The following is a 57,671-nucleotide window of genomic DNA, read 5'->3' as shown; positions in this document are numbered from 1 at the left end:
GCAGTTCCCTGTCGATGTGGGATGATGCGCGGGTCGCGGTGTCGGCGTGCGCCACCGTCCGGGCGCTGCGGGTGTGCGGGGCGGCTGCGGTTGCATCGGGTGTCGCCTTGCTGGCGTTTTCGGCGGTGTCGGCGTTTGCGTTTTCGGCTTGCGCATTCGTGTCTGCATTCGTAGCTTGCTCGTCGGCTTCGTCAGCCGTGGCGGCTGTGTCGGTACCTACGGTATCGAGATCGGCGTCATCCGCGGTGTCGTCAATAACGACGCTGAACTGCACGGATTCCGTGGATTCGTCCAGCTGTTCGATCTGGTCGGCCTTGGTCGGCTCGTTGTTTTCGCTCACTTGGATTCCTCCTTGGTCTGCTCGGCTTGCGTCGTCGGCGCGTCTTCGACGTCTCCCGTGTCTCCTGCATCTCCGGCGCTTTCGGCATTGCTGACGTTGGCGTAATCGCCGCTGTCACGCGGTGCGAACAGCGAAATCCTGCGCACGGCGACCACCCGGAACATGGCGATGAACGACAGCACCAGGCAAGCGAGCAGGCCGTAGCCAATGGTCTGCCACACAAGGCTCGCGGACATCGTCACGTCATAGCCACCGGCAAGCTGATGGGCGAGCGGCTTGGTGCCGAATCCGCCGGCCAGCGTGCCAATCGCGAAGCCAAATACCGTCGGGAACAGGACTTCGAGCATGAACTGCCATGCAATGCGCGCCTTGGTGACGCCGACCAGCATGGCGGTCGCGATTTCGCCGCGGCGGTGCACCAGACCGAGCACAACCAGCGCAATGAGCAGCAGCCCGCCGACAATCAGCAGCACAATCCGGGCGATACGCAGGCGTTCCGCCAACTTGCCCAGCGGCTTGATGCTTTCGGTGTAGGCCTCAAGCGAAGTGGAAACGATTTCGTAGCCGGTCGGCAGCTTCGCCTTCTTGACCAGCGCGACGAACTTCTTGTACGCGCTCATGCTGTCAAGCGTAAAGGTGACCTGGAGATCCGGAACCGCCCATCCTTTGCCGGTGGTCGTGTCGAAGTTGTTGATGGCGAACGCGTAATAACCGACGAAAATCGCGTTGTCGCGGTTGTCTTTTGCCAGTTTCGTGGAGGCGGCTGTCTGTCCGTCCTTGTACCGGTAGATGCCGGCGACCTTGAGTTTGACGGTGGTCTTCGCGTCGGTGGGGCTGGCGATGGTGAAGGTGTCGCCGACCTTGAGATTGTTCTTCTTGGCGACGGTTTCGGAGATCAGCGCTGACGTCGAATCCGTGCTGGATGTGGAATAGGACAGGTTCTTGCCCTTGACGATGGTAAAGGCACCCTGTGCATTGGCGGCTGCGGCCTCCTTGCTGTAGAAGGTGCGCAACGTGAACTCGCCGCCGGTCTTGCTGGCATCCTGGTCGGCGGTGCCTGCAACAGCCTTGAACTTCGACGTCTGCCTGACCGGCACGGATTCGGTGAAGGTGTAGGTGAAGCTGATGCTGGCACTTTGCGCGGCGCTGGCGTACGTGGAATATTGCGTCCACGACAGGTAGTTCTTGGTCCAGCTGGAGTCGGCGCCGTTGTACTTGGACTGTACGGACTGCTTAAGCTTCAGATCGAAGGTGGGCTTTTGAGCGTCATAGCCGGAGCCGTACGCGGTGTCGCTTGCCTGGATGACCGCAGTGGAAAACATCGTTCCGAAAGTGACAATCAGGGCGGTGATGATGGTGAGCAACGAACGCCACTTATGGCGTGTGAGCGCTGCCCATGCGTTCTTGAGAACGAACATGCGGTACTTCTCCAGTCTCTGGCGGTGCTGACCGCCGGGTGCGTACATGGTGGCGTTGGCCGGGACGCTCCGGTCAGCGGGGCAATGATCCCATACCAACACTATTGCTAGTCTACGTTCGTGTAGTCTTGCACGACACTGGCATTGTACTTGCGAAATGCTGGGAAAATCGTAAATGCGCAGCGTTTTCATTCCTGTACGTGTCCCATACGTGGCGAATTTTGGCTGATTTTGGCTGATTTCGGGGCTGCCTCGTTGATAAGCGGTGAATTCGTGCCACACGTAAGTTCGGATAGAATGGGCGGGTGAGATGTGCTCGTTGGATGGTGCCCTTGTGCTCAGTGATCGGGGTGGGTATTGCGTTTGGCGTGGTGATGGGGTGGTTCCCGCACACGTCGATGATTTGGCAGTATCCGTTGCAGCAGATTGACGCTCCGGCGCATTATTATTTCGTCCGCCGCATTCTGGGGGAGGGGCTCGGCTCGGCGACGCACTTGTGGCCGAATGACGCGTATTATCCGCCGCTGTTCCACATGCTGGCAGCCGGGTTGGTGAACCTGGCGTCGGTGTTCAGTGCGAAGATGCCGATTTACACGGCAGTGAACATTGTATGGCTGGTGACTTCGGGCATCGTGTGGCCGGCCGGCGTACTGCTGTTGTCCACATACTGGACACGTTTGGTGGATCCACAGGGTTGGCGGCCGTTCTCCTGCGCGATGGCGATTATCGTGCCCGTGCTATCCGTCTCCTCGGCGAGTCACCCGTTCCTGATGCTCGCCCGCGGTCCGCTGTATGCCTACGGACTGGCGACCTCGCTTCTGCCGTATTGGCTGTATATCACGTTGCGTTTGTGTGACGCCCTGACCGACCGCTGGCGGCGGCACAAGGCGGGAGCCGCGGCGGATGACAAGACTAGGCAGGGGGTGCAGGCCGCCGCACCGGCCGCCGCTCCCGAAACCGCTCCCGAAACCGTGTCCGAAATCGCTCCCGCGATGAAGCAGGCGCAGACGCGGACGCGCGTATGGCCGTGGATTCTCGGATTCATCGCCATCGGCGGGCTGTGCATATTCGCCCATCCGCGCATCGTCTTCTCCTGGCTGCTGCTCATGGCGCCGTTCATCGTGCTGCGCATGCCGTGGAAAGTCATCGCGGGGCTCGCCGGCGCGGTTGTATGCGGGGCTGCGGCGCTGCTCGTATATATGCGCGGCTCCTATCAATCCAACCGGTACGGCAATCCGGCGGCATGGTTCCACACCTTCGTGCCATCGCGCACGGTGCCTCAAGCGTTGCGCACCTTCATTACGGACAATATCTCCGGCCCGGGCGGGTGGTTGATGGCGGGCGTGACCGTGCTTGCGCTGGTCGTCATCGGCTACGTGATCGCACGGCCGCAGCAGGTGTTCAAGCGTGCTGATTCCAACGCTGCTCATCCCGGTGAAAGCGGATACCACAACACCCGTAGGGATGCGATTGCTCTGGTCGTCGCATGGCTGCTGCTCATGTTGCTGTTCGTCTGCTCGACCTCGCTGACCGGGTGGTTCCCGAATATCGTCGCCGCTGCCTGGTACCGGGCGGAGACTCGGCCACTGAGCATGATTCCGTTCGGCGTGATTCCGCTGCTGGTCTTCGCCGCGTGTGCGGTGGCGGGCGGTGACGGATCGGTGTCGGTCCCGATGCCGTGGAAGGGCGGTGGCCGTGTGCGTAGCGGTGGCCGTGTGTGCGGCGACATCCGGTTGACGCGTACCGCCCGGCAGAGCATCGTTGTGGTCGTGCTGGCGGCGCTCGCCGTCACCTGCCAGTTCGGCAATACGGAACGGGCGGCGTTGTCGCAATCGGTGTATCACAACGTGCAACTGACCGATGAGCGGCCGGACGAGCAGTTGACATCCAGCAAGTATCGAGCGCTCGGCGAGGTCGTGAAGGTGACCGGTACGCGCGCGGTCGTTATATCTGATCCGCTGAACGGCTCGATGTACGCGGTAAGCCTGTACGGGGCCAACATGCTGTACCCGATTTACAATCCGATGAAAGAGAAAAACGGCGCGATTTTCGAGCAGACCGAGCTGTCCTTCGCCTCGGGGGATGACGCGCGGCTGCTCAATACCGTGTGCCCGCTGGGTGGCGGCGACACGCCCACATATTTCCTGACGATGGGCCCTCAGGCACCGAGCTTGCAAATGTTCACGTTCCGCCAGCAGTTCGACCCGTTCCACGACGAAGGGCTGATTGCGCAATATGAGCGCCACGGCACGCTCGTCAAAGTGCGTGATCTGGGCCAATACGGGCACGGCTGGGCGCTCTACCGCTTCGGATGCGGCGTCGCAAGCGGTTGATGTTGGCAAGCACCCATGACGAGTACAAACTGGCTGCGCTGACGGCTTGCTTTGCGTAACTAGTTTGTGGAGCTACAAGCTATTCGGGCTTGTCAACGCTGACGACAACGGTGCTGACGATTTTGTCGGCGAAGGTTTGCCGTTGACTATCCCACAGCGGCCAAAGGAAGCCGATGCACAACGACGCGAAATCAGCGAGATGCGTCAGTTCTCGCAATCCCATTCGCCGGGCTGATATCGGGGTGCCGGATTCCTGGTCGAGTACTTGCAGACGCAGAAGCTGGTGCGCCCATGATTGCCCGTTGCGTGTGGATAAGGCGGAGATGACGCCGGCGACAAGCAGACTGGCGCAGCCGATCCAGGTTTCAGCGGCTCCGCCCGGTGAGGATTTGCCGAACAGCAGGGTGCCGATGAGCTGCGAGAGCAACGATGCCGGCAGTACGATGCGAAGGATATACGCCGCGGCTCGGCGCAGCCAGAGAGTGAACATCGTCGTTCCTTTCCGTCGACGGCCGGGCAAGAGGTATTGCAAGGGTTTACCGGCCGTACTGTGAGGTCGTATGCCAAGTGTAGCGGTTTGGAGCGGCGGCGCGCGGACTGAAACGCCGGGTTTGCGGGGCGAGCGGATTGTGCCCGTGCCGGGTGCCGGTGACGGGCGGCTGCTCTCTGTTTCTACCGATGGTGTGCTGGTGGTGGGCATCGGCAGATGGCCTGTTTTCTGCCTCTGCCGACGCTGAGGTGCCTGTCAGTGGCGGCAGAAGGTTTGGGATTATGCCCGTGCCGAGAGACTTGCCGTGGGTGTACGAATTGGCCGATAGCCCCATATCTAGCGCCCATTTCGCATGTTATGCAAAACCCCGGATGCCTTGCGATGCTTGGCTTCCGGGGTACCTGTGCGGAGGATACGAGATTCGAACTCGTGAGGCTGTTACACCAACACGCTTTCCAAGCGTGCGCCATAGACCACTAGGCGAATCCTCCATTGCTTGTGGAAACGCGCCTGCGCGCGTAACCGGGCAACTCGAATAGAGTACCACGAACTATCGGACATGCAAACCCGCGTGGGTGTGTCGCGCACGATGCGCCGCCCCTCACGTGGATGTCCTACACTTGGAGGTATGTCCATCGCATCACAGGAAGCACTTAAGCAGCTCGACCGTATTGTCGCGCTCGGCTACCCTGATGTGGCCGATATGAGCGCGGAGGCATTCCGCGCGCTTGCCCGCCCGCTCATCAGCGCGCTCGAAGACAGCGATCTCGGTGCGAATATCCTGCTCGTGCCTACGCGCGAGTTGGTGTCGCCGGAATCCCTGATCGCACGAACCAGCATCAACCGCATGGCCGGTTTCACAACGATGCCGCCGCGCGATATCGCCAGTTTCCTGCCGCAAGACGGTTTCGAGCCGCCGGAAGGCCCGTTCTACTTGGTCATCGACCCACACACGGGCACCGCGTATATCAACCGCGAACCGGATGTCGCGCGCAAACTTATCGACTCCGATGAGCGCCTGCCGCTCACACTTGAGGAGGGGCTCGCCATTGCCACCCAGCATCCGGACTGGCTGGTGGAGAAAAACGGGTTCAACCTGCTCGGTTCGCGCAGTGCCGACGGTCGCGCGCCCAGCATTTGGATGAGCCAGAATGCTCCAAGGCTGGGAGCCGTGTGGCCGAATTCGCGGCACACATGGTTGGGAAACGCCTACTGCCGTTCGCGCTGCGGGGTTTCGCTCTTCCACTGGGCGTGATTATTGGGCGTGCTCACTAGTCACGGCTGCTGGGCGTAGTCATTGGACGTGATTACCGGGCATTGCGCGCCCGTAATCAGCCCGCGACTGGTTCGCGACCAGCCCGCTCTACTGTCGCATCCACTCCTGATCATCGAGTTTGTCGAGCGTCCGTAACAACGCATCGACATGTCCCTTCGCCCGCACATTGTATTTCGCAACGCGGATGATGCCATCGCCGTCAATCACGAAGGTCGAACGGATTACGCCCAGACGCACTTTGCCGTACAGATTCTTCTCGCCGTATGCGCCGTAGAGACGATGCACAGTCAGATCGGGATCCGACAGCAACGGGAACGTCAGATGGTCGCGCTCCCGGAATCGCGCAAGCTTGTCGAGCGGATCCTTCGACACGCCGAGCACGGTAAAACCGAGTGCCGACAGGCGCGCAAGATTGTCGCGAAAATCGCAGGCTTCCGTCGTGCATCCTGGGGTCATTGCCGCAGGGTAGAAATACAGGACGATGTTCTTGCCCCGCAGTGCGGACAGGGTGACGGTATCGCCCGTGTCGCTGGGAAGCGTGAAATCCGGGGCCGTCTGCCCGGCTTCGAGCCGTACTGGTGTCGGGTGTGCGTTGTCTGTCATTGTGTCTCCTTGTCATTATTGGCGGTGATCGGCCATCCAAGCGAGCGGAGCGCATCGGCCGCGTCAATGAGCGGGATTCGCTCCTGCTCGACGCGCAGATGGGTTGGGCCGTCGGACAAACCGGATTCGCCGGATTGCCCGACGGCCTCGCCACATGTGAGCAGATAGAGCTCACGCTCGCCAAAGTCAAGTGTGGGCGTCGCCTTGGGCTCGCGCGAAGTGAGCGGTGTGCTGGTTGAGGTGAGATTGGTACCGAACCATGAGTAGCTCTGGTAGGCTTCTAAATCCATGAACAGCGATTTGCAACGTACCCCGGTGTGCCGTACGGCGTCGAGGATTTCCAAGCCGTCGGCGTCCATATCGCCCCAATAGACGACCTGCGGACTGGAATCATCCCCGTCGTCCGGTCTTGCGGTGGTAAGCCACGGCAGTAGCAGCGCGATTGATACCAAAATCGCCTTACCGGCTCCCCAAACGCACAATCCGTGCGCGATGTCGGGCATGGATTGGTAGGTATCCTTATTCTCCACGATGATGACATAGCAGATATCGCGATCGCCACCGGGCCGCCACGGCCTGGTGATCATCATTTCCGGTTCGTTCGAGTAGGCCGGGTCAAGCCAGCGCATACGCAACTCCGGCGGGCGGTCAGACAATCCCAGCGAATCCTTGCCGCACAAAGTGCAGATGACGTTGCGGCGATGCGTCTGATCAAGCCATTTCGCGCTGAACCCGGCGAGCGGGACTTGCCGTGGAGTCAACCCGGTCGCATCGTGCGTACCGAAGAACTGCGCGGCGCGAATCACCAGTGTGACATCCACATCCGATTCGTCGTCCAGCATTTTCGCCACGGATGCCGCGGTGTCGCGAGGAATCGAGCACTCGTCGACCAACAGGTCGATGCGCTGGCGCGCCTTGCGGTAGTGCCGGGCGCTCGCCCGGTCCGCGATACGCAACGCGGTCTGCTCATCCACAACCGTAACCGTGTCGATCAACTCCACCGGCGTGACCATCAGCCGGTGCTTGTTCGTAACCGGGCAACCTTGACATTGCGCCCATTCGCGCAACGCATTGTTGGCCCTATGCCAGTCGGGCGCTTGAGCGGTCAGCGTGCGCTGGTCCGGCCACCTCACAGAGAAAACCAACGGCCATCGCGGTTCGACATCATATCGACGCCGCTGTAGATATCTCGTGACGGCATCGCGGATTTCCATGGGCGCTGTTCGGGCGTTCACGCCGCGTGTGCGTATGCCGGTCATGACTGTGGCTTTCCGCTGCTTGAGGCTGTGAAATCGCCGCTGTTTGTGACATCGCTGGCTTCCGCGATATCGTTGGCGTTCCCTGCATCAGCCGGAATGCTGGAAGCCGCCGTGCCTGTCGACGATTTGCCAGCTGACGGATTGCGCTGCTCGAATGGTCCGCCGTCCGCGTGTGCGCCGACCAGATCGAGTTCCTGCAGATGCGAATGAAGCCGTTCGTCTTTCAACACCACATAGCCGCGCGTCGCCATCTCAAGGATTTCGCCGGTTTTGCTTTCCGGCGCGGATACGATGACTTGGAATCCCAGCCGTGGCAGCACCGCAAGTGCGCGCTGCGTGTACCGGCCGTCCGCCTTGATGAGCGCTTCGTCAAGGAACAGCGTGGTGTAGGTGGGGTGCCCGCTGATATCGCCGCCCAACAGGTAGATGAGCGCAGCCCCGTACACGAAGGACGTGAGCTCCTGCAACGCCCCACCGGATTTGCCGCCGGTCGAGGAAATGCGTTCGTCGGGGCCGTCATCGTGGTGGACGACCGCGTAGAAGGAGCTGCGGGCGCGAGAATCGAGATCGCGGGCGCCATACTGGCGAATTCCCGCGGTATCACGCACTTTGCCCAGCTCGCTACGCAGCAGCTCGACCATCGGTTTGCAGCTGTCGAACGCCCGTTTCGCGGTGCGGCTGTTGGAAGCGCTGCCGGATGGCTGCTCTGCCTGCCAGCTGTTGAGCCGCTCGATGGTCCGGCGTAACGTGCCGTTGAAGGCCGTGCTGCGTTGCCTGATAGCGACGTCGAGGGTGAGACTGCCATGGCGTGGCCCGAACTGTTGGTCGCGCAGCATGGAGTTGATACGGTCGAGCTGTTCACGCACTTCGCGCTGGTCATTCTCGAGGCTCATACTCAGCTCATTGAAGTCGCGTTGCATCTTGTCCACGCTGTTGGCGATTTCCTCAGGGGTAGCCGCCTTCGCCACGATTTTGGACAGGTCTCCCAACTCGTCCTCGTAATACCGGTAGTCGTCCACCGTGGGGGTGACGGTCGTGTCATCGGCGGCCCAGCGGGCAAGATAGTCGGACATGCGCCGTTCGACGGATGCCCGCGCCTTGTTGACTTGAGTGGCCGCCTCGCTGATGCGCTTGGTGATCGCATTGCCTACCATGCCGAGCACCCGCTCGTCGAATCGGCGGATTCCGGGTTGCCCTGGCAGAACAGTCATATGGGCCAGTTCGCCGGCCACAGAACCGGTCGCCGCGCTGTACGCGGTGGACAGCAGTTCGGTGACGGTATCCGGTAGCGTCGGCTGTTCCGCGGTGTCGGCGATTTGCCCCGCGCGTTCAGTCAGCCACGCTTCGGCGGCGCCGACGGCCTGCTGCGTGTTGGCGGCGGCGAACCGGGCGTTCGCCTGCGAGCCCAACGCGTCCCGCAGCGCGTGCTGGAGTTGGTCGCGTCGCTCGGCGAGCTGGGCGAGTTTCGGGTCGTTGCGTAGCGTGTCGATGTCGCGCTCAAGGCGTTCCACATTCGCTTCGGTGCCGGCTTCGTCGACTTCTGTCCAAGAAAGATCGGCGATTTGCGATGACAAGGTACGCAGTTCGTCCAGATGGCTTTGCTGGCGCTTGATGTCCTCCCCATCCAACTCGCACTGCCTGAGCTGTTCGGACAGGCGGTCGATTTGCTGTTTGAGCCCGCGCAGGTACGCTTCGTCGGCGAAACCGATGACCTGGTTGATGCCTTTGGTGCCATACGAACCACGCTGACCGGCTTTGATCTGCCCATCCGGTTGGATTTGCCGGGCGGCGTCGGCGTCGTCGATATGTTCGACGCACAGCGCGTCAAGCCGCCGGGATGTGGTTTGCTCGCGCAGCCATCCCAAGAATGGAGAATCCTCGCGGAACCGCAGTTTTCCGGACAGTCGGTCGTCGCGCTCGCCGTCCTCCCCGTGTTCCTGGGCGCCGCTTTCATAGTCGATATCGTCGATATCAATGAACTGCCAAGTGCGGCGGAACATGGTTGACGGGTCGATGGTGCTGACTTTTCGGGCGAATCCCCGCTCGTAACGGCGGTCGACCAAAATGATCTGCGCAATAGGACCATAAGCCACATTCATCGCGGTACGCCACCGCTCTTCGTCTTTGCGCACGTCCATCAGCTCGGCGACATAGGGAAGATCGCGCTCGCTCAGCCCGGTCGCCTGCGCGATCGCCGCGCGGTCGTCTTCCATGTCTTGCGTGATACGGGTGCGCTTGCGGCTTTGCCGTTCGAAATCGCGCTTAATCGGGTCAAGACGGTCGGTGATGCCTTTGCGGCGGACCACGCAAGCGTCCCGCTGTCGCTGGAGCTCATCACGTTGCACGTTCGCGTCCTCAATGAAATCCTGGGCTTCCTGCCGGCGCTGTTCCCACGATGCCTCGGATCGGGGCATCGGCTCGTCCGCCCGAGCGAACGCCTGTCGGATGCGCCCGACGGTATGACGCATCCGTTCCAGCTCCTGCAACGCCTGCTCATGCTCGTTTTCCAGATGGGTCAGGGTGTCGCCGCCGGCGCCGTGCATCATCTCGGTGACTTCGCCGAGTTCGCGCTGCACGTTTTCGACTGTCGTATCGGCTTTGCGACATTGCTCCTGCTGCCTCTCCAGCTCGCGGCGATCTTGCGGCAGCTGGTCGCGTACCGCGGACGCCAACCGGGAGAACACCCACGAGCGCAAGGTGGTCAATCCGGCGTCATCTTGCGGATCGGTGACCTGCAGATCGCGCGCCTGCCTGGCCGCTTTATCGTATTCGGCGTGTTCGTCGCGGATTTCACGCAAGGCGTCCATCTGTCGGGTGTTTTCTTCCATACTGCGGAAGTTCTCGGCATACCGGTCGTAATCCTCAACCGCCTCGCGCGCCTTGGTCAGGGCGTTCGGGACATCGAGCACACCCTGCTTGAAAATATCGTCAAGCCGCGAAGGCGCATCCGCCGACTGGATTTTGTACAGCAACCGGCATGCGGTGGCTTTCAATCCCATGCGTGTCCACACGGATTCATGGAAGTTTTCCGCGTTCGAATACACCGCGCACCCCGGATACACCTTGCGCAATTGGTCGGCGGTGAATGGTGAGGACCGGTAGCCGTCCATCTTTCGCGGGTCGATTTCATGGTTCCAGGACACGTATTGGCGCCGTACGCTGCCGCGCTCGTCGCCGGGGGACAGGTACAGGAACTTCGCGCATGAGAGCATCTCGCCGCCCATACGGTTGACATAGGTGTCCACAATCGCGCCCCACACCGCACTCGGCGTGCCGTCCTCGGCCGAACCGCGCAGATAGACGGCCGTGCCGCCCTCCGCGTCATCCGCCACGGCGGTCATGCCACGCAGATACGTGTAGTCGCTGCGTTCGGAACGCCCGGAATTCGAGGCCTTGTTGAACGCCGTGCCAGCAGGGTAGAGCAGGGAATTCTGCGCGTCCACCAGCGTGGATTTGCCGGATTCGCTGGCACCCGCGAGCAAGGTGATCGGCATGTCCGGGTCCATGGACGGGCGGAACACGTGGTAGCCCTCGTAGGACCCCCAATTGACTAGTTGGCGGCTGGCAAGCATCCAGTGATCGGCCATCAGCGCTTCGTCGGTCATCACAACCTCGTTTCTTCGCCGGTTTGGGCGGCAGTAGCGCCGGCATTCAAACCGTCAGCGGTATTCGTGTATGTCGCGTCGGCAATATCAGACGTATCGGTATTCACGGTTATCTGGACGTCTTCTTCGGGGTCGTCCGCACTGCCAGCGGTGCTGTTCTCGCTTTCGCCCAGCCACTGTTCGGCAAGCTCGGTGGTGAGCACGGCAGGGACCAGCGGCGTGATGCGGTACATGTCATCGGTGTCTTCAACGGGGGCGAGATATCCGTAGGTCACGCACCGTGAAATCGCGATGCCGATGCGTTTCATCACGCCTTCTTCGTCATTGCGTGCGGCAAGCCAGCCGGCGCCTGTGGTCAGCGCGGCGCGGATGTCGTCCGTGCTGATGATCCAGTCTTTGGACGATTCGCGCGAGCTCTCATAGCCGAGCACGCGAATGCGCAGCAGAGCCAGCATCGCCGCCTCCTCGCGCGTCAGCGACGCCCGGGTTTTCAAGGATCGCTGTCCCAATCCGTCCGCTGTGACCGGTCTGGCGTACATCACTTGGTACCGCGGAACATCAACCAGTTCAAGCAGGTCGTCGTTGAGTGAGCGGCGTACCTCGTCCACATGGTCCAATGCCGTCTCATACGCGTCACCGGTGATGAACCGGTCACGTTTCAGCGCGATGGCGACCGCGCGTGCTTCGGCATCCATCGTGCTTGTGTCCCCGGGGAACAGCGCATGTGGATTGTCCGCAGGGTCGATATCCCCTATGGTGTCAGTGTCCCCGCCGGCATTCGACACACCGCTGGTCTCGCCGGAGCCGTCTTCATGGGCATCCACCATGGCATCGGCGTCGCCGTCCATGCGAGCAGTGCCCATGGCGGCCATCATGTCATCAAGTTCGTCGGTCATCGTCCCGCCCTTTCCACAAGTTCCGTGTCGCCGGATTCGCGTACATGCCGTTCGCGCTGATCCGGCCTATGCCCTCGCCCGTCTCGCGTCCACCGCCCGTCACCGGCCGGCATCCGTCATGCGTCCTCTTCGATAATCTCATGCAACACGCCAACGTCTGCAAGTACCGGCCGTGTACGCCATGCGCGTGTCGTACCGTCCGCGGACACGCATCGCCATGTCGAGAACTGCCCGTCATCGTCCACGCGCAAGGCCCCCAGGAAACCGACCAGTTCGCTTTCGCGGCGTTCCGAATCGCTCAACTGGTTGAAACTCGCCGCGACGTCAACCCGCCCGTCGCGCATGATCGGGTCTTGCACAATCAGCGACAGCATATGCCGCAACCGCGGTCCGCCCGCCTCGACCATCGCGCGCAAATCCACATCGGCGAAGCCGGGATTGTCATCATCCTGAACCGACGACACGGCATCCAGACTCGGCGGCGCTGCGAAAGCCATCGGGCGTGCCGGCCGTGTAGGCAGCGCAAGCAGCGTGGCGTCGCCCACATCAAACGAATACGGGCTGGGAGAAGACGTGCCGGCCTTGATCTCTTGGCTGATTGTTGCGAACAGCCGGTTGAACGTGTCCAACGCCGTGCGATACCGGGTGTCGCTGCGCTGCCGGACCAGACGGCTCACCGCTTCGTCCGAGACGCGCACCTGATGGCGGACGTCCTCGATGCCTTCGTAAATCCGCTTCAATTCCGCCCGCACCTGATTGAGCAGCTGATTCGGCTCACCGTGCAGGTACGGGCTTTTTGCGATATCCTGCACCGCATCATCGATTTGCCGCCGGCCCTCGTCGGTCACAATCACCTGGAACGCGTCCTCGAAACGCCGCCCGCTGTCCGACTCGCGCATCGAGCGGCGGTAGCGCTCATGGTATGCAGTAAGAATCTCGTCAACGCTCATTGAGTTCTCCTGCATACGTCGGCGCAGCGCGTCGCCGTTGTCGCGTTCCTCAAGCGCGAGCTCATGCAGGTCGACCGGTACGCCGCGCAAGGTGTTGTGCACCACGGCGATGATATCCTCGACATCCTTGTCGCTCAGAGACTCCACGGATTCACCGTTGCGGAGCCGGCTGATTTCCTGCTCGCGTTCCTTGACTTCGGACTCAAGCAGAGCGATGCGCTCGCTTGGATCGACGGTCAGACGTTTGCGGGCGTTCTCGACCTCCATAATGATGGAATTCGCTTGGGCGCCGGACAGTGCGCGGGTCGTGTCCTCAAGCTGGGACAGCGCGTCGATCGCGCGGTGGGCGCGGGCTGTCAAACGGTACAGATAATGGTGAGAAGCGGGGTCATACGAGTTCGCGAGCCACGCGTAATCGCCTTCGCCTTCTCGAGTGAGTTCGACAAGTGTCTGATGGGCGCTGTCCTGCGCGGTTTCGCCGTCTTTGAACTGCCATTCGCCGTCGTGCGCAAGCTCCTCGAGCGCGCCGGCGAGCCGCACCTCAAGCGTCTCTTTGGGCAGTTCGGCGGTCAACGGTTTGAAACAGGTGCGCAGCAGAGCGACATACTTCATCGCATGGTTGCGCAACAGCAGTCGAAGCACGCCCGTTTCATAGACTGGCCGCAGCCGTTCCAGTTGCGCCCTTACGTCGCTCACGAAACTGCCTCCTTTTGCCTTTTGCGCCGTCGCTGCCGGTAATTCGCCCGGAATGTCACGGGACGGCATACCAACACCATCTTATCGGACACGCATGAAGACTACGGGCGTCCACAGCCGTTCCCGGGCTATGCTGGAACAGGAACCGGTTTCGGAGTGCTGCGATACCGGGCCAAGGAGGACGAAGATGACCACACAAGACCACCCGGACGATACACGGCGGGCTTTGGCTGCCGGCATCGCGCATGATGTGCCGCGCAACCGGCCGCAGCCCAACGGCAACGCCGCAATGAACCATGATTTGGCCCCGGACGGCACCGAAAAACACAGTGCGAAAATCGGCATCGCCGTCATCGCGGCGCTATTGGCGAATGTGATGGTCGCGGTCGTGAAATTCGTGGTGTTCATGATCACGCATTCGGCTTCGATGCTCTCCGAAAGCGTGCACAGCCTCGCCGATTCCGGCAACGAGCTCACGCTGATCATCGGCAACAAGCTGTCGCACCGGCCGCCGAGCCGCAAACATCCGCTGGGCTGGTCCAGGGCGCGGTATCTCGCCTCGTTCATTGTGGCGGTGTCCCTGTTCGCCATCGGTGGCGTGTATTCGGCGAGTGAATCCATCGCGAAAATCCGCGAAGTCGTCTCCGGCGGACCGCAGGCGCATGCCGTGGATGCGCACAGTATGGCGATTGTGCTGGTCGTGACTGTCATCTGCGCGGCAATCGAGGGGTGGAGCCTGCACAACGGCATCAAGGAGGCGAAGGAACGCTTCGAGGAAACGCATGATCCCGGCCCGTTCAGCCTCATCAAGTTCTGGAAGGGCACGAAATCCAGTGATCTGGCGGTCGTGCTCGCCGAGGACACGCTCGCCGTGGTCGGTCTCGCCTTCGCGTTCCTCGGGTCGCTGCTCGCGATTCTTACCGGCGACGAGATCTGGGACGCCATCGGCGGCACGAGCATCGGCGTCCTGCTGATCGTGGGCGCATTGCTGTTGGGCGCGCAGGTGTCGTCGCTGCTGATCGGCGAGGGGGCGAGCGACCACACGTATCGCATGATTGCGCAAGTGCTGGCGGAGAATCCCGATGTCGAACGGGTGCTTGCTGATCCCGCGGCCATGCATCTGTCCGAGAAGCGCATCCTCGTGCTGCTCAAAGTGCAGTTCCGCAACGAGACCGAACTGGATGACGCCGCCGCCATCAACCGGCTGGAGAAACAGCTGCGCGCCGCCATTCCGTATTACACGCTGGATATTGTTGTGGAGCCAGACACGTATGACCCGGTCAAGGCTGCGAAAGTCGAGGACTGGGTGGACTGAGCCGGGCGGGAGTTTATACCGTCGGCGGCCGTGATTGGCGAAAGTCCCGGTGCCGCGTGGGAGTTTATCGTATTATTGCGAATTCGCCGGTAAACTCCCATCGGGCTGATTTCATGGGTCGCGCAATATCAACGATGTCGTTGGGAGATCATCTCGAAATCGTCGTTTCTGCCGAATTCTCCCGGGAGTTTCTTGCGGCAGAGACGAATCGGTCGCAATCTCCCGCGGTCGCTCCCGCCTCGCAGCCGCAGTCGGCTGAATATGGCGTCAAATCAAGCATCCTGAATCCTCCCGCACCCGCATGTTTCCCCACGGTGAAAATCCGGAATGAACCTCGCCGCGGGAAGTTGGGTGAAGTGAAAGGTCAAGGTCAGGAGCCCGGGAGGGTTCCGGACGCGGGTCTACGAAACCGGCCGGCGGCATCTGGGTGTCGATACGGTCGGCTGCCAAGCCGCGTTGGCTCCAAACATGAAGGAGTACCGATTATGGCTATGTTTCCGGCTTTGATGAATGACACGATGTTCTCTGATCTGTTCGACGACCCGTTCTTCGCGGGTTGGCGTGACGCGGCTGATGAAGGCCGTCAGCTTGCCGCCGCACAGTCGGGCAGCCTGATGAACACGGATGTGCGCGAGACTGATCACGGCTATGAGGTCACGATGGATATGCCGGGCTTCAACAAGGACGACATCAACGTCGAGCTCAAGGACGGGTATCTGACCGTCTCCGCGCATCGCAATGATTCCAAGGAAGACAAGGACAAGGAAGGCAAGTGGCTGCGTCGCGAACGCTACGCCGGCACTTGCAGCCGCACCTTCTATGTCGGCGACGACATGAAGGAATCCGATATCCACGCCTCGTACAAGGATGGCACGCTGCATCTGCAGATGCCGAAGCAGGAGGCCAAGGCGCAGGTCGAGCAGGCTCATCGCATCGCGATTGAGGGCTGACGGCCAGTGCACGTCGGTTGATGCTATGTGCGGTACGCGTTCGCCGGTCGCGTGAATCAATGGTGATTGTGTGCGATGGCAAGTGTTCACGTCGCCCGCTGCTACGTTGCCTACGCTGACTGATAGCGGGTGGCGACACATAGCCTAGACCTGATGATGGGGACGGAGGTTTCGAGCCTCCGCCCCCATCATTGCGTTTGGGGGAGTCGTGGGCAATGCGTCCGGGTTATGGCCAGGTATCAGCCGTTGTTGTATCTCAGGTCTTGCATGCGCCGTGGGTGGGTTGTTACGATGGAGTAAGCCGCGGCGGTAAGCGGTTTGGCGGGGCGGTTGGACCCGGCCAACGTCCCGGTGAGCAAGAAAGGAGCTCTGACATGTCTCGTATGATGATGCGTTCCATCGAAGGAATCTGCTGCATGTGCCATGTTGCCGGCCCCCGGATTGCCATGACGGTCGAAGAATCCGTCATCCGGTAAATATCGCGGCGGGCGAAATCACGCAATAATACCAGCCGGGGCGTTGTTGATTCTCCGGTTTGTGACGGATGCAGTGATTCGATATGTCCGAATTCGTGTGAAGCAACAGGACAACTGACGCTATATCCAACAGGAGGTGACAATTATGGAATATCAGACAAACAGCCAAGAAGCGGAAACGACGGTGACGTGGGAGCGCAGGATCTGGGAGCGGCGGCTGCGAGCGAACGCGGATTGGCAGCGGCGTCAGCAGGGCCGTCGTGCACAGGCCCGTCGCCTGTCCAGCGCTGCCGGGTATCTGCCCGCCGTGTGACTGTCGGGTCTCACGGCAGGTGGGTTGGATGGTTGAGCGTGGGCGTCTGCTGGCTATCTGCCTGCGGTGCGACTGCTCAAGTACATGGCAGACAGATACCGAGGCAGCAAGCACCCGTCGCCCTGGACGCCGTTCAATCGCGTGTCGCTCCTACTACCGCCGCCGGTGCGCTGCGATGGCACCCAACAAGCCCGCGGCCGCAACCCCAATCACCCCCGCGACTTTCGGCCGGCGCAGCTGGTTGCGCACGGTCGGCGCATCCGCGGCGCCGTAATCACCGAGAAACAGCCGCAGCTTGTCGTGCACGGTACCACCGCCGAGCTCGCCCCACGTAATCATGCGCGTCTGATATGCGGCAGGATCATCTTCGTGGAACGTGAGCAGCCGCACCCCGCGCAGATCGGCATCAGGCCCGTAGCTGGCGAATCCGCAGGTCGGCGCGTAGCCCAAATCAAGCCCGCCTGCGTGCCCGACGTACGCGTTCTTGTGGTCGTGACCGGCGAACAGCGCGAAATACCCGCCCGCGCGTCTCATCGCGGCGACCTCGCCGACATTGATATCCGCGCAGTTCACCGATTCACCGAGCATGGAACCCGGTCGGCACACCGTCTCATCGAGCAGGAAGCACCGCCCGGAAAACGCCCGCGTCCCCTCCACGGCGTTCATGGTCCACCACGGTACTTCGCGTAGGCAATCGTAGAACTCCTGTGTCGGAATGTGCTGGAAGGCGATGGCGGGAACAGGCATACCATCACCGTTTCGCGCGCTCAACTCGTGTTCGGCATCGGCCAGCCAGCCAATCGCGGCGGCGGACGGCACACCATACCCGTCGGAATCCACAAGATCGAGCCCGCGTCCCTGCACAACCGGATGCGCCCCGGAACTGACCGGGCCAGTGGACGGCACTGCCCGCGAGGCGTCCCCATCAAGCGCGTAATCGCCGGAATTGACCATCATCACACCCATCGCAATGCGCTCGCCGCGGCTCGAGAGCACTGGCAGCGCGAACGTGCCGGGTTCCAATGCGAGCGGACCACTGCCGGCGGCCGGGTTGAGACACCCGTCGATTTCGCGGTACAGGTCGTCCTGTTCGTCCACATCGATGCCGCACTGGAAATCATGGTTGCCGTAGGTGGCGGCGAACGGTACGCCGTGGGCGGCGATCGGCCCGAGGAACTGCGAGAACGTCGACCTCACGTTCTGCCGTGTGCGCTCCATAAGCGTATCCTCGTCGGGTGCCGGCAAGGTATTGCGACGGCACAGCTCCCGCTGCGATGGCACGTGCTCGAGCGCGGCCTCCAGACGGCTGACGACGCGCACATGGTCGCCGGGCCTGTCACCGCGGCGCGAAATGAAGGTGTCGATGTATGCGGGGTCGTACCCGCGGATCTGATCGCCGGTGAGCACGACCAGATCGGGGTCGGCCTCACGCACGGCGTCGCCGATCAGCTGCAAGGTGTCCTCGCTGACGTGCGGGCCGTCCTGGATGTCGGAGACCTGAAGGATGCGGAACGTGCCGTCATCACGGAATTGAAGCGTCATACATCCCACTCTACGGCGGTATCTCGGGGCGAAAACGCGTCGCGCGCGGAATATCCCGATTGTTCATCTGCGGTACACGCGGCGTCCCCATGAACGTGACACCACCCGGATACCCTGCAATGGCCGACACGCAGGAGGCGGGTGTGCAATGCTGGATTGCCCCCGACGTTTCATGGTCATATCCCGAAACCTGCCGATGGAATATGGATACCTCCCGGTAGGATGAAACCGTCCGTGTTACGCGGAGGTAAACGCGTAGCATGGCACCCATCGACGCGGTACGCCGCGCACGAAACGATACCGTGGTTTGCGGCACAACCAAGATAAGGAGGAGTGATGGGTCAGGATCAATCATCGGTATTTGATCTCGCGGCAGTCGCCGCAGCGTCCAACGGAGGGAACAACGACCCGCTGCTGCCTCCGGCGCGATTCATCGGCGGTCCGCAGAAGCCGAGCAATATGCCCTACAACAAGTACGTCGCCTACGACAAGCAGGTGCCGTTCGAGTTCCCTGAGCGCACGTGGCCGAACAAGAAGCTGCGCCGCGCCCCGCGCTGGTGCTCCGTTGATCTGCGTGACGGCAACCAGGCGCTGGTCAACCCGATGGATTCCGAGCGCAAGCTGCGCTTCTGGAACCTGCTGGTGTCCATGGGCTTCAAGGAGATTGAGGTCGGCTTCCCGAGCGCTTCGGAAACCGATTACGATTTCATCCGCATGCTGATTGAGCGTGAGCTCATTCCTGACGACGTGACCATCATCGTGCTCACCCAGGCGCGCGAGCACCTGATTCGCAAGACGTACGAATGCCTGCGCGGCGCCAAGCGCGCGGTCGTGCACTTCTACAATTCCGTCTCCGTGCTGCAGCGCGAGGTCGTCTTCCGCAAGGACAAGGAAGGCATCAAGAAGCTCGCCACGGACGCCGCCACGCTGTGCAAGCAGCTCGAGGGCGAAGCCAAGGGCACGGACCTTTACTACGAGTATTCCCCGGAATCCTTCACTGGCACCGAGCCGGATTACGCGGTTGAGGTGTGCAACGCGGTGATTGACGTCATCAAGCCGACGCCGGACCATCGCATGATCATCAACCTGCCGGCGACGGTCGAGATGACCACGCCGAACGTGTTCGCGGACGAGGTCGAGTACGTCTCGAACAACCTCAAGGACCGCGATTCCATCGTGCTGTCCCTGCACCCGCACAACGACGAGGGCATGGGCGTTGCCGCCACCGAGCTGGCCGTGCTGGCCGGCGCCGACCGCGTGGAAGGCTGCCTGCTGGGCAATGGCGAGCGTACCGGCAATGTGGATTTGGTCACGCTCGGGCTCAACATGCTCACCCAGGGCATTGACCCGCAGATTGATTACTCCAACGTGCCGGAAATCCGTAAGACCGTTGAATACTGCAACCAGCTGAAGATCTCCGAGCGTCACCCGTACGCGGGCAACTTCGTGTTCACCGCATTCTCCGGATCTCATCAGGACGCCATCAAGAAAGGCCTGGAAGCTCGTCAGGTGGCGGCTGAGCGTGCTGGTGCCGACCTTGACAAGTTCGTGTGGCTGGTGCCGTACCTGCCGATTGACCCGAAGGACATTGGCCGCAGCTACGAGGCGATTATCCGCGTCAACTCCCAGTCCGGCAAGGGCGGCATGGCTTATCTGCTCAAGACGAACCACAATCTTGATCTGCCCAAGCGTTTGCAGATCGAGTTCGAGAAGGTCGTGCAGGCCTACGCGGACGAAACCAAGCGCGAAGTCAAGGACGAGGACATCTGGCGCCTGTTCAAGGACGAGTACCTGCCGGTCGAGGATTCCGGTGCGACCGCCGCGGGTGCGATTGTCGGCGACCATGGCGATGAGACTCTGAAGCAGTGGGGCCGTCTCAAGCTGCTCAATGTCTCTGTCTCCTCCGGTGAGGATGGTTCTGACACCATAATCAAGGTGAAGCTGCTCGACCGGGGCGCTGACCTTGCCGACAGCGGCGATGATCATATCCGTGAGCTGTCCGGTATGGGCAATGGTCCGATCGCCGCGTTTATCAACGCGGTGAGCAGCTTGGGTATCAATGTGTCCGTCATGGATTATGTCGAGCATACGATGACCGCAAGCACGGATGCCATGGCGGCTTCCTATGTGGAATGCCAGATCGGCGATGAGGGTGACAGCCAGATTATCTGGGGTGTCGGTATTGACTCGTCGATTATCACCAGCTCGCTGAAGGCGATTATCTCCGCGATTAATCGTTCTGAGCGCTGAGCTTGAGTTCAGTAGCCTGAGCTGATTCGCCGGGACGCGTATCGGCTCGGCAGCTTCGGGCCCGGTCACTGTGTTTTACGGTGGCCGGCCCGTTGTTATATGGATTGCGGTTGTGCTGTGCTGGACGGTGGACGGTTCCGCCTTCCCTTCTTCTTATACAAACTGGCTACGCTGAGAAGTCGCTCAGCGTAGCCAGTTTGTATAAAGAGAGAGACGGTTCTTGTCTCAGCAACGATGGGAGAAGTCACTGCCCGGTTGCTGCGCCGTTGCTGCCGGTAGTGCTGTCTCCACCAGTACCATCCGTTTCCGCTCCCGTGCCGCCGGTGCCGGTATTCGTGCTGTCGTTGCCTGCCCCGGCACCGGAACCGCCAGAGGTCGTATCACCGGTGTTCCCCTCATCGGTGGAACCGGTCGAAGGCGCGGTGCCCGTAGTCGCCGATGCAGAGGGGGACGGGCTGCTCGAACTGGACGAGCCCGGATAGGAGCGGCGTGTGACGGTGCCGCCCGTTCCCCATGTCCCGTCCGGCCCACCGACCTTGCCATCGTCGGTGGCGTTCGGGAACGCAGTGTCCTCGGTGCCCTTAAGCGCCTGCTTCATGAATTCGGTGAACAGATGCACTGGATACTCCGAATGCGTGTACCCGTTGAAATCGGGGATTTCCTGCGGATTTCCGTTCTCATTCGGGTACCACATGGCCCAGGTGCTGATCAATTGCGGCGTGTACCCGACGAAGGAGGCCGCGTACGCATCGTTTGCGGTGCCGGTCTTGCCGGCGATGGTGCGTCCGATGGATCGCGCCTCCTTGCCGGTGCCGTATTGCACGGTGCCTTCCATCGCTTTGATGACCAAAGCGCAGTCATTCTCCTCGAACACGCGCTCGTCACCGGTTTTCGTGGAGTACAGCTCCTTGTTGTCGGAGCTGAGGACTTTGGACACGCAATGCAATGTGTGCTTGACCCCGCCGGTGGCGATGGTCGCGTGGGCTTGCGTGAGTTCCTTGACGGTCACCGAGTTGATGCCGAGCACGTTGTACGGCGATGTTTCGTCGATATCGCTCGTGATACCCGCGGAATGCGCGATTTCCGCGGTTTTCTGCGGTGTGAGTTTCTCATTGAGGTTCATGAACGCCGTGTTGATGGAGTAGGCGGTCGCCTTGTACAGGTTCACATATCCGTAGCTGACGTTGCCGGAGTTGGCCACCGAACTGACCAGACCTTTGAAGGTTTGCGGCGAGTTGCCGTTGAACATTGTGTCGAGACTGACGCCGGCCTGTGCGGCTCCGAGCAGAGCGAAGGGTTTCATCGTCGAGCCCGGCTCATAGGTGGCCTGCGTGGCGTTATTGAGTTGGTGGGTCAGATAATCGGTGCCGCCGTAAATCGATTTGATGCTGCCGTCGCGCGGGTCCGCCGCCAGTGCGCCGATCTGCATCCCATCGGGCATGCCGGACGCCCGGTTGTCTCCTACGGATTGCATCTCGTTCTGCAAAGTTTGATCGAAAGTCGTCACAATCTTGTATCCGCCGGTTTCCAGCTCATCCTTGGTGAATGCCTTGGAATTGACCAGCTCCTGTTCGACCATGGCCAGCAGGTAGCCTTTGAACCCTTGATAGGTGTTTTCCGTGGTTTGCGCGACGGTTTGCGGCATAGCGGCCTCCGCGGCCTGCGCCGAGGTGATGTATCCGTCCTCCTTCATGATGCGGATCACGCGGTTGAATCGCGAAGTCGCCTGTTTGGGGCTGATCGCCGGGTCCCAAGTGCTCGGCGCGGGGATGATGCCGGCGAGCATCGCGGCTTCAGACACGGTCAGATCTTTCGCGTCCTTGTTGAAGTACGCTTTCGCTGCGGCCTGGATGCCGTACGCGCCGCGTCCGAGGTAAATCGTGTTCATATAGTTGCACAGCACGGTGTCCTTGGACTGGGTCTGTGCGATTTTGATGGCGAGGATCGCCTCGCGCAACTTGCCTTTGTATGTGGTCGTTTCGCCCAGATAATACCGTTCCGCGTACTGTTGGGTGATGGTCGACCCGCCCTGCCGCGACCCGGTGCGCAGATTGGTGATCAGAGCTCGGGTGATACCGCGCAAATCAATGCCTTTGTCTTGATAAAAGGTGCGGTTCTCCGAGGCGACGATGGCTTGCCCAACGTATTTCGGCAGCGTCGAGCAGTCGATGATTTCGCGGTTCTGAGCGGCGTAGCTGCCGATTGGCGTGGTGCCGTCGGAATAGTAGACGGTGGTTTTCGCGGCCATGGCGACTTTTTCGGGCTGCGGGATTTCTGTGGTCACATACAGGTACGCGAACGCGCCCACGGCGACCGCGATGAATGTGAGGATTAATCCGAGCGACCATTTGAGAATCAGATGACGGCCTTTGACGCGTGTTTTCGGGCCTTTGCCCTCGGCGCGGTGGGTTCCCGGCCCGCTGTGACGTGTTGCCGCGACTCGGCGCGATGATGCAGAGGATGAGGAACGGCTGTTGCGCTGGCTGTGCGAGCCGTGTGCGCGATGGGAGCCGTGTTGGGAGGCGCGTGTACCGCTTGAGCTGTGTGATGCCGAGTTTGAAGCCCGTTGTGAGCTGTTGGAATCGTATGCGTCGCTCCCGGCGCTGCGCGTGGATGATGCGCTGCGCGCGCTGCGTGGGCGTGATGAAGCACTACGTTTCTGTGAAGCCATGGTTGCAACCGTAGCCGGAGCACCTGAAAAACCGCTCCTTGTGACCGGAACTCTTACAAACTTGAGACTCGCCGGCGATGTTTGCCGGTTGGGGAAGAGCGCGTATCGCTTGCATTGGTGTCTTGCCGACGATTATTGGTTCAGGCCGGGGCGCGGACGGATGAACCGAGACGGAACCAAAGCTGTGTGCAAGCCGCCGCTACCCGCGCCCGCGTCCATGCCGCCTAGGCCTTCTAAAAACCATCAATGAGCACAGATTTGTCTGTACAAGGCAGGCAGGTGGAGCATGTCCACCCCGATTGGCGATGTTTCTTCCTGATTTCGTGTGTGATTCTCCAAACGAAACGGTATGCTTGAAGTTTGGAATAACGCAACGCTTAGTTAAGAGGAGTCCAAATGAGCATTCGCGTGGCAATCGCTGGCGTGGGCAACTGCGCCTCGTCTCTCGTTCAAGGCGTCGAATATTACAAGGATGCCAAGGACGATGAGAAGATCCCCGGCATCATGCACAATGTGTTCGGTGGCTATCGCATCAAGGACATCGAGTTTGTCGCGGCGTTCGACGTTGATGCTGCCAAGGTCGGCAAAGACCTCAACGAGGCAATCTTCGCCAGCATGAACAACACGTACCAGTTCTGCAAGGACATGCCGGTCTCCGGTGTCACCGTGCAGCGCGGCCCGACCGGTGACGGCCTCGGTGAGTACTACCGTCAGGTCATCACCGAATCCGACGCCGAGCCTGTGGACGTTGCCCAGGTGCTGCGCGACACCAAGGCCGACATCCTCATCAGCTACCTGCCGGTCGGTTCCGAGCAGGCTGACAAGGCTTACGCCCAGGCCGCCATCGATGCCGGCTGCGCGTTCGTGAACTGCCTGCCAGTGTTCATCGCCTCCGACCCGGAGTGGGCTGACAAGTTCCGCAAGGCCGGTCTGCCGATCGTCGGCGACGATATCAAGAGCCAGGTTGGCGCGACCATTACGCACCGTGTGCTCGCCCGCCTGTTCGAGGACCGTGGCGTGCGCCTCGACCGCACGTACCAGCTCAATGTCGGCGGCGACATGGACTTCATGAACATGCTTGAGCGCAAGCGTCTGGAATCCAAGAAGATTTCCAAGACCCGCGCCGTCACCTCCATCGTTCCTCACGAGATGGATCCGCACAACGTGCACATCGGCCCGTCCGACTACGTCGCGTGGCTTGAGGACCGCAAGTTCGCGTTCGTGCGCCTTGAGGGCACCACCTTCGGCGATGTTCCGCTGAATCTCGAGTACAAGCTCGAGGTGTGGGATTCCCCGAACTCCGCTGGTGTGGTCATCGACGCGCTGCGCGCCGCCAAGATTGCGCTCGACCGCCATCTGGCCGGCCCGGTGCTGTCCGCTTCCGCGTACTTCATGAAGTCCCCGGCCGTTCAGCACGAGGATAGCGAGGCGAAGGCCCTCGTCGAGAAGTTCATCACCGGCGAATCCGAGGCCAATGAGGCCCAGCTTGACGCCGATGTCGCGGCTGCGAAGGCCGCTGGCAAGGACGTGTGGCACGCCTGATTGGGTGCGTTGCGTGTCTGGCGACAGATGATTGTTGATATTTGCCGCCAGATGCCGTGATTACCCGTTATTGATAACCGTCTGCCGACGCTGAGAGATTTTTCGGCGCAGGCAGACGGTTTTTCATTGCGGTGGTGGTTGGCCGGGGCGGTATCTGGCTGTGGTGTGATTGTCTGGTTGCATGGCGGGTGGATACCGGTGCTTCCGGTGCTGTCCGTCCGGTTATCTGCCCGCGGTGCGACTGCCATGTCGCGCGTCGGGGCGGTTGGGTTGGTTTGATGGTGTGGTATGGGCCGTGTCGCCCGCCTATCGACCTGTGATGCGCCCAGCCTGTCACATCGGGACGCGATACGTGTCCGCTGCTGAGGACGCATGGCATGATACGCGAACGCCGGCATGGAATCAGCAATCCCATGCCGGCGTTTCGGCGTTCCAGCGCGATCCGATGCGATCCCATCGCCTCGGTCTCAGCCGAGCAGCGGCGCCACCTGCTCCTCGTAGGTGGTGAGCGCGGTGTCGATCACGTTGTGCATGTCGTAGTACTTGTACGTACCCAGACGGCCACCGAACACGACCTTCGGCTCCTGTGCGGCCTTGGCGGCATACTGCTCGTACAGCGCCTTGTCTTCCGCGGTGTTGACCGGGTAGTACGGCTCATCCTCGCGGGTGGCGAAGCGGCTGTACTCCTCCCAGACCACCGTCTTGTCGGGGTTCTGGGAATCCTTGCGCTCGGGGTTGAAGTTCTTGAACTCGATGGCACGGGTGTACGGCACGTCGGAGTCCGCGAAGTTCATGACCGGGCAGCCGAAATGGTCGCCCTCATCGTAACGGACTTCCTTGAAATCGACGGTACGCCACTTGAGATCGCCAAGCTCGTAATCGAAATACCGGTCGACCGGGCCGGTGTAGACGACCGGCACTTTGCCGACGAGCGCCTTCTTGTTCAGCGGCTGGGATTCATCGAAGAAATCGGTGTTCAGGGTCACGTGGATACGTGGATCGTCGATCATGCGCTCCATCCACGCTGTATAACCGTCCTTGGGCAGGCCCTCCCAAGTGTCGCGGAAGTAGCGGTTGTCATAGTTGAAACGCACGGGCAAACGCTTGATGATGCCTGCCGGCAGTTCGCTCGGATCGGTCTGCCACTGCTTGGCCGTGTAGTTCTTGATGAACGCCTCATACAGCGGACGGCCGATGAGCGAGATGCCCTTGTCGTTGAGGTTGGCCGGGTCGGTGCCGGCGAGTTCGCCCGCCTGCTCGGCGATCAGCGCCTTGGCTTCGGCCGGCGTGTAGTGCGCGTGGAAGAACTGGTTGATGGTGCCGAGGTTGATCGGCAGCGGAAACACCTCGCCGTTATGCGTGGTGTACACGCGGTGGACGTAGTTGGTGAACTCGGTGAAACGGTTCACGTATTCCCAGACGCGCGGGTTGGAGGTGTGGAACAGGTGGGCGCCGTACTTGTGGATTTCCGCGCCCGTTTCTTTGTCCATGTATGAATATGCGTTGCCGCCGATGTGATCGCGCACGTCGATGATTTCCACCTTCGCGCCATGCTTCTCGACCGCCTGCTGCGCCACGGTCAGGCCGAACAAACCTGCACCGACGATTACCAGATCTGCGTCCATATATGTGTATGCCTTTCTGCTTTCGGAACCGTTGTCGATGCGGGGCTGCGCCAGAATGGCGTTCCCGTCCCCGCTCGGGAACCATTGGATTCCAGTCTAGTCCATCGTGCGCCTATTGCCGGAATCGCACGGATGCAACTGGCATAACGGGGGCCAGCGCCGCAATACAAAAGCCCGGTGATAATGCTGGATGAACCGCTGCATCATCACCGGGCTGCGTGTCTTATTGCCGATTAGGCGAACAACACCTTGAACAGGAACGCGCCCAGAATCGCGCCCAGAATCGGCGCAACCACCGGAATCCAGGCTTCACCCCAACGGGAGCCGCCCTTGTGCGGAATCGGCAGCAGCTGATGCAGCAGGCGCGGCATCAGATCGCGAGCCGGGTTGAGGCCAGGTCCGGTCGGGCCGCCCATCGAAGTGACCAGACCCCACACAATGAAACCGACCACGATGGAAGCGGCGGCCGGATCCTTCTGACCCCACGGCATGGACAGGCAGCACAGCGCGCCAATCACCAGCATGAGGGTGCCGAAGAACTCGTTGAGGAAGTAGTTCACGCGGTCGTTTTCGGCGTCGGTGGTGCAGAAGGTGCCGAGGATCGCTTCGGCGTCTTCGGTGTCGCGGTAATGCGGGTAGTAGGTGACGTAGACGATGAGCTGGCCGACGATGGCGCCAAGCAGCTGGGCGATGATGTACGGCAGCACCTCGTTCCATGGGAACAAGCCGTTGACGGCCTGGGCGAGGGTCATGGCCGGGTTGATGTGGGCGCCGGAGACAGCGCCGAACATGAGCACCGGGAACATCACGCCGAAGCCGTAGCCCATGGCGATGTTCAGCCAGCCGGCATGATGGCCTTTGGTGTTCTTGAGTTCGACGTTGGCAACGGAGCCGTTGCCGAACACCATAAGGATGGCGGTGCCGACGAATTCGGCAGCCAGTTTGACGAAAAGTGAGTAAGTCACTGCTCTGCTTCTCTCTCGTTTTTTGTGTGCTGTGTTCTCTGGTTTTTGCGCTTGCGCGACGAAACGAATGGATTCGCGTGCCAGGGCGCCTGTGCCTCCATTGGCCGCACGGCCCTCAACGCGTGGAGCCGGTGGTCATCGCGCTGCCGGCTTTGGGCATGATTGGCCCGTGGCAGGGTTCGCGGATGGATGCGCCGGACGTCGGCGCGAGTGCCAGTGTAGTGGGAACCATGGTCTTGGCTGCCTGATGCGAGGTTTTCCGCAGACCGGTCAGAAAAACGACACGCCGGAGCGGTGCATAAGTTGCGTTCGAATCAGAGACGAGTATAGTAATCACTCGGTTCGAGAAATCGACTAACCAACTTGCCCCTTTAGCTCAGTTGGTTAGAGCAGCTGACTCTTAATCAGCGTGTCCGGGGTTCGAATCCCCGAGGGGGCACTTTCAACCGCAGCTTCGGCTGCGGTTTTTTTGTTTCTCGCTCCAGATTCCATGTGATGCTGGCGCCCATGGTAGGCTGATGCCATGATGCTTGCAGATTGTGGCTAGGATTTCGTCACAGATCTCAACCTTCTTGCACTGGCTTGCGAAGACGCGGAGGTCTTCGGGGATTGGGCCATGCTTGACTATCGGCGGATTGCCGCCGAACTGGGCCGCACGCCCGAGTCCACGGTGTTCTCTATCGAGGATGGTGATTATGGCAGTGGCGGCTGGGCGAGTTTTATCGAAATACGTCTGGCTCGTAGAGGCGCGGAGCCTGAGATTCGTGACGGATACCAGGCGACCCGGTACGCATCTGTGGTGGTATGCAGAATCGCCCCGTTGGCCGCGCTGATGAAGGTGGTAGAGGCGGGGTGGCATTGGGCGGCAAGGGTAGCTTTAGCAAACTCTCGGTAGCCGATGATTTGGTCTCTGCAGTGCCATGGGATACGCGACAGCGCATCCCCGAGATCCTGGCGAACTATGGGTATCAGATACTCGCCCCCGAAATCGGCCGCTTGCGTCTACCTGATGGTTTGGGAGCGGATACCCTGCTAACCAGCAAGGACGAAAAAGACTGCTACATCGGGCATCATGTTTTCGACGCCTGGTCCCACTGGATGGATTGAACGGACCGTGCGTTCCGTGCGTTCCGTGCGGACCCGGCGACAGATCGGGCGACAAGGGCTGCACGGCCGGATACACGGGCGGATAGACTGCAAGCGTGGAACATTCAGCGGTTATCGGGCGTCTGGCGCCATCGCCGACCGGGCGCATGCATATCGGCAATGCGTATGCGGCGCTCGCCGCTTGGCTGGGCGTGCATTCCCGCGGTGGGAAACTGATATTGCGAATCGAGGATATCGACGCCCCGCGCGTGGTGCGGGATGCCGACCGGTGGATCATGGATGACCTCCACTGGCTCGGACTGGATTGGGACGGCGACCCGGTCTATCAGTCATCAAGACTTGACAGATATCGACAGATACTTGATGCCCTGCATGGTATGACGCTGGACGATATCCTGACGCGCGATATCTTGCGGCTAACTGCCCAGACAGGCGTGTGCCCAGACTCGAACGTAGAGCCGCACGAGGAATCGCCGCTCATCTACCCGTGTTTCTGCTCGCGCGCCGATATCCGCGCCGCATCTGCCCCGAACGAGGGCGACGGCTTCATCATCTACCCGGGAACGTGCCGTCGCTTGTCTGCCGCCGAGCGCAACACCCGTATCGACCGCGGCGACCGCCATTCCTGGCGTATTGCCGTGCCCGAGCGAGCCAACCCCGCTGGCGCGATCGTTTTCGACGATGAGGTGTTCGGCCCGCAACGCATCAATCTGGGGCGGCAGGTCGGCGATGTCGTCATCCGGCGTTCTGACGGGCTGTTCGCGTATCAGTTCGTTGTCAGTGTCGATGATTTCGATATGGGCGTCACCCAGATTGTGCGTGGGCGCGATTTGCTGCGGTCCACGGCGATTCAGTTGTGGATTCGCCGCGCGTTGGAAAGCGTCTCGCCGGTGCAGACATCTCCCGCCGCATCGCCCGCAACCGCACCAATACCGCAGTTCGCGCATCTGCCGTTGGTCGACGACATTTCCGGCAAGCGTCTGGCCAAGCGCGATCGTGCCCTCGATCTGGGCGTGCTGCGCGAGGAAGGCGTAAGCCCCGAACGCATCATCGGCTATTGCGCATGGATGCTGGGGCTGCTGCCGCAGCCTGTGCCTTGCCGTCCCTCCGACCTGCTCGATGGTTTCACGTGGAATATCATCGCCGAGCATCGGAACGATCATCGCTGCGATACACAAGACCTACTACGATGAGAACCAGGAAAACAGGACAACCTGCGGGGGCGAGCCGTGTCCGCGGGCGGATGTGAGGCATGCATGACAGCGTATATGGATCACAAGGATCTGGCGAACGAGACCATTGACGAGGGCCGGGCGCAACAGATTGCGGACGGCGTGCATCGCGTGCTGGATCGCATCGCCCAGGCGGAGATGGAGGCCGGCAGAGAGCCGGGTTCGGTCAGGTTGCTCGCCGCCACGAAAACGCGTGATGTCGGCGAGATCATGGCCGCCATCGATGCTGGTATCCGTATGATCGGTGAGAACCGCCCGCAGGAGGTCGTCGCCAAGGCCGAAGGACTTGCCCGACAGTGCGCCGCGCGCGGTTTTTCGCTGGGCGCGGCCGCCGGTGAAGGGAATATGCACGATGACGATCCCGAGCATCACATCCCCTTTCATCTCATCGGCCAGTTGCAAAGCAACAAAATCGGCAAGGTGCTGCCGGTGGTTGAAACCATCGAATCCGTAGATTCGCTTGATTTGGCGCAGAAAATCGCTCGTCGCGCTGTCGCGCGCGGCATCACCGCCGGTGTGCTGCTGGAAGTAAACGAGTCCGGTGAGGAATCGAAGTCGGGGTGTGACCCGGCTCAGGCCGTCGATCTTGCCCAGCAGATCGGAACGCTCGAAGGCCTTGATTTGCAAGGCCTCATGACTATCGGCGCCCACGTGGACGACGAAGCGGTGATCCGCCGTGGCTTTGCTCACTTGCGCGAGACACGCGATTGGATTTTGCACGCCGGTACGCCCGGTACAGCGCACTGTCACGAGCTGTCGATGGGCATGACGAACGATATGGCGCTCGCTATCGCCGAAGGATCGACCATCGTGCGCGTGGGGACCGCAATTTTCGGCCCGCGCGCGTTCATCTGATTCCAGGTCGGTTCGGTATGGCGTCGCAGACGGACAGACCCTCATCGTATTCACGCGTGCATATGCTGGTGACCGGCATGGTGCAAGGCGTGGGATTCCGCTATTTCACGGTGATGGCGGCGCGTCGGTACGGGCTGACCGGCTGGGTGCGCAATCGTATGGACGGCTCGGTCGAGCTTGAGGCGCAGGGCGAAGGGATTGGCCTGGAACGTTTTGAGCGTGCGGTGGAAGCAGGCCCACGCTGGAGCCGTGTCGAGCATGTCGATATCGATGTCGTGCCGCCGGTGTCGGGAGAGAGGGATTTTTCCGCCCGTTCTGATCGATGATTTTCGGTGTTGTGTTGCGGCCGTGCGTGCCGTCTTCAGTTGTCGACCATGATCAAGATTGGTGGGAAATGTGGCGTTGTGCGGCCATGGGCGTTGCGAGCGCAGGCGCCGGCGACGCCGTTGTATTGGCGTGTCTGTTTGTCATCGCGCACCCAGCTTTCGGTGAGTCCTTGACCAGCATGAGATCTTCCGAGTCACTGAGTGTCCAAGATTCGGACAAATACGTGAGATAGGGGAAAAATCCGCGGAATCAAGGGGTGAACGGGGGAGTATCGCAAGTCGCCAGAACCATGCCAGTGGGCAAGTCTGACGGGGGAGAAGTCTCCCCGTCCCCATGATTCGGGGTGAATATGGGGGTTCCGCGCAGCGTGGCGCGGATTTTACACTGCCGCTATCGACCACTGAACGGGCGGTCTCCGGCACGGAAGCCGCGTCTGAGGAGGGAAAGCGAGGAGCCATGACACGACGACGGGATGGCGATACGACGGGAATCGCGAAGCATGGCCGGCGTGCCGATTATCGGTATCGCGCCATCTGTGCATTCGTGGTATGCGTATTGACATTATTTGCAATGGCGGTTTGGGCGCTGCCGGGTGAAGCGTCCGTGAATGCCGCTGAACGGGCCGGCTCGGCACAGGCCGAATCGGCGATGGTCAGTTCGGCGCAAACAAGCTCGGCACAGGCCGATTCCCGACAGGCAGGCGCGCAACCGACGGCACGCCCCGCGGCAGACCGCGCGACTGCGCAACTTCCTGAACCGGAGCACACAAAAACCATCGAACGCCTCGACGATGAGCGGTATCGGCTCACATTGAGCGTTACCGGTGCAGAGAGCACCAGCGGCGGCGTCGATCATAAAAGCGCCGATGTGGTTCTTGTGCTGGATTCCTCGGGCAGTATGGCGGAACATGAGGATCCTGACTGCCACTGGCCAAGCACGTGCCTGACCCGATGGCAGGTGGTCACGCAGGCGGCGCAACGGCTCGCCGCGACGCTACTCGACCCGTCAATCGGCGGCAATGTGCGCATCGCGTTGGTTGATTTTGATACCAACGCAAGTATCGTCCCCATGAATGGCAGCCAATGGACCGGCGACGCGGCCGCGCTGTCCACGGCGCTTGAAGGGCTGGATGCGTCATCGTCCACCGGCGGTGGCACGAACTGGGAGGCCGGCATGCATGCCGCGAACACCCTGCTGAACGGCAGTACTGCCGATCGCCGATATATCGTTATGCTTTCAGACGGCTCGCCGACCTTCCGCACGTCTGCCATGGGCGGCGATGACTGGAACAACCGGTACGGCGTCTACGGCAACGGCAGCTCCGATCCTGACGGCCGCTGCTTCGATGCGGCCGTCGCGGAGTCCAACAAGCGTGCGGACGGGACGGCCCTGTTCACGGTGAGCGCCGGCAAAGCCGCGGAGACGAATATGGCGGCGTTGGCGACTGCGGCCAACGGTGTCCATTATTCGGGCACGGATCCGGACAGTCTTGCGGATGCCTTCGACGATATCGCGATGATCATCACATCCACCATCCGATACCGTGATGTGAGTATCAGCGACACCCTGTCCTCATGGGTGGTCGCGTTGGACGACGACGGGTCGCCCGCCACCGGTGCCGACGCGGTGGTCACCCCGCAGATCAGCGCCAGCAAGGCGGACGGCTCGGCGGTATCCACCGACGGCATGGTTACCGCCTTCGACCAGACGACGGGGACCCTGACCTTGCACATGCCCGATGGTAAGACCTTGGACCCGGAAACCACCTACCGTGTATCCATTGACATCACACCAACCGCGGCGGCATACCGGAGTTTCATCGAAACAGGCAAGTACCCGGACACCGGAGACGAACTGACCGATGCTCCCGGCAACGCTACAAGCTCCGGGCAGCCCGGATTCTTCTCGAATGCGGAAGGCTCGGCACTGTTGCGCTACAAGACTGTCACGCTCACCGTCAGCGGGGATAGCAGCGAGGAAAGCGTGTCCGACGAACTGACCGCGGCATACGCGAGGCCGGTCGTACAGGTCGCTGCGCCGAGTTTGACGCTCGTAAAAACCGTGGACAACACCAACGCGACCGCCTACACTCCCGCGCGGCCGGCCGCCTGGAATCTGTCGGCATCGTTGGTCTCCGCCTCCGCCCCACAACCGGGAGCGTCATCTGGGGATGCGGCAAGCGGAAGCGGAATCAGCCCGGCCGCGCCATCCGAACCCGAGAACGAGCATACCGCTGCGTTGCCCGCGAAGACGGTCGAACCGGGAACCTACCGTCTGGCGGAAACGCACAATGACGACTACACCGTAGACGGCAAACCATACCAGAATTACGCGCGATACGAGTCCGGCAGCTGGGCATGCGCGGATGCCGCTGGCAACCCGCTCAGCGTCTCGTCCGAAGGTGATGTGGCAATCGCGCCCGGCATGCACGCCACCTGCACGATAGTCAACACCGCGTCCCTCGCTCTCGCTGACCAGATTCCGCTTACCGGCGCCTCCGGTATCCATCTGGACCGTCCTTGGCTGACATTTGCCGTCGGATTGCCGCTCGCCGGAACAGGCGTGTGGATTCTGAAGCGTTCCCGCAGGCGCGTCGCCGAAAGGAGCGTCCGATGAACCAGATTCGTCCGATACGCCAGATTCGTCCGATTCACCTGGCGAGTGCGCTCAGTGCGCTGAGCCGGATGGCCACAAAGAGCCGAATATATGAGAACCATGCGTTTCACGCCGGTCGGGAACGCCAATCCGGCGCCCCGCGCTCGCCGCCGCAGCACGGATGCACACCGCTGTAGCCCAGACCATATTCAAGTTCACGCCCACCGTGACTAGCAACACACCGCAGGAGGAGGAATCATGACATCCCTGATACATATCGTTTCGCAGGCCTGGAACAAGGCCTCGTCCAGAACAAGCCATCCATCGTCGTCGTCGGGAGACAAGCCATCGCCGATTCGCTCGATTGCAGCGGCGGGCGTGGCGTTGCTCGGCATCATCGGGCTCGGAACGGCGGCGCTCACCCCGAGTCCGGCTATTGCGGCGGAAAACGACAAATCAATCATCATCCAAGCCGGTACACGAGGCGAAATCATCGGTCATACCTTCGCCGTCGCGCCTATCGCCACATTCAACGGTGACGATTCCGCCGAACTGACCACCGTAAGCCAAGCCGACTCCGCGGTCCGCGAGGCCATCAAAGCAGCGCTGCAACAGGAAGCGCCCGAAGGCGCCGACCCGCTCATGTGGGCGCAGGCCGTCAGCGGCAACCCGATCGACCAGAGCACCACCTTCCCGTGGGCCGCAGATGCGAGTTCGCGCCTGTTCGCCGACGCGCTCGCCGATTATGTCAAGACAAATGGCACACAATACACTGCAACGCAAGACCCTCTGGCTATCACTGGTCTGCAAGGTGGACTGTACGCGATCGTCGATGTGACGGAAAAACTGCCCGACGGCGTCACAGACATGCCCGCATCCGTGCGCTCGCTGACCATGCTGGTCGGCACGAAGCACGATATCTTCAAGACCGACGGCAGCGTCATCGTGAAAAACGAGGCGTATCGCACCCCACCGACGAAAACCGTGACCGGCGACCAACAGGGCACCGTTCGGGTGGGCGACGAGCTAACCTACCACATCACTGGAACCGTCCCGTCGACGACCGGCAAGGGCGATGATTTCACCTACGTGTTCGAGGATTACGCGAGCCGCGGGTTGAGCATCGACACTTCGAAAAGCAATATCACCGTGACATACGGCAAGAACGGCACTGCCCTGCCGGCCGCCGACTACACCGTCGATCCGGCGGAGCAATCCGTCGATGGCAAGGGTGTGGGGGACGGGTCCGCCCCGACTTTCACCGTCACCATCGCCCGCAGCGTGCTGGACACCATCCAAAGCGCCGCGGGAGAAGCGTTCACCGTCACCTACAAGGCTACCGTGAACGACTATGCCGCTGACGACCAGGTGGCCGGTAACTGCGCCCAAGTGACCGTAGGTGGCGTGGCGTCCGGGAAATCCACCACAGTGAACGTGTACACCAACACCTTCCAATTCGAGAAGTATTTCGCGGACGGCTCCACCGTGACCGGTGCGCGTTTCACGCTGTATGACGCGGACAACAGCAAGCCGGTGCAGATGCACAACAAGGATTATGCGGCGGATGTCGATGAGCATGGGCGGGTCACCTTCTCCGGGTTGGAGGACGGCACGTACACCGTGCGTGAGACCCGTGTCGCCGACGGGGCCGCGCAGGTGACCGGTTCGTTCAAAGTGACACTCACCTACGATGCCACAGGCCAGCGTACGGTCGTCACCTTCAGCGACACCGGACTCGACCCGTATGATTTGGTCACTGCGGACGAGGACGGCGCCATCCGGGTGCGCAACGTCAAATCGTTGACCGAACTGCCGTTGACCGGTGCGGCAGGTGGCATGGTGATTGCGGGTTCGGCGGCGGTGCTTCTGGCGCTTGCCGGCGTCTCGCTTGCCATCATCCGCAGGATGGAACGACGCATGTGATGGCGTGCGGGGCGGCCCAAGCCGATGAAGCTGCCGAGGCCATGCAATCGAACACAATCGCACACGGTGTGCTGTTCGGATGTACGCCCGGGGCTTATATTCAGGCTTCATTAGGTACTATGCTGCCCCAATGCCGTTCCGGGGCGGTTGCCGGCCGGCTTCCCCCGCCGGCCGGCACCGAACCGGAAATGAACACCGTTACCAACGTGAACAAAAGGAGACGACGATGACGCGAACAGCGCCACATCGCCTGCTGGTTTTGCGACAACTCAGCCATGCTCGACAACGGCTGGACCTGCCGGACGGCACATTCACCGCGGAAGAGCTGCGATATCTGCGATCCCTTCCGGCAGTAGTCGCGGTCAGTGCAGGCAGAATACGGTATACGGAAGCGTTCAAGCGCGTCTGCATGCGCCAATATCGGCGAGGCAAATCGCCGGCGCGGATTTTCCGCGAAGCCGGCTTGGATTCCGCCCTGATCGGATACAAGCGGATTGAGCGGTGCATCGCCCGGTGGCGCAACATCGGCACGGAGGAGACGCCTGAACAGCTTGCTGAAGATGAGGCGTACGAGCGGGATCTCGACCGTTGGCGCCAGGCGCAGACACATATGCGGGCGGGTGCCGGCGTCAACGGGAGGAGGAGCGCGGCGTCGAGTCTTCCGTCCGCGTCTGGTGTGTCCGCCATGCCTGCCGCATCTTCGACGCGGATGGTTTCGGCGGCGGCAACATCGCCCATGAGCGTTGCCCGAAATTCGAATTCAGCCCCCAATCTCCGCGCGTCTGCCGCCCATCAAGCACAAGCAGACAGGCGGCAATCGGAAGATTTGCGTGACTTGCTCATTTCCCAGCAAATCCGCCGGATCGTGGAACTCGAACGTACCATCGAAGCCATGCGGGCGGCGTGCACATGCGGGGCATGCCGGTGAAACGACGAATCATCGTCATGCGGATCGTGGCGGCGCTGCTCCTCGCCGCGGCAATCGGCCTGATCCTGCTCCCGCCGGCTGTGCGCGCATGGTCAACGGGACGTCTTGCCGCAGCGGCGAACGACCATGAACGTGCCGTGGCGGCATGGCCGAGCGCGAAACGCGACCGGGCACTCGCCCAAGCACAGTCATATAACCGTTGGCTGGCGGCAAGCGGACAGCCGACGCTCGGTGTCGCCCCGGACAGTCATGCCGCCGAAGCGTACCGGTCGGCGCTTGCAACCCCGGACGGAGTGATGGGCGTCATTTCGATTCCGTCGATAGGAGTCCATCTGCCAATCAGGCACGGCACGTCATCGGATGTGTTGTCCGCCGGTGCCGGGCATCTGATGGGGACAAGCCTGCCGGTGGGCGGCACATCGACCCATGCGGTGATTACCGCCCATCGCGGGCTTGCCGGGGCATCCATGTTCACCAGGCTTGATGAGATGGCTGTCGGTGACCGTTTTTCCTTGACGGTGCTTGGCGCGACCATGGCCTACCGCGTCGACCGGGTGACGGTGATCAAGCCGGAAGACACTGCGATATTACGGATCTCCGGCACTGAGGATCGTGTGACGCTGATGACTTGCACTCCATACGGCGTCAATACGCATCGTCTGCTGGTTTCTGGGGTACGTGTGCCAAACGCCTCTTCTGCCCGGGATGGGGATGACATGCCGTCATCGTCGCAAGGGGCGACGGCGCGTGTACTTCGTTGGAGTGCGCTCGCCGCGGCGGGTCTTGTTGTCGGCGTGGGTGTCGGATACGGCGTATGGCGTCGCCGGCGGGAGCGGATGCGATGAATATGAAGCGTGCATACGCTAATCTGCCGGGAACGCGAGTATCAGGCGGAGAAGCGGTGTTATAAGCCGTGATGCATGGCATGGGCGCAGATGGTTGGCTCCTCGTCAAGGGTGACGGGCGGGTACTCGTCCGGGCGGATCATCAGCAGGGGCGCCGCCGGCTTCCACGTTTCGATGTACTTGGCTCGCGCGGGGTAGCATTCCTCGTCATCAAGCCAAATGATTGGCGACGTGTCTTCCTGGTAGGTTTCGAAGCGCAGGCGGGAGAATATCGTGTCGAGTTTGCCGGAGAATCGTCCCTGATTGGTGACGGGATTGTACCAGCGTACGGTATGTACGATATCCGGATTCCAGCCGAGCGCAGGGTCGAGAGTGTTGACGCAATACGGCTGCCGGGTGGTCAGCCAGGCCAGTTCGACTATGCCGCGACGGCGAGCTTGTGAACCCCGTCAGCCAGCTCGCGTGACCAGCGGAGACGATATCTGCCGGGCGGCACCTCGACCACAAGATTGCCGGTCAGCGGAAACGCGTGGTCACTGCTGTATAGGGACGCGCGTGGGTCGTCGGGCTTGAGCCACCCGGTGTGCCCCACTCCGCCGCGGCGTTGGATCTTGCTGTCGGGGAAGGCATTGAGGACGCCATCGAAATCGGTGTAGATGACCGGACGGTTCATGGCGTCCTCCTTCCCTGTACCTTGGACGATCCCCGTTCGCGTTGCCGACACGGGTGTGGATGGCCTGCACGTCAAGCGGTGACGTGCAAGACATTGTACTCCCGCGTCGGGAAGTTCGCGGTGGCATAATCACAGCGACTTTTGCTGTGGTTTGAGTCCGGACAAGACCTGGGCGCACTGGCTCAAACCGCCCGTTCCTTGACCCCGCCCGGCGGTACAGTCGAGGTATCCGCAACCGAGATATCCGCAGTCGGAAAATGCCGGCGGTCCCTGAAACCCGAGGGTACGGAACGGGGCGCGCCGCTCCGGTAATGGACCGTTGCGGTGAAACGCGTAGTGAAGGAGACCCACGATGGACACCATTGCCCAGACGGCGGCGACCATCGCCCCGGCGACATTCGTTCTGATTGCAATCAACGTCATCGTGTTCATCATCGAAACCGTCTCCGGCGGCAGCACGAATATCGACGTCGCCCGCCGGTTCGGTGCGATGACGGTCTGGGACCTCGAACATGGCCAATGGTGGCGCATGATCACATCGATGTTCGTGCATTTCGGCATCACCCACTTGGCGTGTAATATGCTCTCCCTGTTCAATTTGGGCGTGCTGGTTGAACGGATATTCGGCTCGGGCCTGCTAGGCGGGTCCCTCTTCATGCTGGTGGTGTATTTCGTTTCCGGATTGTGCGGCAACCTGCTGACATGGCGGGTCCAGAAATCCCGTGGCGAATACTATGTGGTGTCCGCAGGGGCTTCCGGTGCGATATGCGGTCTGTTGGGCGTCTATGTGGCGATGCTATTCGTCCCCGGGCTCAACCAGTTCCTTGACTTCAAAGCGGTGCTGCTCAACGTGGCGTTGTGCATCGCACCAGGCCTGACGAATAAGGAAATCAACATGTGGGCCCATCTGGGCGGTCTGATCGGCGGCGTCGTGGTCACGCTGGTGTATTTCGCCGTGCTGTTTGCACGGTGATGCGGCGCGGGCGGCCCATCGCCTTACGCCCGGGTGGTCGCCCGGCGGATTACCCGGGTCGCGCGCACGATATCCTTCGGCTTGATCGGCTTGTCGCTGCCGATCCGCTCGAGGATTCGCTCGACGGATGTGGGCGCAATCCAGTCAATCATCGAATCCATGGTGGTCAGCGGCGGCTGGAAATACGCGGCTTCGTCGATATTATCGAACCCGATGACCTGCACGCCGCCGGGGACGGCGATGCCATTGGAAGCGAGCGTGAACAGCGCGCCCATCGCCAGCTGGTCGTTGAATGCGACGATTCCATCAAACGGGATGCCGGTGTCGATGAGGTGTTGTGCCATTCGTGCCCCTGAACCGATCGACCAGTCCTTGCCGGTGTCGCCGATCAGATGCGGGTCGAGCGATAGCCCACGCGCCGCACATTCCTCAAGTACGCCGCGCAAACGCAGCTGGGCGTTGCCCTCTGTCGCTTCCAATGCCAGCGCCGGATCCTTGGAACCGTTGCGGGCGCCGATTACGGCGAGTTGGCTTGAGCCATGGTCGATCAGGAATCCGGCAGCCTGTCTGGCGGCTTGCACGTCGTCGGTGGTGACATGGTCGGCTTTGCCATGGGCGGAGCGGGCACCGAGGCAGACGAGGGGATATTCCACGTCAAGATCGTCTTCGGCCAAATCATCGGTTTCCGAAACGGACAGGATCATCCCGTCGGAGACGGTGGTGTTGAAATTGGCGAGAAGTGAGCGCACGCCGGCTGCAGGGTCTTCGGCGTAGGTGATCACGTACACGGAATATCCGCGGACTCGAGCCGCATCGATGACCTTATTGGCGAGTTCTGACAGATACGGCGGGGTCAGGCTGGGAACGGCGAGCGTGATGACCCCGGTGTGGCCGCGGTTGAGATTGCGCGCGGCGACATTCACGCGGTATCCGAGCTTGTCGATGACGCTCTGGACTTTCTCTCGCGTGGCGTCAGACATGCGTCCCGAATGGTTGATGACGTTGGAGGCGGTTTTCAGCGAGACGCCGGCTTCTTCGGCCACTTCGCGCAAGGTCGCACGTTTCTTGCCCGGTGTTGATTCGCTCATATCGCCTCCGTTTTCGTCTGATTCTAACTTATGTGTCGGGATATCGTGCGGATTGGTTACTCCTTTGAGCCAGATACCGGATGATTGGTTCTGGTGATGAGCACGCCGTTGCGCTGCAATGTGTATGAGCCGGAGCCGGCTGTGCCACGGAATATGACGAGCGGCTCGCCCGATACCTGGCTGATTTCCGCGCCTTGCTTGCCGCGGGCGAAGTAGAAATCGAAGGTGGCGGTGTCGCTGATACGCACGGTGTGAAGCACGTCCGGATTGGCGTGTGCGTTCGTCGTGTCGAAGTTGAGACGGATGAACGTTGTGAGGTCGTTGACGTCAAGATCGCATCCCAGAAAATACGCGATGCCTTTGCCGGCCCGGTTGCGGGTGATCGCCGGTACGCCGTCCAGGTCCCAATCGTCGGCGGCGTCGCCGTGATAGAAGGCAAGCGTTTGCGCATGCGGGTCGGTGACGCTGATAACGTTCTGCCACAATCGGCTCGTTGCGGTGGTGTGACTGTTGGTGGGGTCAGAAACCGCCTTGACCGTCGTCAATGCAATCGCGTCGGCATCCCCATCGGCTTGGGGTCCGATGATGTTGAACTCTTCGCCGCGAATCCCCAGCATGGAGCGCAACAGTCCCTGACCGGCTCCTGGATATCCGCCCAGCCCGACGTGGAAGTGCTCGTCCACCAGTCCGGTGGCATATCCGATGACCACTGTGCCGCCGGCTTGCGCGAAATCAAGGATTCTGCGAGTGTCAGCATCGCTGAGCATCAAGACGGTGGGTAGCACGATGGTGTGGTACCCACTCCAGTCGTATGCCAGTGGCACCACGTCGGCGCGCATGCCGGTGTTCAGGAACACCTGATACCAGTCACGAACGTCATGCCAATGGTCGAGTTTGCGGCTCGGCAGGGTTTGCGATCGCGTCGCCCACTGCGATTGCGCGTCGAAGAGGATGGCGGTGTCGCTGCGTTGCAGTCTGCTGCCGGTCAGCCCAGCGTCCGCGAGCTGCTCCAGGGTGTGTCCGAGTGTGCAGACCTCCCGGAAGAGCGCGGTGTCTTCGCCCGCGTGGGGGAGCATGGCGGAGTGGAAGGCTTCGGCGCCAAAGGCCGAGGCGCGCCATTGGAAGAAGTTGATGGCGTCGGCGCCCATGCCGATGTGCGCGAGCGCGTCGCGGGTGAGCTCGCCCTTGCGTTTGCGCGCGTTGAGTGGTTTCCATTGGACTGCCGAGGTGGAATGTTCCATCACATACCATGGGCGGTTGAGGGCCAGCGAGTCGACGAGCGCATCCGAACAACTCAACTCGTCCAGGTGCAGGGCTCCTTCATGGAAGTAATGGTCGTTGGACACGAAATCCACTTCGCTCGCCCATTGCGCGTAATCCATGGGGCATTGGTCGGTGGAAATCATGAAATTCGTGGTGAACGGCTTGTCCGGGCATATTTGCGCGATGGCGTCGCGCTCGGCCTTGTAGAAGTCGAGGAGCGCTTCATTGCCGAAACGTTCGAAATCGAGTTGCTGCCCGGGATTGACCATCGCGTCCGCGCCCATGTAACGCGGGATGAGCACTTGGTCGAAATCGTGGATTTCCTGTCCCCAGAACGTGGTGCCCCAGGCGGCGTTCAGCGCGTCGATTGAGCCGTATGTGCGCCGGCACCAGTCGCGGAAGGCGCGCTGGGCGTCATCGGAGTAGTCCTCGCGGTTGTTCCAGCCGTATTCGTTGCCCATATGCCAGGAGACGACGTAGGGGTTGCGGCCGTAGCGTTCGGCGAGTTTGCGGCACATGGTGAGCGCGTATTCACGGAACACCGGGCTGTTGGGGCTCCAGGACTGTCGAGCGCCGGGGCCAACCACATGCCCATATTTGTCTCGGGGCAGGACCTCCGGATGGGCTTCATACAGCCATAACGGGGCTGTGGCGGTCGCGGATGCGAGGTCGACGGCGATGCCGGCGTGCCCGAGCTTATCGATAATCAGGTCGAGCCAATCGAAATCCCAACGGTGTTCTTCCGGTTGGATGCGGTCCCAGCTGAAAATTGCCAGAGCGACGGTGTTGACGTGTGCTTCACGCATCAGCCTGATGTCGTCGTCCCACACGGATTGCGGCCACTGGTCGGGGTTGTAGTCGCCGCCGAAGATGATGCGGTTGCGCCGGCTCGCCGCCGACGGTGTGGGGTGCTTGCCGTTGCTTTCGGTCTCGTTGCCGTGAAGGTCTTGACTGGGCGCTGCTGGGTTGAGTACTGCTGGCCATTGGAAGGTGCGTCGCATATGATCACGCTCCGATGCTGTGCTGTGCGATGTGCTGGGTGGTGGCGGGGTGCGGCGGTTCGGTGCTGCACCCCGCCTTGGGGTTCGGGCAATCCGGCTGATTGCTGTGTCGGCTGGTCGTCTCGTCTATTCCTTGACTGCGCCCGCTGCAAGTCCGGACTGCCAGTACTTCTGCAAGCACAGGAACGCGATGACCAGCGGGATGATGGTGATCAGCGACCCGGTGATTACGAGGTTCTGGATCGCCTGCCCGCCTGCGGTGGATGCTTGGTCCTTCCACTGGTTGAGACCGATGGTCAGCGGGTACCAGTTGGAATCCTTGAGCATGATGAGCGGCAGGAAGTAGTTGTTCCACGTGGCGACGATGGTGAACAGCGAGGTGGTCACAATGCCGGGCGACAGCAGGGGCAAAGACACTTGGAAGAAGGTGCGCAGCTCGGAGGCGCCGTCGACGCGTGCGGCTTCAAGCAGTTCGGTCGGTACGGCCTGCTCGCTGAAAATCCACATGAGGTACAGGCCAAAGGGGCTAATGAGCGAGGGGATGATCATCGCCCAGGGCGTGTTGGTGAGGTTGAGCTTGGCGAACAGCAGGAATTGGGGGACCGCCAGGGCGATGCCGGGTACGGAGATCGCGCCGATAATCACGGCGAATACGGCTTTGCGGCCGGGGAACCGGAATTTCGCGAGCGCGTAGCCACCCATGATGGCCAGCAGGGTCGCACCGCCCGCGCCTGCAATGACATACAGCAGGGTGTTGAGCAGCCAGCGTCCGAAGATTCCGCCGTCGTAAGTGAAGACGGTTCTGATGTTGTCCCACAGGGCGAAGGTGTGGCCGAATCCGAGACCGAATGTCGAGGTGAAGTCGGATTGCGTCTTGGTCGCGTTGATGGCGAGGTAGACGAAGGGGAAGAGGCAGTAGACGGCGAAGATGCCGCAGACGAGGGTCAGCAGGGTGCTTCGGCGCGGGTTGGCCACGTTGGCGAAGCCGGCTTTTGCGGCGCGCTTGCGTTCCGCGGCTTCGTCTTTGGCTACTCTGCGCTGGCGGGCCTTTTCCGCTTGCCTTGCGGCGCGTTCGGCTTGTCGTGCGGTCATGGCTGGTTGCGGTTGATGCTGAATCGGTGTGCTGACGGTGCTGACTGAAGCTGTGTTGCTCATGATGGGTCCTTTTTGTTGTTTGGATGAGTGGAGGCCGGCGCGGGTCCGTGCTGCGGCCGCGTTGCCGGGCGCGGACGGGCGGGCGTCACTTCATCTGTTCCTTCATGCTCTTGAGCTGGACGACGTAGGCGATGACCATGGTGATGACGGCCATCGTGATTGCGAGCGCCGCCGCATAGTTGCTTTGCCCGCCGGCGAAGCTGAGGTTGTAGGCGTACATGTTGGGCGTGTAGTACGTGTTGATGGCGTTGCCGGGCACCATGTTCTGCATGATGGACGGCTCGTTGAACAGCTGGAAGGAGCCGATGATCGAGAAGATCACGGTGATGGCGAGGCTGCTTTTCAGTTCCGGCAGTTTGATGGATTTGATGGTTTGCCATTCGCTTGCGCCGTCAATCGATGCCGCTTCATACAAGGCGTGGGGGATGGTGGACAGCGAGCTGTAGAAGATCAGCATGTTGTAGCCGGTGAATTCCCAGGTCACGATGTTGCCGATGGAGGCGAGCAGTACGTTCGGTGCGAGCAAGTCGAGATGGGTGCCGAAGGTGCTGTTGAAGGAGCCGACGAGACCGTATTTCGCCCCGTACATGAAGCCCCAGATCAGGGTGGAGACGACTGCGGGGACCGCGTAGGGCAGGAAGGTGGAGATGCGGAAGAATTTCGTGCCGTGCAGTTTCATCGAGTCGAGGGCCAAGGCCATGGCCGCCGCGAGGAACAGCATGATTGGCACCTGAACGACGGTGAACAGCGCCACGCGGCTGACTGCGCTCCAGAACTGTTGGTCATGGAACAGGCGGATGTAGTTGGCGAATCCGACGAATTTTGTGCCGCCGATCATGTGCTTCTGGAAGAAGCTGATGTAGATGGCGTACAGGATGGGGATGATGAATACGAAGATGAATACCGCGGCGAATGGCCACATGAATTTCCATCCGCGCCAATCGGCCTTGTGCTTGTTGACCGGTGCATCGTTCGCGGATTGCTGTGCCGGGGCGGTTGCGGCTGCGGTTGCTGCTGCTTGGGTCATGATTTCCTTCTTCTTGTATTGATGCGGCTCCCGAGCCACGCGTCGTTGCGTTTGGTTTGGGATGCCGTGTGATTCCGTGTGTTGCGAACGTTTGGAAGACGGTGTCGCGTGCGGAAGACGAGAGGCGGGACGGCTGTGGGCTGTTCCCGCCTCTCGTGCGCGGCTGTGCGACTGCCGCCGGGGCAGGTCTGGTGTCGGTCGGGTGTCAGCCCTTGTCGGTCACGGTGTAGCCCTGCTGGTTGCCGTGGTCGGTGAGTGCCTTGCCGTAATTGGCGAAGGCCTGCTTGAGGGTGATGTCCTTGCTGTACGCCTTGGAGATCTGGTCGCCGAAGCTGGACTGCGCGTACGGATTGTACGGCAGATAGGAGAACTTGGTGACCTTGCGCTGGGCGGATTCGGCGAGGATCTTGTTGACGTTCTGACCGCCGAAGTACGCGTTGACCTTCTTGTTCGCCGCAGTGTCCGGATCGGTGAAGTCCTTCGAGTTCAGGATGCTCTTGAGGGCGGGGAAGGTGCCGGTGTCGGCCATGGTCTGCGCGCCCTTGCCGTGGGTGAGATACTCGGCGAACTTGTAGGCAGCGGCCTGTTGCTTGGACTGGCTGACAACCGCGAGTGCGGAACCGCCGTCCTCGGCTGCGGCCTTCGCGCCCTCTGTCCATTGCGGCAGCGCGGCGACACGCCAGTTGCCCGCCTGGTCGGGGGCGCCGTTCATGAGGTTGATGGGCATCCAGCCGCCGATGGTCAGCGATGCGATGGTGCCGTCGTTGAGCTCGCGGTTCCAGCTGTCGGACCAGTTGGTGGTCTTCGTGTCGATAAGGTCCTCGTCGATGAGCTTTTGCTGGAAGGCGATATACTTCTTCATGCCGGCGTCTTTGGTCATGCTGATGGTGATGTTCTCCCCGCTGACCTTCCATGGCTGGGCGCCCGCCTGCCAGGCTTGCGCGGTGAACGGCTGGTATTCTCCAGAGGAACCCGCATTATTGGTCATGTACGAGCCAATGGCTTTGACTTTCTTGGCGGCTTCGTAATAGTCGTCCCACGTCTTGATTTTGGTGCCGTCGATGCCTGCCTTCTTGAAGACTGCGTCATTGTAGAAGAACATTTCCGGGCCGGAATCGATGGGCAGGGCGTACGGCTTGTTGTTGTACTGGAGTTTGTTCCAAGGCCCTGTGGTGAAGTCGTCGGCGAGCTTGGTGGCACCGAACTGGCTGAGATCCGCCAAGTCTCCGGTGACGGCGAACTGGGTGACGGTCGGGTCTTCGAGCATGACCACGTCAGGGGCGCCCTTGCCTGCGGCGATGGCGTTGCTCAGTGCGGTCTGGGTGTCGCCGGCTGTGCCAGTGTTGTTGAACTTCACGGTGATTCCAGGATTTTCCTTCTGGAAGTCCTGGATGAGGCTGGTCATGGTGTGGCCGGTATCCCAGCCCCAGAAGACGAGGCTCGCCTTGCTGGCGTCCCCGGTTCCGCCTTTGTTTGCGGAGCTGTCACTGCCTCCGCAGGCTGCGAGGCCGATGATGGTTGCTGCCGCGGTGAGTGCCGCCAGGGCTTTCTGTGTGTTGTTCATGATGTTTCCCTCTGACTGCTCTGTTTGTTTCTTCTGTTGTGGTTGTTGCTGGAACGCTGCCTGGCGGGACGTACGATGTCTCGTTTGGCAGCCGGGCCGCCGGCGTGTTGGACTGACGGTCAGTGATTCGGGGATGGGCGTGTGGCGATCTGCCGTATGCCGGGAGGATGACAGCCCGGCGATGGTTGATGGACGATGTATGCCGCAGTGTCATTGGCAATCTCTTTGGTGATTTGGTTGGCAAAGAGATTGCCAATGCCTGTGTGATACATCGTTGTATCAACCTAGCGGATCCTCACATCGCTGCTCCTTGGAATCGTGTCGGTAACTACCTGGTGCAACTGTGTACCATTACTTGATATGATACACAGTTGTACCACGGTGTCAAATTCTCAGACACACCTCAAATTCTGCGGTTTTGATGTGTTGTGTATTGGAGCAGGCGTGATTACTTGAGGCATTCTATCCAGCTGAAATGCGATGCCGCGCCGCGCGCCGCCGACCTAGGCCTTGGCCTGATTGCTTGGCGTTCCATGCGGCTGTGTGCGGAATGCGGGCGTGTGAGTAATACGAGCGTGTGGCGCGAGATTCAGGTAGTGGCAATAGGCGTGTTCGGTTGCGTACGGGCGCGTGAGATCGCGCCCAAACGCGTGTGGCGTTCGACGCGCTCGTATCCCAAATGCACGCCACAGGAAACAGGGGCAGGATACCGCCCGCCATGGGTGCATATCAGGTTCCATGGCGAATTTCATGGGAACACCCACTCGCTGATGAAACAGCTAAATAACACCAATAGGAAACCGGACAGCCCAAACCGTCCAGAATGAACGACGAAATTGTCCAGAAAAAGTGATGACAGTACAAGTCAACTTGACAACCTACGCCGCTTAGCGCGCGGTTGTCTCTCGTGTGCGGTGGCACCGCCGATATCTTCGGACTGGAACGCAGTTCGGTCCGTGATATCGGATTCGGGTGCCGCCGGAGAACTGGACGTGAGCTTGCCGGATGGAACGCTGTCTCGATATTCTTGTGATTCCAATAAGTTCTGCGTGTTTTGCAAGCCGGTTACTCACCGTGGGGCGGGCTGATTCGCGGTTCGGTCCCTGATTGCGGATTCAGTCCGGGAAAGGAGGCGGATGGCGATGCTGAGTGTGAGTATGGGATTATACAAATCCGCATGGTTCCGCCATTTCCCTGCTGGGCTGAAATCCGTGCCCTTGTCTCTTCGGCGGTGCTGGTGCCAGATTCCAAGACTGATTCGCGGATAGGACTCTGATTTAGGATGTAGTCCGCGCCCGGTGATGCTGTCGGGCCGCTTCCATGCACCGGACTACCGGGAGTCTTGCGGTTCCGGGGTTTTGGATGATTCCCCTGTGCACGCCTGATTCGGTAGACCGGGCCCAAGGCTGGGATTCGTGGACTGATTCGCAGATTGGTTCTTGATATCGAATCCAGTCCAAGGGAAGTCGTGGATATCGGTGCCAGGCGGGAGTGCGGGATCGCGTGATTCGGCCATTATCCGGCTGGACATCAATCCTTGCCCTGGCCCGTTCGGCGGTGCCGGTGCCAGATTCGTGGACTAATTCGCGGGTAGGTCTCTGATTTCCGATTTGGTGCATAGAGGGGAATGGGTGGCGGGTCTGTGCGAAAAGCGCTGGGATTGCTGGAGTCTTGTGGGTCCGTGGTTTTGTAATGACTCCAGGGCATGCGTCCGGTTCGGCCGACCGGGCCCAAGGTTGGGATTCGCGGACTAATCCGCGAATCGGTCCTTGATTACAGATTTGATCAGAGCCACTTGATTTCCCCCATCTGCCCCGTCTGCTGCCCCTTCCGCACACGCGCAGCCTGCAATCTGCGCACGCATCTGCCGGGATTGGAGGTGTGCCGAACCCTGATGCGCGAGATGCGATGCGGCAGGTACTGCAAGATTCGCAGATATCGCAGATGGCTGCGAGGCATACTTCATACGCTGGCCCGAGGGTGAAATCAGAACCCGAGATGTCCTGGATACTCGCGGATGGTCGGTTCCTCGTCGAGTGTCAGTTCGGGGAATGTCTCAGGCTTCCTGATGAATTTCTGGATGATGCGCCACTGCTGGCGGCTGATTCCAATCCGGGCGTCCGGCCGCACCATGAGGACGGGCGCCTTGGGGGAGAGTGCGCGGATTCTGTCCGCCGCGGTCTCATAGCATTCCTCGTCATCCAGCCAGATGACCGGCGATGGGTCGGCTTGGGTGGCTTCGAAACGCACGCGCGAGAAGACTGTACTCAGTTTTCCGGTGTACCGGCGTTCGTATGAGATGGGGTTGTACCAGATGGCGGTGTGTTCGATGTGCGGGTCCCAACCGAGCAGCGGGTCGAGGATCCGTGAGCAGTATGGTTGCCAGGTCGTCAGCCAGTTGAGTTCGATATTGCCTTCGGATGCGAGTCGGTGCAGGGTCTGTGCGATGTTGCGCGACCAGCGGATGCGATAGTAGCCGCACGGGGTGTACACGATGTCATCGCCGGTGAGCACGAATGCGCGTTCTGTGCTATAGAGCTGTGCACGTGGATCGTTGTCGTCGAGCCATTGCGTGTGCCCGACCCCGCCGTTGTCTTGGATTTCCTTGTCAGGGAACGCGTTGAGCACCCCGTCGAAGTCGGTGTACAGCACCGGCCGGTTCATTGGCTCTCCCTTCGTCATGCTCTGCGACCGCCGGACCGGTCTGACGGTCCGCGTATTCCTATGAGATGGTACGTACGTTCGCTGGCATACCGCGGAATGTCGCGGAATTTGGGGAATTGCCCGCAGTGTCGTGCTAGTTGTGTCGTGCTGTTCGTGTCGCGATGTGTGTCGGGGCTTCGCGTGTGCCGTATGTGTGGTAGCTGTCGTGCGTGTGGAACCGCTATGCGTGCGGTAACGCCGGTATCTGCGTGTGGCGTGATCGGCTGGTCGCACCGCGGCGGGGTACAGTTCGTTGATCGCTTGCCGGGAACGCTATCTGCCCGCAGTACGACTGACATGCCACACGGCGGCTGAATGCCGTTGCCGCATGCTCTGCTCGGCTTGGTTATCTGCCTGTTGCGTGACTGGTCCGTTGCACGGCGGCGGGATGCGGTCTGTTGGCAGCTTGCCGGGGACGCTATCTGTCTGTTGCGCGACTGACCGGTCCCATAGGCGCCAATGTACCGGTGGCAGTCAACCTACTTGGCTGGGATATCGTCTTGCTGTGTGACGTATGAGTCTCACAACCGCAGGATAGGGTTCGTCGTTGGCGGAGCGGGGTCAGTATCTGACCATCATGCGATTGCGGTGTCGCACGACAGGTGAATGCCATCGGTACCGGACCTGTTGGCTGACATCGGTTGGCTGACATCGATTGGCGGTATCTGTTCGCGATGCAGCCGGGCGTCTACCCGGGGGAAGTGAGCTTGCTTATCGCAATCGTGCAAGATGGTCATCAAGAGCGCGATGGAATTCCGGCGCGTGCATGAACATGTCGGCTGTCGTGTCTGACGTGATGCTTTGTTCCATACGATCGGTCCTTTTCTGGACGCCCGCACTGTAGCGCTACCGCCCTAACTCGAAAAGTGTCAACATCGACATTTATTACCGGAAAAGTGTCGATTACAACACTTTTTTCCAGCAGACAGATGCGGAGAATGTCGCGTTGAGGAACGCGAGAAGGGAAAATCGCCGTAATGCGAGTGTCGTGCAGACTAGGAAACAGCCAATGGCGTATCTGCACTGCACGGGCGCGTCGAGCGTACGGCAGCGGTCGACGCGCCCGGTATCGGCGGTTACCGGTGCTGGTTGATGAGCTTGGCGAGTTCCTCCGCGCGCTGATGGCGACGTTTGGTGCGGCTCGCCAGATTGAGCAGCCCCGGCTTGGGGGCTAGTGTGATGGCATGTTGGGTGCCGTCGTCGATTTCGATGATGAGGTGACGGCTGTGCTCGTCCTCGCGCAAGGATCAGATAGCAGAATACGGGATGATCTCGGTGTTTTCAGGGTTGATTTCCGGTCCGCATATACCGTCGACTGGGTCGTTGGCGCCCTGCACGATGGACTCGTCGCTTTTCCACAGGTGCAGGTCACAGGGCTCATGAAGACCGTGTCCTCCAGAAGCATGAGTTCCCGCATTTCTATTAGGGCATGTTTGTCGTTGACAGACACGATCTCATCGCTGTTTTGCACTTCGACGATCCCATAATCGACGAGTCCGCACTCGCCGCTGTGACAGGGGCCGGCGGCACCCGCGGCGATGGCGGCCTCGCATTCGCTGACCGGGCGGTACCCGTGCGTGCGCGCCGTTTCGTCAGCGCAGGGCGGCCAGTAGCCGGTGATGTTTCCTGCCTTCATGAGGTTTCCTTCGCTCACGGGTGCGCTGCACAGCCATTGTCTCGCACGATCTGCTTCGCGCGGCGAAGGAATCGTGGACGCATAGCCGCATTCCGGGGTGTTCGATACGGTTCCGGAGGGGTATTTCGCGGTTTGTGGGGTCGTTTTCCGGGGTGGGGTGAGCATATGGGGCCCAAAAACGTTGCAATTGCGTCGGCGTCTCCCGACGTGGGACCCCACAAACCGGCAGACAGGTGTTAGCGCGTCGTATCGAACACATGCGGATACTGGAAAATCGCGGAATCATGCGGTTTTGCCTTTACGCCGGCGGAATCGCGCGGGTGTCCGTATGGACGGGTGGGGAAGACTTCCGGCGCGAAGGGCGCTGGACGCTTCGAACCTCACAGCACCGCTCTACCAGCCTCGCTCCGCTCCTCTCAACAATCCCAAAAGAATTTCCCGAACTTGACGGCAGTCAATGTTTTCCCGGCGCGTCGCCCGTATCTTGGGCACCATCAGACAACACGAAAGACACCACGAAAGGAGGCCCCGCCCATGCAGAGCTTCATCCTGCGGCACAAGCCGCAGCTCACCATCATCAGTGGCGTGCTCATCGCCGCCGGCCTGGTCGCACGTTTCGCCTTCCACTCGCAGCCGGCCTACGCCGCGGCGTTCATCATCGCATCGATTATCGGCGTGCTGCCCATTCTCATCCAGGCGGTGCAGGCGTTGCGCGTCAGGGTCATGTCCATTGACGTGCTCGTGAGCATCGCCGTGTTCGGTGCTTTCCTCATCGGCAGCTGGGACGAATCAGCCATTGTCACATTCCTGTTCCTCGTCGGCGGGCAGATCGAGCGATACACGTTGAACCAGACGCGCTCGGCAATCAGCGCTCTCACCGATATGGCGCCGCAATCCGCCGCGGTCCGCCGCGCCGACGGCACTTTCGAAACCGTTCCGGTCGACGATGTGCATGTCGGCGACATTGTCAAGGTCACGACCGGTGATCGTATTCCCGTCGATGGAACCGTGATGTCGGGCACTGGGCTCGTCAACGAATCCGCGATTACCGGCGAGCCTATCCCGGTTGACAAGGCCGCGGGGTCGAGCGCCTCCGCCGGCACCCTGCTCGATGATGGCATGCTGACCATCCGCGCCGACATGGTGGGTGAGGACACTACGTTCGGCAGGATCATCGAGCTCGTCGAAAACGCGCAGGACTCCAAATCCAAGGAGGAACGCTTCATCGACCGCTTCGCCACGTATTACACGCCGGCGGTGCTCATTATCGCCGTTATTGTTGGCCTGGTGACGCGTCGTGTCGATCTTGCGATCACCATGCTTGTGCTCGGCTGCCCCGGCGCGCTCGTCATCGGCGTACCCGTGTCGAATATGGCAGGTATCGGCAACGGCGCGCGCCACGGCGTGCTCATCAAAGGCAGCGAGGTGACGCACCGGTTGAGCTCCGCCGACACGTTTGTGTTCGATAAGACCGGCACGATTACGGTCGGCGTGCCGCAGGTGACGGATGTGAGACGCTATGACGATGACGGTACGCCGGTCGCAAACGATACGGGAAATGGGGCTGGCGGAGCGCATATTGGCGGTTTCGAGGAAACGAAAGACGTGGCGGCGCGCGATTCTTCCGTTCGCGATTCTTCCGTTCGCGATGCGAGTGCTCTTGATGCTGGTTCGGGTCCAGCCCATGATGATGTCGTGCGGTACCTTGTCGGGGTTGAATCACAGTCTCAACATCCGCTTGCCAAAGCCATCGTGCAGCATTTCGGCGATACTCCTGTCCCACAGGTGGACGAAGTATCGGTCGTGACAGGCGGCGGTATCAGCGCCGTACATGACAATCATCGGATTCTCGTCGGCAGTCCGCGCTTTCTGGAAGCCGATGGCATAGCACTCACTTCCAGTATGCGTGAGGATGCCAGTGAGCTTGAAATGCAGGGGGATTCGCTTGTGGCTGTGGCCGTCGATGGCAGTATCCGTCTACTGCTTGGGATCCGCGATTGTCTGCGCCCAGGCGTGGCGGAAGACATCGCACGGCTGCGTCGTCTCGGCGCGAAAACCATCGTGTTGCTTTCAGGGGACAATCAGCGTGCTGTCGATCTCATGACGGCGAAACTCGGTTTCGACCGCGCGATCGGTGGCTTGCTGCCCGATGAGAAGGCTGCGGTCATTTCCGGTTTGCGCGACGATGGGCACCGTGTGGTGTTTGTCGGCGACGGCATCAATGACAGCCCGTCCCTCGCGCTCGCGGACGTGGGCATCGCTATGGGAAATGGCGCCGACGTGGCTATTGACACCTCGGATGTGGTCCTCGCTGATTCCGACTTCTCGCGTCTGCCGCACGCGTACGGCCTGGCGAAGCATACGGTACGCAACATGTACGAGAACATTGCGATTGCAGTGGGTACGGTAGCGCTATTGCTGTCCGGGCTGGTGCTCACCACGTGGCTCACCATGGCCGTGGGCATGTTCGTCCACGAGGCGAGTGTACTGGCGGTCATTCTCAACGGCATGCGACTGCTGCGTTACCGGACTGGCGGAAATCATGGAACCCATCACTGGAATATCAGAAAACTTGATGCCTATCAAGGACAGCCACGGTCCGTTATCGATACCGTGGTGGCATAACCAATGGTCCCGGCTGCCAGCCGGGGATACCGGTCGGTGAACACCACCGGCATGAAAGGAGATACCAAGATGAACACCGCAACACTGAAACTGGATACGCTAACCTGCCCGTCGTGCATGCTCAAGATCGAAGCTGCCGCACGCAACGTGCCGGGAGTCGACCAGGATACTGTGCACGTCTCGTTTGCGAACAGCAAAGTGACGTTCCGGTTTGACGAGGATCTCACCGATGCACAAACTGTTGCACATGCCATCGAAAAGGTCGGATATCCTGTGCTTTCCACTCAAACCGCGGCGCAACGGTGATAAGCGACAAACGTATGGTGCTCGACGTTGCCGTGCCATTACGCATGCACGTCATCACCATCGGATGAGTCACACGGAACCTATGAATTCAGCCACTTGAAAGGACAGTTATGACAGCATTCACCGACTTTCTCGCAGACCATGCAGAGCAGCTTGACTTGGGTACGCTCGCCATCACGCGCGCGCATGGAACGCATCATCCTGAAGTGTTCGAGATACGCAAGCGTTACGAAACCATTCGGGATCGGATTGCGTTGGCGAATGGTGCGCAGCCCCGGATCGGCGACGAGCTCGCGCGAATCAGGAGTCTTACCAATGGCTACACGATTCCAGATGATGCTTGCCCCACACTTGCGGCAACTTACCGTATGCTCGAGGAAGCGCATCGCATCTACGAATCCGCGAACGAAGGAAGATGACCGCACGATGGGCAAAGCCTTGCCCGGCCAATGAACAATCGCATCTGCCAATCCCCGGACGAGGGGAAGGCGACCCTCACCTCTTCCAGCGAATGCCGGACCGCATCTGCGAATCCCCGGACGAGGGACGTGCGCGGTAAACAAGCCTGAACGGTAAACAGTCCAAGGCGAGTGGTCTCGTGAGCGCAGTTCGGCATTCATGGCCTGCCATTCATGGTCTGCTATTCGTCGTCTGCCATTCATAGTCCGCCATTGGAATGTTCCAGTGCCGGTCCATGAGGCTGGCTTCGCAAGGACGGTAGTGTGAGGACTGCCCCGTGATCGTCATCCAGCAAACGGAACCCGTTCGGACGCTGGTTTCGCAAGGACGGTAGTGTGAGGACTGCCCCGTGATGGCGGCTTTGCAGAACGATTGTGCGCATCGTCCGGGCCTTCACGCAGGCTGGTCTGCCAGTCCATCCCGTGAGGATGGTGTGCAGAACGACCGTGTGAGATGATTGCATGGGACCCGCCTCACGAAGATGCTTCGTGTCGAAGGTTATCCTTGTCAGTTCTCAAGGAAGCTTGCATGGTAGTGGCTCACACGATGAAGGGAAGGAGACGATATCATGCCTCAAGACTTGTGTGTGCAACTGGTACCGCTATTTCAAGACCTCAGCGGTGAAGACCAGCTGAATATTCAACGGAGTACCAAGTTCCGCGCCTTTCATAAGGGCGATATCGTTTTCTCCCCGCACTCCGATCCTCAATTGAGTATCGTGGCCAGGGGAAGCATGAAGGTCTATAGAATCACCTCCAATGGTCGTGAACAACTGTTAAGAGTGATTGAACCAGGCGGCTACGAAGGCGAGAGCCAGCTGTTCGGTGCCAGCAACGAGAACCTGTACGGGGAAGCGCTCGCCGACACCATGGTGTGCGTCCTGCTGCGCCGGGATTTTATGCGTCTTTTGGACGCGCATCCGCAGCTGAGTATCCGACTGCTCTCCACCATCGCCAGCAAAATGGTGAGGGTGGAAGAACAGACGCAGTTTCTCACGATGGGGCGAGTCGAGGAACGTCTTGCGTCGTATCTGCTCGACCTGTCGAAAAGCGCCGGTGGCTCACGGCGTGTCCGAATACCGATGACGATGAAGGAACTTGCGTCATATCTGGGTACCACGCCGGAAACACTGTCGCGTAAGCTTCGATACCTGGAAGATCGACGTATCATCGCGAGGCAACGTCGAGACGTGGTCATCCTGTCTTCGCAGCAGCTCGAAGAGATTTAACGAGGGCAGGAAGTGCTTATCTGAGATATCCGAGGTGCCCGGAATATCAGGGGGCTGAGATGACTAGGATGCCCGAGACACCCGGGATCAAGATGTCGGGGTTATCCATGACATCCTGGCACCCGCTATATATCTCGACCCTCATGCCGGTGGAATCGCCAACCCCATTCCAGATAGGCCGCAACCGGTAAAGCAAGCCGATTCACACTGTTCAGTTGTCTTCTCGAAGATTGATGCAACGGTCAATCACATCCTTGCCGCGCAGCAGATGCAGCCATTCATCCGGAATCGCACCAATACCATAGACGATTCCGGCAAGACCACCCGCTACCGCGGCTGTCGTATCAGTGTCCTCTCCCAGATTGACTGCTTCAAGCACGCAATCCGCATACCTCGTGGTGGTGGCCAGACACCAGATCGCAGCCACCAAGGTGTCGACAACAAAACCACTGGATGCAATGTCCTTTCGATTCAGTTTGGGGATGATCGTCAAATCATCAGCCCCTACTCCTGCGGTGGTTCTAGAAGCGACTCCGCTCAAACCGTATGCGACTCGTTTGTCATCCAACGCTTCGAGCGGTGACGCACCATCCCGCAACAGCCGCGCATACCGCACGTATGTGACGCATGCTTCGCAACTTATCGGATGAGCGTGCGTAATCGCGCTCACTGAGCGGATTTCGTCGTCGGCGGCATCCGTGAACGCCAGCGGGACGATGCGCATGAGCGAGCCGTTGCCGTTGTCGCGCTCGCCCGCCAATCCGTGCCCGCTCGCGAGTGCGCTCGCTGTAGCACCGCCTATGTCGAATCGCCGGTCAACGTTGTAGTCCTGGCTGTCGCGCCACCGTATGAACTTGTCACGCATATCCGCAACGTCCACTCTGCCGAGCTCCCGCAACGAATCACAGGTTGCCAAGGCCATCCCGGTGTCATCGCTCCATGTGCCGACGGGCTGGTGCCAAGCCCCAACTCCACCTCCGACTTCGACGCTTCCATTCGCGCGGTCCCATGCCATGCCTGTGCATGTGAAAGTACCGCGAGCCCTGAACTCGAATGGGACACCCAATGCATCGCCGACAGCTTCCCCATACATGGCGTCTCGCAGCGTCCGCGCGGACCCATCTGCCGGCTTACCCCAATGCCGGATTGTGTGCTGAACCATCATCTTTCCCTTCTGTGTTGGCCGATTCTGGTCTGCCGTATTCTCGCAGTTCCCTTGCTTGCGCCCCTTCTTTGTGGGGCACCATCGTTACTTCCGAGTGCGGTGGTTCGCAACCGGATTGAGTATCATCGTATCGCCGCGACACGCCGATACAGACAGTTGCCGATAATGGCATGTCCAGGCCGAAAATGGGATGCGCACCCATGTGCGATGCCGAGTACCAAGAAAGGTATAAGAGCACGAGGGAAACGAACAAACCACTCGAGGAAGAGTTCATGATGAACGAGTCATTTGGCAGAGCGGGCTACGGCGAAGTTTCTCACTAAGAACGCCAATCGGCTGATACCTTGATTGACGATGATTCCCAACCGATCCGCATCGAATTTCCCCGGATGCAGCAGACGGCACAACGCGGGTGGAGACAAGCCGCTGACGAGAATCGTAACGCCTACAAAATCCCGATTGCAGCAGTCGTCACCGTCACAATCGCGTGGATGATTGCGTCAGTATTTGTCAACAGATTCGTGCGAAGCATCATGTTCGGCATTACGCCAATTGGGTTTGCCGCCATCACTGTCCTGGTCGCGCTTCGATGGCGAAAACAGCCTGAAATCTATACTCGAGCTCGCATTTGGGTGTTGAGATTCGGCGCAATCGTCACCATCCTGTGTGCTGTCTTGTTCATGCCATCCGCCGTCCGACACCTCCTGGACGTCCCTTCTTGATATGCCGAAACGAGTTGTAATCACCAAGCCGAGTGTGAGCTACGAAGAAGGTACTTGGCACGGTGCGACTGAAGCTGTCAATGATTTGCTTGACCATACGCCGGAAAGCTATTACGTTCAGGCGCAGGCAACACCGCAGCATCTGTACCCGCAAAAATACCGCATCGGTGAACAGGATTTCCTGGCATGCCAGGAGGCGATGAATACGCGGGGAGAAGCATCGGAACATGATGGCGGAACTTGGTATGGGGTGCTTGATTACCTTCCGCATTCGAAAGAAAGTGGGTCACTCAAATGTGCAGTTGGGGCACCGCCGTCGGATGGTTCACTCGAAACGACGTTGACTGATTGAATCGGGAATAGTCGGGGTACGCAAATCTGGCTCGGAGTGCGGCAATGGGTATGAAGGCAACTGGATTTAGCTGGGACTAAGCGCGGTGTGCTGGTGTTGTGGGGTGTTTGGTTGGTTGGTCTGGTGGTGTCGTGTTGTTTTGTGTGTGGTGTGTGGTGTTTTCGACACGCCGGTGTTTGCTTGTGTTTTGTAGGGTTTGTTGGGTGGTGGTTGGGTGGTTGGTTTGCGTGGGTGGTGTTGGTGGTGTATGTTGTTCTCTTGCTGCCGCTCGCCGGCCGGTGCCTCTTGGGGGTGTTGGTTTTGTCGGGTGTGTGGTGGTGGTTTGAGAACTCAAGAGCGTGTCTGTACTACTTCTTTATAGTCAATGATTGCCAGTCCGGTCCCCGCTTCCGTGCGGGGTGTTT

Annotated in this window: 44 protein-coding genes and 2 tRNA genes (1 of these 46 running past the window's edge); 24 read left to right on the top strand and 22 right to left on the bottom strand. The window is 60.5% G+C overall.

Translation table 11 applies throughout. The annotated features are described in order from the left end of the window. Both ACTQYB_RS05175 and ACTQYB_RS05170 read right to left on the bottom strand, forming a co-directional pair. Positions 1-340: the start of an ATP-binding cassette domain-containing protein gene (locus ACTQYB_RS05175; protein ID WP_441482206.1), read on the bottom strand. The gene continues 731 nt to the left of window position 1, outside the view; the window shows 340 of its 1,071 coding nt (coding positions 1-340); it begins with the start codon at positions 338-340; its stop codon lies off the left edge, out of view. After that, positions 337-1,758 (bottom strand): ABC transporter permease, encoded by a 1,422-nt coding sequence (locus tag ACTQYB_RS05170; RefSeq protein ID WP_441482207.1) that lies wholly within the window; start codon positions 1,756-1,758, stop codon positions 337-339. The genes ACTQYB_RS05175 and ACTQYB_RS05170 overlap by 4 nt, the downstream gene beginning before the upstream one ends. Positions 1,759-2,132: 374 nt before the next feature. Here ACTQYB_RS05170 and ACTQYB_RS05165 point away from each other — a divergent pair, with 374 nt between their 5' ends. Next, a complete protein-coding gene (locus ACTQYB_RS05165; protein ID WP_441482208.1) occupies positions 2,133-4,091 on the top strand; it encodes a DUF6541 family protein in 1,959 nt (652 codons plus the stop codon). A 79-nt stretch (positions 4,092-4,170) separates the two neighbouring features. Here the strand turns inward: ACTQYB_RS05165 and ACTQYB_RS05160 are convergent, their stop codons facing one another. Together ACTQYB_RS05160 and ACTQYB_RS05155 are read right to left on the bottom strand one after the other, a co-directional pair. Continuing rightward, complete coding sequence (locus ACTQYB_RS05160) at positions 4,171-4,581, bottom strand: RDD family protein (protein WP_441482209.1); 411 nt, start codon at positions 4,579-4,581, stop codon at positions 4,171-4,173. A gap of 406 nt (positions 4,582-4,987) precedes the next feature. Next, positions 4,988-5,072: transfer RNA gene (locus ACTQYB_RS05155), tRNA-Ser, on the bottom strand. A gap of 137 nt (positions 5,073-5,209) precedes the next feature. On the opposite strand from ACTQYB_RS05155, the gene ACTQYB_RS05150 reads away from it, so the two are divergent. Then, positions 5,210-5,836, top strand: coding sequence for a DUF5701 family protein (locus ACTQYB_RS05150; RefSeq protein WP_015451164.1), 627 nt, complete (start codon positions 5,210-5,212; stop codon positions 5,834-5,836). 108 nt (positions 5,837-5,944) lie between these two features. Here ACTQYB_RS05150 and bcp read toward each other — a convergent pair whose 3' ends face one another. The 5 genes from bcp to ACTQYB_RS05125 form a co-directional block, all read right to left on the bottom strand. Next, the gene (bcp, locus tag ACTQYB_RS05145) at positions 5,945-6,460 is read right to left on the bottom strand and encodes a thioredoxin-dependent thiol peroxidase (protein WP_015451163.1); all 516 of its coding nucleotides are present in this window, start codon (positions 6,458-6,460) and stop codon (positions 5,945-5,947) included. Next, the gene (locus tag ACTQYB_RS05140; protein ID WP_441495911.1) at positions 6,457-7,674 is read right to left on the bottom strand and encodes a Wadjet anti-phage system protein JetD domain-containing protein; all 1,218 of its coding nucleotides are present in this window, start codon (positions 7,672-7,674) and stop codon (positions 6,457-6,459) included. Before ACTQYB_RS05140 ends, bcp begins: the two co-directional genes overlap by 4 nt. A gap of 41 nt (positions 7,675-7,715) precedes the next feature. Next, positions 7,716-11,324: an ATP-binding protein gene (locus ACTQYB_RS05135; protein WP_441482211.1), complete on the bottom strand. Its 3,609-nt coding sequence runs from the start codon at positions 11,322-11,324 to the stop codon at positions 7,716-7,718. Then, complete coding sequence (locus ACTQYB_RS05130) at positions 11,324-12,220, bottom strand: DUF4194 domain-containing protein (RefSeq protein ID WP_441482212.1); 897 nt, start codon at positions 12,218-12,220, stop codon at positions 11,324-11,326. The genes ACTQYB_RS05135 and ACTQYB_RS05130 overlap by 1 nt, the downstream gene beginning before the upstream one ends. 116 nt (positions 12,221-12,336) lie before the next feature. Next, positions 12,337-13,866 (bottom strand): DUF3375 family protein, encoded by a 1,530-nt coding sequence (locus tag ACTQYB_RS05125; protein WP_033507169.1) that lies wholly within the window; start codon positions 13,864-13,866, stop codon positions 12,337-12,339. A 187-nt stretch (positions 13,867-14,053) separates the two neighbouring features. Here ACTQYB_RS05125 and ACTQYB_RS05120 point away from each other — a divergent pair, with 187 nt between their 5' ends. The 3 genes from ACTQYB_RS05120 (at position 14,054) to ACTQYB_RS05110 (ending at position 16,920) form a co-directional block, all read left to right on the top strand. Next, on the top strand, positions 14,054-15,181 hold the full coding sequence (locus ACTQYB_RS05120) for a cation diffusion facilitator family transporter (protein ID WP_441482213.1): 1,128 nt from the start codon (positions 14,054-14,056) through the stop codon (positions 15,179-15,181). A gap of 485 nt (positions 15,182-15,666) precedes the next feature. Continuing rightward, a complete protein-coding gene (locus tag ACTQYB_RS05115) occupies positions 15,667-16,131 on the top strand; it encodes an Hsp20/alpha crystallin family protein (protein WP_033507115.1) in 465 nt (154 codons plus the stop codon). A gap of 621 nt (positions 16,132-16,752) precedes the next feature. Then, on the top strand, positions 16,753-16,920 hold the full coding sequence (locus ACTQYB_RS05110; protein ID WP_441482214.1) for a hypothetical protein: 168 nt from the start codon (positions 16,753-16,755) through the stop codon (positions 16,918-16,920). Between the two features lie 153 nt (positions 16,921-17,073). On the opposite strand, the gene ACTQYB_RS05105 is transcribed toward ACTQYB_RS05110, so the two are convergent. Next, complete coding sequence (locus tag ACTQYB_RS05105; protein ID WP_441482215.1) at positions 17,074-18,462, bottom strand: metallophosphoesterase family protein; 1,389 nt, start codon at positions 18,460-18,462, stop codon at positions 17,074-17,076. A 336-nt stretch (positions 18,463-18,798) separates the two neighbouring features. Between ACTQYB_RS05105 and leuA the strand changes: the two genes are divergently transcribed. After that, positions 18,799-20,712: a 2-isopropylmalate synthase gene (leuA, locus tag ACTQYB_RS05100; protein ID WP_441482216.1), complete on the top strand. Its 1,914-nt coding sequence runs from the start codon at positions 18,799-18,801 to the stop codon at positions 20,710-20,712. A gap of 244 nt (positions 20,713-20,956) precedes the next feature. Here leuA and ACTQYB_RS05095 read toward each other — a convergent pair whose 3' ends face one another. After that, positions 20,957-23,383: a transglycosylase domain-containing protein gene (locus ACTQYB_RS05095; protein ID WP_441482217.1), complete on the bottom strand. Its 2,427-nt coding sequence runs from the start codon at positions 23,381-23,383 to the stop codon at positions 20,957-20,959. A gap of 396 nt (positions 23,384-23,779) precedes the next feature. Between ACTQYB_RS05095 and ACTQYB_RS05090 the strand changes: the two genes are divergently transcribed. Next, positions 23,780-24,925, top strand: a complete 1,146-nt coding sequence (locus ACTQYB_RS05090) for an inositol-3-phosphate synthase (protein ID WP_026503347.1) — start codon at positions 23,780-23,782, stop codon at positions 24,923-24,925. 467 nt (positions 24,926-25,392) lie between these two features. Here the strand turns inward: ACTQYB_RS05090 and glf are convergent, their stop codons facing one another. Both glf and ACTQYB_RS05080 read right to left on the bottom strand, forming a co-directional pair. Next, complete coding sequence (glf, locus tag ACTQYB_RS05085) at positions 25,393-26,550, bottom strand: UDP-galactopyranose mutase (RefSeq protein WP_441482218.1); 1,158 nt, start codon at positions 26,548-26,550, stop codon at positions 25,393-25,395. A gap of 233 nt (positions 26,551-26,783) precedes the next feature. Then, positions 26,784-27,515 carry an MIP/aquaporin family protein gene (locus ACTQYB_RS05080; RefSeq protein WP_441482219.1) on the bottom strand — a complete coding sequence of 244 codons (732 nt, stop codon included), beginning with the start codon at positions 27,513-27,515 and terminating at the stop codon, positions 26,784-26,786. 365 nt (positions 27,516-27,880) lie between these two features. On the opposite strand from ACTQYB_RS05080, the gene ACTQYB_RS05075 reads away from it, so the two are divergent. The 10 genes from ACTQYB_RS05075 to ACTQYB_RS05030 all read left to right on the top strand — a co-directional run bounded on the left by ACTQYB_RS05075 (position 27,881) and on the right by ACTQYB_RS05030 (position 37,770). Beyond that, positions 27,881-27,954, top strand: a tRNA-Lys gene (locus tag ACTQYB_RS05075). A 413-nt stretch (positions 27,955-28,367) separates the two neighbouring features. Beyond that, positions 28,368-28,622, top strand: a complete 255-nt coding sequence (locus ACTQYB_RS05070; RefSeq protein ID WP_441495909.1) for a hypothetical protein — start codon at positions 28,368-28,370, stop codon at positions 28,620-28,622. 95 nt (positions 28,623-28,717) lie between these two features. Further along, the gene (locus ACTQYB_RS05065) at positions 28,718-29,815 is read left to right on the top strand and encodes a glutamyl-Q tRNA(Asp) synthetase (protein ID WP_441482221.1); all 1,098 of its coding nucleotides are present in this window, start codon (positions 28,718-28,720) and stop codon (positions 29,813-29,815) included. 63 nt (positions 29,816-29,878) lie between these two features. After that, positions 29,879-30,709 carry a YggS family pyridoxal phosphate-dependent enzyme gene (locus tag ACTQYB_RS05060; RefSeq protein WP_033507130.1) on the top strand — a complete coding sequence of 277 codons (831 nt, stop codon included), beginning with the start codon at positions 29,879-29,881 and terminating at the stop codon, positions 30,707-30,709. Positions 30,710-30,771: 62 nt separating this feature from the next. Further along, on the top strand, positions 30,772-31,035 hold the full coding sequence (locus ACTQYB_RS05055) for an acylphosphatase (RefSeq protein ID WP_420804529.1): 264 nt from the start codon (positions 30,772-30,774) through the stop codon (positions 31,033-31,035). Between the two features lie 571 nt (positions 31,036-31,606). Beyond that, positions 31,607-33,652 carry a DUF7604 domain-containing protein gene (locus ACTQYB_RS05050; RefSeq protein ID WP_441482222.1) on the top strand — a complete coding sequence of 682 codons (2,046 nt, stop codon included), beginning with the start codon at positions 31,607-31,609 and terminating at the stop codon, positions 33,650-33,652. Between the two features lie 237 nt (positions 33,653-33,889). Beyond that, positions 33,890-35,554, top strand: a complete 1,665-nt coding sequence (locus tag ACTQYB_RS05045) for an isopeptide-forming domain-containing fimbrial protein (RefSeq protein WP_441482223.1) — start codon at positions 33,890-33,892, stop codon at positions 35,552-35,554. Positions 35,555-35,780: 226 nt separating this feature from the next. Beyond that, a complete protein-coding gene (locus ACTQYB_RS05040; protein ID WP_321046313.1) occupies positions 35,781-36,482 on the top strand; it encodes an HTH domain-containing protein in 702 nt (233 codons plus the stop codon). Beyond that, positions 36,473-37,327, top strand: coding sequence for a class C sortase (locus ACTQYB_RS05035; protein WP_160249010.1), 855 nt, complete (start codon positions 36,473-36,475; stop codon positions 37,325-37,327). The genes ACTQYB_RS05040 and ACTQYB_RS05035 overlap by 10 nt, the downstream gene beginning before the upstream one ends. An 80-nt stretch (positions 37,328-37,407) precedes the next feature. Then, a complete protein-coding gene (locus tag ACTQYB_RS05030) occupies positions 37,408-37,770 on the top strand; it encodes a hypothetical protein (protein WP_441482224.1) in 363 nt (120 codons plus the stop codon). Here ACTQYB_RS05030 and ACTQYB_RS05025 read toward each other — a convergent pair. Further along, the gene (locus ACTQYB_RS05025; protein WP_441482225.1) at positions 37,746-38,000 is read right to left on the bottom strand and encodes a hypothetical protein; all 255 of its coding nucleotides are present in this window, start codon (positions 37,998-38,000) and stop codon (positions 37,746-37,748) included. The genes ACTQYB_RS05030 and ACTQYB_RS05025 overlap by 25 nt on opposite strands. A 352-nt stretch (positions 38,001-38,352) precedes the next feature. Between ACTQYB_RS05025 and ACTQYB_RS05020 the strand changes: the two genes are divergently transcribed. Beyond that, entirely contained in the window at positions 38,353-38,973 is a 621-nt protein-coding gene (locus ACTQYB_RS05020) for a rhomboid family intramembrane serine protease (RefSeq protein WP_441482226.1), read from the top strand. Between the two features lie 23 nt (positions 38,974-38,996). Here ACTQYB_RS05020 and ACTQYB_RS05015 read toward each other — a convergent pair whose 3' ends face one another. The 7 genes from ACTQYB_RS05015 to ACTQYB_RS04985 form a co-directional block, all read right to left on the bottom strand. Beyond that, complete coding sequence (locus ACTQYB_RS05015) at positions 38,997-40,061, bottom strand: LacI family DNA-binding transcriptional regulator (protein ID WP_441482227.1); 1,065 nt, start codon at positions 40,059-40,061, stop codon at positions 38,997-38,999. Between the two features lie 56 nt (positions 40,062-40,117). Beyond that, positions 40,118-42,325, bottom strand: a complete 2,208-nt coding sequence (locus ACTQYB_RS05010; protein ID WP_441482228.1) for a beta-galactosidase — start codon at positions 42,323-42,325, stop codon at positions 40,118-40,120. A 126-nt stretch (positions 42,326-42,451) separates the two neighbouring features. Further along, entirely contained in the window at positions 42,452-43,417 is a 966-nt protein-coding gene (locus tag ACTQYB_RS05005; protein ID WP_441482240.1) for a carbohydrate ABC transporter permease, read from the bottom strand. Positions 43,418-43,565: 148 nt separating this feature from the next. Continuing rightward, positions 43,566-44,507: a carbohydrate ABC transporter permease gene (locus tag ACTQYB_RS05000; protein ID WP_441482229.1), complete on the bottom strand. Its 942-nt coding sequence runs from the start codon at positions 44,505-44,507 to the stop codon at positions 43,566-43,568. Positions 44,508-44,712: 205 nt separating this feature from the next. After that, positions 44,713-46,071 carry an ABC transporter substrate-binding protein gene (locus ACTQYB_RS04995; protein WP_441482230.1) on the bottom strand — a complete coding sequence of 453 codons (1,359 nt, stop codon included), beginning with the start codon at positions 46,069-46,071 and terminating at the stop codon, positions 44,713-44,715. Positions 46,072-48,057: 1,986 nt separating this feature from the next. After that, positions 48,058-48,735, bottom strand: a complete 678-nt coding sequence (locus ACTQYB_RS04990) for a hypothetical protein (RefSeq protein ID WP_441482231.1) — start codon at positions 48,733-48,735, stop codon at positions 48,058-48,060. A 1,115-nt stretch (positions 48,736-49,850) separates the two neighbouring features. Continuing rightward, positions 49,851-50,018: a hypothetical protein gene (locus ACTQYB_RS04985; protein ID WP_441482232.1), complete on the bottom strand. Its 168-nt coding sequence runs from the start codon at positions 50,016-50,018 to the stop codon at positions 49,851-49,853. Between the two features lie 926 nt (positions 50,019-50,944). Between ACTQYB_RS04985 and ACTQYB_RS04980 the strand changes: the two genes are divergently transcribed. The 4 genes from ACTQYB_RS04980 (at position 50,945) to ACTQYB_RS04965 (ending at position 55,028) form a co-directional block, all read left to right on the top strand. After that, entirely contained in the window at positions 50,945-53,035 is a 2,091-nt protein-coding gene (locus ACTQYB_RS04980; protein WP_441482233.1) for a heavy metal translocating P-type ATPase, read from the top strand. Positions 53,036-53,071: 36 nt separating this feature from the next. Then, complete coding sequence (locus ACTQYB_RS04975) at positions 53,072-53,341, top strand: heavy-metal-associated domain-containing protein (RefSeq protein WP_441482234.1); 270 nt, start codon at positions 53,072-53,074, stop codon at positions 53,339-53,341. A gap of 110 nt (positions 53,342-53,451) precedes the next feature. Beyond that, on the top strand, positions 53,452-53,760 hold the full coding sequence (locus tag ACTQYB_RS04970; RefSeq protein ID WP_321046307.1) for an iron-sulfur cluster repair di-iron protein, ric: 309 nt from the start codon (positions 53,452-53,454) through the stop codon (positions 53,758-53,760). Positions 53,761-54,368: 608 nt separating this feature from the next. After that, complete coding sequence (locus ACTQYB_RS04965; protein WP_441482235.1) at positions 54,369-55,028, top strand: Crp/Fnr family transcriptional regulator; 660 nt, start codon at positions 54,369-54,371, stop codon at positions 55,026-55,028. A 211-nt stretch (positions 55,029-55,239) separates the two neighbouring features. On the opposite strand, the gene ACTQYB_RS04960 is transcribed toward ACTQYB_RS04965, so the two are convergent. Beyond that, positions 55,240-56,121: an ADP-ribosylglycohydrolase family protein gene (locus ACTQYB_RS04960; protein WP_441495910.1), complete on the bottom strand. Its 882-nt coding sequence runs from the start codon at positions 56,119-56,121 to the stop codon at positions 55,240-55,242. Between the two features lie 416 nt (positions 56,122-56,537). Here ACTQYB_RS04960 and ACTQYB_RS04955 point away from each other — a divergent pair, with 416 nt between their 5' ends. Then, positions 56,538-56,915: a hypothetical protein gene (locus ACTQYB_RS04955; RefSeq protein ID WP_441482237.1), complete on the top strand. Its 378-nt coding sequence runs from the start codon at positions 56,538-56,540 to the stop codon at positions 56,913-56,915. 34 nt (positions 56,916-56,949) lie between these two features. Further along, positions 56,950-57,267, top strand: a complete 318-nt coding sequence (locus ACTQYB_RS04950) for a hypothetical protein (protein WP_441482238.1) — start codon at positions 56,950-56,952, stop codon at positions 57,265-57,267. The last annotated feature ends 404 nt before the right edge of the window (positions 57,268-57,671 follow it).

Source organism: Bifidobacterium sp. LCP19S3_E9, from assembly GCF_052121135.1.
Classification (GTDB): domain Bacteria; phylum Actinomycetota; class Actinomycetes; order Actinomycetales; family Bifidobacteriaceae; genus Bifidobacterium; species Bifidobacterium thermacidophilum.
Note: the sequence above shows the minus strand (reverse complement) of the source record. Positions and strands in the feature narration are given on the sequence as shown.

Bases quoted from the DNA above. Each gene is read 5' to 3' on its own strand.
- ACTQYB_RS05170 (WP_441482207.1), bottom strand. From the start codon at position 1,758: ATGTTCGTTCTCAAGAACGCATGGGCAGCGCTCACACGCCATAAGTGG.
- ACTQYB_RS05165 (WP_441482208.1), top strand. From the start codon at position 2,133: ATGGGGTGGTTCCCGCACACGTCGATGATTTGGCAGTATCCGTTGCAG.
- ACTQYB_RS05160 (WP_441482209.1), bottom strand. From the start codon at position 4,581: ATGTTCACTCTCTGGCTGCGCCGAGCCGCGGCGTATATCCTTCGCATC.
- ACTQYB_RS05150 (WP_015451164.1), top strand. From the start codon at position 5,210: ATGTCCATCGCATCACAGGAAGCACTTAAGCAGCTCGACCGTATTGTC.
- bcp (WP_015451163.1), bottom strand. From the start codon at position 6,460: ATGACAGACAACGCACACCCGACACCAGTACGGCTCGAAGCCGGGCAG.
- ACTQYB_RS05140 (WP_441495911.1), bottom strand. From the start codon at position 7,674: ATGGAAATCCGCGATGCCGTCACGAGATATCTACAGCGGCGTCGATAT.
- ACTQYB_RS05135 (WP_441482211.1), bottom strand. From the start codon at position 11,324: ATGACCGACGAAGCGCTGATGGCCGATCACTGGATGCTTGCCAGCCGC.
- ACTQYB_RS05130 (WP_441482212.1), bottom strand. From the start codon at position 12,220: ATGACCGACGAACTTGATGACATGATGGCCGCCATGGGCACTGCTCGC.
- ACTQYB_RS05120 (WP_441482213.1), top strand. From the start codon at position 14,054: ATGACCACACAAGACCACCCGGACGATACACGGCGGGCTTTGGCTGCC.
- ACTQYB_RS05115 (WP_033507115.1), top strand. From the start codon at position 15,667: ATGGCTATGTTTCCGGCTTTGATGAATGACACGATGTTCTCTGATCTG.
- ACTQYB_RS05110 (WP_441482214.1), top strand. From the start codon at position 16,753: ATGGAATATCAGACAAACAGCCAAGAAGCGGAAACGACGGTGACGTGG.
- ACTQYB_RS05105 (WP_441482215.1), bottom strand. From the start codon at position 18,462: ATGACGCTTCAATTCCGTGATGACGGCACGTTCCGCATCCTTCAGGTC.
- leuA (WP_441482216.1), top strand. From the start codon at position 18,799: ATGGGTCAGGATCAATCATCGGTATTTGATCTCGCGGCAGTCGCCGCA.
- ACTQYB_RS05095 (WP_441482217.1), bottom strand. From the start codon at position 23,383: ATGGCTTCACAGAAACGTAGTGCTTCATCACGCCCACGCAGCGCGCGC.
- ACTQYB_RS05090 (WP_026503347.1), top strand. From the start codon at position 23,780: ATGAGCATTCGCGTGGCAATCGCTGGCGTGGGCAACTGCGCCTCGTCT.
- glf (WP_441482218.1), bottom strand. From the start codon at position 26,550: ATGGACGCAGATCTGGTAATCGTCGGTGCAGGTTTGTTCGGCCTGACC.
- ACTQYB_RS05060 (WP_033507130.1), top strand. From the start codon at position 29,879: ATGACAGCGTATATGGATCACAAGGATCTGGCGAACGAGACCATTGAC.
- ACTQYB_RS05055 (WP_420804529.1), top strand. From the start codon at position 30,772: ATGCTGGTGACCGGCATGGTGCAAGGCGTGGGATTCCGCTATTTCACG.
- ACTQYB_RS05050 (WP_441482222.1), top strand. From the start codon at position 31,607: ATGGCGGTTTGGGCGCTGCCGGGTGAAGCGTCCGTGAATGCCGCTGAA.
- ACTQYB_RS05045 (WP_441482223.1), top strand. From the start codon at position 33,890: ATGACATCCCTGATACATATCGTTTCGCAGGCCTGGAACAAGGCCTCG.
- ACTQYB_RS05040 (WP_321046313.1), top strand. From the start codon at position 35,781: ATGACGCGAACAGCGCCACATCGCCTGCTGGTTTTGCGACAACTCAGC.
- ACTQYB_RS05035 (WP_160249010.1), top strand. From the start codon at position 36,473: ATGCCGGTGAAACGACGAATCATCGTCATGCGGATCGTGGCGGCGCTG.
- ACTQYB_RS05030 (WP_441482224.1), top strand. From the start codon at position 37,408: ATGGGCGCAGATGGTTGGCTCCTCGTCAAGGGTGACGGGCGGGTACTC.
- ACTQYB_RS05025 (WP_441482225.1), bottom strand. From the start codon at position 38,000: ATGAACCGTCCGGTCATCTACACCGATTTCGATGGCGTCCTCAATGCC.
- ACTQYB_RS05020 (WP_441482226.1), top strand. From the start codon at position 38,353: ATGGACACCATTGCCCAGACGGCGGCGACCATCGCCCCGGCGACATTC.
- ACTQYB_RS05015 (WP_441482227.1), bottom strand. From the start codon at position 40,061: ATGAGCGAATCAACACCGGGCAAGAAACGTGCGACCTTGCGCGAAGTG.
- ACTQYB_RS05010 (WP_441482228.1), bottom strand. From the start codon at position 42,325: ATGCGACGCACCTTCCAATGGCCAGCAGTACTCAACCCAGCAGCGCCC.
- ACTQYB_RS05005 (WP_441482240.1), bottom strand. From the start codon at position 43,417: ATGACCGCACGACAAGCCGAACGCGCCGCAAGGCAAGCGGAAAAGGCC.
- ACTQYB_RS05000 (WP_441482229.1), bottom strand. From the start codon at position 44,507: ATGACCCAAGCAGCAGCAACCGCAGCCGCAACCGCCCCGGCACAGCAA.
- ACTQYB_RS04995 (WP_441482230.1), bottom strand. From the start codon at position 46,071: ATGAACAACACACAGAAAGCCCTGGCGGCACTCACCGCGGCAGCAACC.
- ACTQYB_RS04990 (WP_441482231.1), bottom strand. From the start codon at position 48,735: ATGAACCGGCCGGTGCTGTACACCGACTTCGACGGGGTGCTCAACGCG.
- ACTQYB_RS04980 (WP_441482233.1), top strand. From the start codon at position 50,945: ATGCAGAGCTTCATCCTGCGGCACAAGCCGCAGCTCACCATCATCAGT.
- ACTQYB_RS04970 (WP_321046307.1), top strand. From the start codon at position 53,452: ATGACAGCATTCACCGACTTTCTCGCAGACCATGCAGAGCAGCTTGAC.
- ACTQYB_RS04965 (WP_441482235.1), top strand. From the start codon at position 54,369: ATGCCTCAAGACTTGTGTGTGCAACTGGTACCGCTATTTCAAGACCTC.
- ACTQYB_RS04960 (WP_441495910.1), bottom strand. From the start codon at position 56,121: ATGTATGGGGAAGCTGTCGGCGATGCATTGGGTGTCCCATTCGAGTTC.